This window comes from Streptomyces sp. ISL-12 (genome assembly GCF_018614415.1).
Classification (GTDB): domain Bacteria; phylum Actinomycetota; class Actinomycetes; order Streptomycetales; family Streptomycetaceae; genus Streptomyces.
On record NZ_JAGGOO010000118.1, the window covers coordinates 1 to 40439 of the forward strand.

Sequence of the window (40439 nt, forward strand, 5' to 3'; positions counted from 1 at the left end):
GTCGGCGAGTGACGACAACGCCGCAGATGCGCGTGCCAGACCCCGCGTCTGCGGCGTGATCCAAACGACAGGCCCTAGGTGCCCGTCGGCCGCCGGTCAGCCGGAGTCACGAGCGAGGCCGCGCTGCTTCAGGAGATCTGCGGCCTGGAGACCGTGCGCGGGCCAAATGCGGGACTCACCGGCCCATTGCCCACTCCGCCCCTTTCGCTTCGCGACCGACCCGACCGTCCTCTACACGGAGAGGTACGGCAGCGGACATCCGACCGCCAACCCGGACAGTGTCAGGGACTGTTCGCTCCGTTACGATCACCCCAACTTCGTACAGGTCGCCGAAGGACCCGCCCCGCGCCTGTCCCCCCGCCGTCTTCACCGCGTTTCTCGGCTGGACGGCCCGCCACTGACCTGCGTTTCGGCCGGACCCGGGTGGATACAGTGCGTTGATGCAGAACCTACGCAAGCAGATCGTGTCCGAACTCGGCGTCCAGCCGTCCGTCGTCCCCGCCGACGAGATCCGGCGGCGGGTCGGTTTCCTCAAGGACTACCTGCGGTCGACCCCGGCCAAGGGGTTCGTCCTCGGCATCAGCGGCGGTCAGGACAGCACGCTGACCGGGCGGCTGTGCCAGCTCGCCGCCGAGGAGCTGCGCGCCGAGGGGCACGACGCCACCTTCGTCGCCGTGCGGCTGCCGTACGGGGTCCAGGCCGACGAGGACGACGCCCGGATCGCGCTCGACTTCATCCGGCCCGACCGGTCGGTCACGGTGAACGTCAAGCCGGGCGCGGACGCCGTCGCCCACGAGTCGGCGCTCGGCCTGGCGGAGCTGACGGGCGAGTCCCGGCTGCGGGACTTCGTGCGCGGCAACATCAAGGCGCGGGAGCGCATGGTGATCCAGTACGCGATCGCCGGGCAGCTCGGCATGGTCGTCGTCGGCACCGACCACGCGGCCGAGGCGGTGACCGGCTTCTTCACCAAGTACGGCGACGGCGGCGTCGACCTCACCCCGCTCACCGGCCTCACCAAGCGCCAGGGCGCCGCCCTGCTGCGGGAGCTGGGCGCGCCGTCCAGCACCTGGCAGAAGGTGCCGACGGCCGACCTGGAGGACGACCGGCCCGCGCTGCCCGACGAGGAGGCGCTCGGCCTGACGTACGCCGAGATCGACGCGTACCTGGAGGGCGAGGAGGTCGCTCCCGAGGTGGCGGCGAAGGTCGAGTCGGTGTACCTCGCCACCCGGCACAAGCGGACCGTCCCGGTCACGCCGCTCGACGACTGGTGGCGCTAGGAGTAGGTACGTACCGGATCAGCTCGGTGCAGGGTCCTTCGCCTCCTTCGCCTCCTTCGCTTCCTTCGCGGGGGCGGGCGAAGGGCCGCCGCCGGCCCCGTCGGCGGTCGCCGCGGCCTTGACTGTACGGGCCCGCGGCCCCTGGAACAGGTACGTCAGGCCGAAACCGCCGGCCACGACCGCCGCGCCGCCCACCGCGTCCAGCACCCAGTGGTTGCCGGTCGCGACGATGGCGGAGACGGTGAACAGGGGGTGGAGGAGGCCGAGCGCCTTCATCCACCACTTCGGCGCGATGATCGCGATCGTCAGACCGCACCACAGCGACCAGCCGAAGTGCAGCGACGGCATCGCCGCGTACTGGTTGGTCAGGGCGGTGAGCGTGCCGTAGTCGGGCTTGGTGAAGTCCTGCACGCCGTTCACCGTGTCGATGATGCCGAGGTCCGGCATCAGGCGCGGCGGTGCCAGCGGGTAGAGCCAGAAGCCGACCAGGGCGAGCAGTGTGGCGAAGCCGATGGAGGCGCGGGCCCAGCGGTAGTCGACCGGGCGGCGCCAGTAGAGGACGCCGAGGACGGTCAGCGGGACGACGAAGTGGAACGACGTGTAGTAGAAGTCGAAGAAGTCCCGCAGCCAGTCGATCCTGACGACGGCGTGGTTGACGGCGTGCTCGATGTCGATGTGCAGGAAGCGTTCGATGCCGTGGATCTGGTGGCCGTGCTCCTCGGCACGGGCCCGGCCGCCCGAGATGGTGCCCCCGGTCGCCGCGAGGCGGACCTTGGAGTAGGCCGCGTAGGTGACCCGGATGAGCAGGAGCTCCAGGAGCAGGTTCGGGCGGGTGAGGACCCGGCGGAGGAACGGGAGGAGCGGGATGCGCCGGAAGCGGGCGGTGACGGGGGCCGCGTACTCGGTGGGGACGGGGGTGTCGAAGTACGGGGAGGTGCGGGAGAGGAACGGTACGGCGGTGGCGGCGGCGAGGGCGGCGAGCAGGACGACGTTGTCGCGGACCGGGTGCAGGGCCGCCATGTTCGGCAGCAGCATCTTCGCCGGGAGCGTCATGACGAGGACGACGGCGACCGGCCAGACGTAGCGGTCGGAGGCGCGTCTGCCGACCCGGCCGACGACCGCGAGGAGCACCCAGAGCAGCTGGTGCTGCCAGGTGGTGGGTGAGATGGCGACGGCCGCGCAGCCGGTGATCGCGACCGCGAGGAGGAGCTGGCCGTCGCGGGCGTAGCGCACGGCGCGGCGCAGGCCGAGGACGGCGACGGCGGCGCCGAGGACGACGAAGAGGGCGATCTCCAGCGGGCCGTTCAGGCCGAGCCGCAGCAGGGCGCCGTGCAGGGACTGGTTGGCGAGGTCGTCGGCGGCGCCGCCGAGGCCGACGCCGGCCATGTGGTGCACCCAGTAGGTGTACGAGTCCTGGGCCATCGCGGCCCAGGCGAGCGCGGTGCAGACGGCGAAGGCGGCGGCGGTGGTGCCGGCGGCGCGGCGGCGGCCGGTGAACCACAGCAGCGGTACGAAGAGCAGCACGGTCGGCTGGAAGGCGGCGGCGATGCCGATGAGCAGGCCGCCGGCGCGTTCGCCGCGGACGGCGAGGCAGCCGAGGAGGACGAGCAGGACCGGGACGATGCTGGTCTGGCCGAGCCAGAGGGTGTTGCGCACCGGCAGCGAGATCATCAGCAGGCTGACCGCGACCGGGGCGGCGAGGAGCGCGGTACGGCGGCCGACCGGGCGGGGCAGGGCGCGGGCGGCGACCAGGCCGAGGGCCACGACCAGCAGCAGGGTGCCGAAGGTCCAGCCCCAGCCGAGGGCCTGTTCGGCGGCGCGGGTGAACGGTTTGAGGACCAGTCCGGCGAAGGGGGTGCCGGTGAACCGGGTCGAGTCGTAGAGGGACCCTTCGACGTGCAGGACCCCTTGCGGTCCCACCCAGGTCTCCAGGTCCGTCAGCCGCTCGCCGCGCGGGGTGCTGAGCACCACCGCGAGCTGCCGTACGGCGAGGACGGCGGCGATCAGCCACAGTCCCGCTCGCGCCAGGTGCAGGCGTCCCCCGGCGGCTCCGACGGCTCTCGCCCCGAAGGCCTCCGCCGCCACCGTTCGCCCGCTGTGCTCCGCATTCGCCACGCCTCGTCGGCCTCCCGCCCCGCTCGTCCCACGCGTCCCGTGCGTGTGAGTTCCTTTGCGAACCTTATGAGGCTCGCACCACCCCCGGAGAGGGACGCAGGCAACCCCGTCTTCACCTGACGGCCGCTCTCCTTTTGTCCGGATGACGATAGTGCGGTCGCGGTTCGAGCGCCTCCCCGGAGAGCGACAAGGATCACAGCGGGGGCCGGTCAGGAACCGTTCGTGGCCGGAAGACGTCCCTGCGTGGACGCCCTTTTGATGCACTGTGCAACGAATTCGGCACGGGGTGTGAGCAGGGGATTGCCGCCTATGGTCGTTTTTCGGCCCGGCGACAGCGCCGCCGTGCGGGTCGCGTCCTTGTCCCCGTCGAAAGTAGGCGAGCGAAGTCTTGTCGGCTGCCACCGCTGCCCTTGTCTCCCCTCCGCCCTCCCGCACGCAGGCGCCGCCGCCCGGTGTGACCGTGACCGACCCCGCGCTCGTCCGGCGTGCCGTGAAGGCGGCGGCGCTGGGCAACGCGATGGAGTGGTTCGACTTCGGCGTCTACAGCTACATCGCGGTCACGCTGGGCAAGGTCTTCTTCCCGTCGGGGAATCCGACGGCCCAGTTGCTGTCGACGTTCGGCGCGTTCGCGGCGGCGTTCCTGGTCCGGCCGCTGGGCGGCATGGTCTTCGGCCCGCTCGGCGACCGGATCGGGCGGCAGAAGATCCTCGCGCTGACGATGATCCTGATGGCGGCGGGGACGTTCGCGATCGGGCTGATCCCGTCGTACGCGACGATCGGCGTGTGGGCGCCGGTGCTGTTGCTGGCGGCCCGGCTGGTGCAGGGGTTCTCGACCGGCGGTGAGTACGCGGGGGCGTCGACGTTCATCGCGGAGTACGCGCCGGACAAGCGGCGCGGGTTCCTGGGGAGCTGGCTGGAGTTCGGGACGCTGGCGGGATACATCGGCGGGGCCGGTCTGGTGACCCTGATGACCGCGCTGCTGTCCGACGGTGACCTGACGTCCTGGGGCTGGCGCGTCCCGTTCCTGATCGCGGGCCCGATGGGCATCATCGGCCTGTACCTGCGGATGCGGCTGGAGGAGACGCCGGCGTTCGCGGCGGAGGTCGAGAAGTCGGAGACGGCGCGGGTGAAGGTGCCGCTGCGGGACATGATCACCGGGCAGTGGAAGGCGCTGCTGCTGTGTGTCGGGCTGGTGCTGGTCTTCAACGTCACCGACTACATGCTGCTGTCGTACATGCCGAGCTACCTGACGAGCGAGCTGAAGTACGACGAGACGCACGGTCTGCTGGTCGTGCTCGCGGTGATGGCCCTGATGATGATCGTCCAGCCGTTCGCGGGGGCGCTGACCGACCGGGTCGGGCGGCGGCCGGTGATCGCGGCGGGGTGCGTCGGGTTCCTGGTGCTGTCGGTACCGGCGCTGCTGCTGATCCGCGAGGGCAGCCTGCTGGCGGTCGGCCTGGGCATGGCCGCGCTGGGGCTGCTGCTGGTGTGCTTCACGGCCGCGATGCCGTCCGCCCTGCCGGCGCTGTTCCCGACGCGGGTGCGGTACGGGTCGCTGTCGATCGGGTTCAACGTGTCGGTGTCCCTGTTCGGCGGGACGACGCCGCTGGTGGTGACGGCCCTGATCGGGGCGACCGGCAACCTGATGATGCCCGCGTACTACATGATGGCCGCGGCCGTGATCGGTGGCGTGGCGGTGTGGTTCATGACGGAGTCGGCGGGGCGTCCGCTGCCGGGGTCCGGGCCGTCCGTGGAGCGGTGACGATGCCTGCGGCGCCTGTGCGGGTCCGGTGGGGGTGCGCGTAGCGCCCACGGTGCGGTGCGGTGCGTGGTCGGGGCCGGGGTGGGGGTGTCCGTCCTCGGAACGGCGCAGAATCGGTCACTGACGGGGGTGCAGCGTGTCGACGCGCCGACCGCTGCGGGCGGACACCCCCCCACCCCGTCCCCTTCCCGCCGTACGCGAGTGCGGGTACGGCCCCATCCCGCCCGCGCGGCACCGGGGAACCGGCTCACTCGCGCGGGATGCGGCACCCGCTCACTCACGGGGTCAGTGCCGCTCACTCGCGCGGGCGGCGCAGGCCGCGTCACCGCGGGCGATCGTGCCTTCGCCCCAGTGCCTGAACAGTGCCTGAACCGCCTGGGAGGTACGCCCAGGGACGATGGGGGTCCCCCCGCTCGTCGAGCGAAGCCGAGAGTGAGGGAGGGCGGGCGCGGCGGCACCCTGTCAGCGCCGGGTCGCGCCACCCACCCCGCGTCAGCCACCACGCGCCCGTCTCCTGACACGGCGACCACCATGCCGCTACGCTCCGTCAGCACACCTGGTCAGGTAACTGGAGGGACGAATGAGCAACGCCCACACATGGGACGACGTGGACGACTACTTCACCACCCACCTCGCCCGGAACGACGACGCCCTCGACGCCGCCCTGCGGGACAGCGCGTCCGCCCGGCTGCCGCAGGCGAACGTCACCGCGCCCCAGGGCAAGCTGCTCCAGCTCCTCGCGCTGATCCAGGGCGCCCGCCGCATCCTGGAGATCGGCACCCTCGGCGGCTACAGCACCATCTGGCTGGCCCGCGCCCTGCCCGCCGACGGCCGTCTGATCAGCCTGGAGTACAGCGCCAGGCACGCCGAGACCGCCGTCCGCAACATCGCCCGCGCGGGGCTGGAGGGGGTCGTCGAGGTGCGGGTCGGGGCCGCGCTGGAGTCGCTGCCCGAGCTCGCCGACGAGAACCCGCCCCCCTTCGACCTGGTCTTCATCGACGCCGACAAGGCCAACAACGCCCGCTACCTGGAGTGGGCGCTGCGGCTGACCCGGACCGGGAGTCTGATCGTCGTGGACAACGTGGTCCGGGGCGGCCGGGTCGCGGACGCGAACAGCGCCGACGCCGACGTCCTCGGCACCCGCGCGGCGATCGAGCTGATCGGCGCCCACCCGAGGCTCGACGGCACGGCGCTGCAGACCGTCGGCAGCAAGGGGTGGGACGGCTTCGCGCTGGCCCGTGTGGTGGGCTGACGGTCCGGTTCAGACCTCGTGGTAGAAGCCCACGTTCACGCTGCGCGGCTCGGTGCGGTCCTGGACGACGATCTCGCCGGTGCCGCCCCTGGGCAACGAGACCGTACCGCCGTAGGCGACGGGCCGGGTGTGCCCGTCCACCGTCAGGCCGACCTCGGCGGACGGGTCGGGCTGGGAGCCGCGCAGCCAGGTGAGCTGCCAGGTGCCGTCGGGTCCGCACAGGAACTCCAGGTGGACCCGGGAGACGAACAGCCAGTCCTCCGGCGTCGCCAGCCGGCACACCGACGCGTCCCGGCCCACCCGCAGTACCGTGCCCGGCTCGCTGGGCGCGTCCGCCATCCGCATGCCGGCCGTGGCACCCGCGTCCGCCGCGGAGACGGCGGCCATGGTGAGTTCGAGCACGTGCGCTCCTCCTGATGACGTCCGGTCGCGATCGGTCTCCAGGCTAAGTCGCCCGGGGTGTGGTGTCCGGCACAATGGGGAGCATGACCGAGCGGAAGCCACCCGGCGTCGACTTCGAAAGCTGGGTCGACAAGCAGATTCGTGAGGCGCAGGAACGGGGCGCGTTCGACGGGCTGAAGGGCGCGGGGCAACCGCTGCCTGGCGATGACGGTGCCGCGTACGACGAACTGTGGTGGATCAAACGGAAGCTGGCCCGCGAGGGCGTGTCCGTGCTGCCGCCGGTGCTGGCGCTGCGCAAGGAGGCGGAGGACGTGCTGGCGGCGGTGGCGGAGGCTCCGTCGGAGCGGGCCGTGCGCCGGACGGTCGAGGAGCTGAACGGGAAGATCCGGGAGATGCTGCTCAAGCCGCCGCCCGGCCCCCCGCTGGGGCTGAAGCCCTACGACGTCGAAGAGGTCGTACGGCGGTGGCGGGAGGGCCGGGCGGAGCGGCTGTAGGCGTCCTGCCGTCCTGTCGTGTCCTGCCGTCCTGTCGTGTCCTGCCGTCCTGTCGTGTCTTGTCGTCCTACAGGCGCATGAGGTTCTCCGACAGCTCGCGGTAGTCCCGCAGGGCCAGGCGGAGCTGTTCGGTGTCGGCGGCCGTGGCCTGCCGTTCGGTGTCGGCGGACTGCCAGGACGCGCGCAGGGTGCGGCGGCGGCGCGTCACCGCGTCGGTGAAGCGGGAGGTGATCTCCTCCAGGACGCGGTCGGCCTCCTCCACCGCGGCCCGCGGGGCGTCGACGAAGCCGGAGACCGCGTGGTGCAGCCGCTGCTCCAGCTTGTCGCACTCCTCGTGCGGGAGGAGGGGAGTGCCGGGACCAGGGGTTCCGGTGGCGGGGGTTCCGGTGGCGGGTCGGGTGCCTTCGGTGCGCAGGCGCGGGGCGGCCTCGGCGCGGGCGCCGGCCGTGTGGTCCGCGGGGGCACCGGGCGGGGCGTCGGGGTCGAGCGCCGGGCCGGTGCCCGGAGCCTGGCCGGGGGTCTCGGTCGGGTGCCGGCCAGGGGTCCCGGTCGGGTGCTGGCCGTGCTCGGCGGGGGCGCCGCCGGTCGGCCGGGTCACATCGGACATGTGGCTCAACTCTCCTTCGGGTGACGGCGGTTCAGGGCGGCCCAGGGCTGGTGGTGCTCGCGGGCCGGTGTGCGGGTGGCGCGGTGGTCGCCGTGGTCGGTGCGGATCAGCCGCTCGAACAGGGCGCGGGCCTCGACCATGGCCTCCCGCAGCCGCTCGGTGCCGGTACCGGTGCCGTCGTCCGCCTGGCCGCCGTTGGCCGCGTGGTGCACGCGCCGGTAGCCGTCGACGTGGTGGGCGTGGTGCACGGACAGCGCAGCGAGCTGTTCCTCGTACCGGCCGCCGTCCGGGAAGCCCCGGGCGCCGGCCAGTTCGGAGAGCAGCCGGTCGGCCTCGGCGACCGCCTCGCGGGGGGAGTCGACGAACCGCTCCTGCGCGGCCGTCCAGCGCGCCTCGAACCGGTCCCGTTCGGCCGGCTCCAGGGGCTTGGCGCGCAGCGAGCCGTGCCGTTCCACACGCTCGGCCAGTTCGCGTTCGGCCGCCTTCGTGTCGCCGTCGTGCCGGGCGACGGTCCGGTCGTACTCGGGCCCGAAGCGCCGCTTCAGGCTCCCGCCGTGCCGGGAGCCCCGGGCGCGCAGGGTCAGGACGGCCGCGACGATCAGTACGGCCGCCACCAACACGATCAGAGCGATGATCACGCCTGTGGACATGGATGCCTTCCAGGTTCTCGGCCCAACCGGCTTTCCGTACGGGCCGGTTCGCGGTTCGGGTACCCCCTGAGGACCCGTCAAACGGTGGCGGCCGGAGCCCTGGGGGCGGGCGGGCGAATTCGGTTGCGCGCCGGGCGGGCGCCCGCCGACCATGCCGGGCATGACGTGGACCATCGCCCCGGAGCCGTACGACTCCCCCGCCGCGACCGCGCTCTGGCGGGCGTACTACACGGAGGTCAGCGACCGCTGGTACCTGCTGCGCGAGGGGCGGCGGACCGGCGCGGAGGAGCTGGAGCGGGAGATCGCCCGGGAGAGCGGCGCCGAACTCGCGCCGCCCCGGGGGGTGTTGCTGGTCGGCCGGTGGGGCGGGGAACCGGCCGGGACGGCGGGCGTGCGGCTGCTGGACGCCGGGACGGCCGAGCTGACGCGGGTGTACGTGGCGCGGGGGCTGCGCGGGCGGGGCGGGGCCGCGGCGCTGGTGGGGGCGGCGGAGGAGGCGGCCCGGGGGTTCGGGGCGGGGCGGATGGTGCTGGACACGCGCGGGGACCTGGTCGAGGCCCGTGCGCTGTACGCGCGGCTCGGTTACCGGGAGACGGAGGCGTACAACGACAGCCCGTACGCGGAGCACTGGTTCGCCAAGCCGCTCGGCGGCCGGGCCGGGCGGGCCGGGCGTGTGGAAGGGGTCAGCCCGACCGGGTGAGGACGCGTTCGTCGTCGTGCGGGCGCTCCCGTTCCGCGCCGCACAGCTCGTCGTTCAGCTCCTCGACCAGGCGGACCAGGTCCCTCGGGCGGTCGGGGCCCCACCAGTCGCCGAGGAGTTCGGCCAGCGACTCCTCGCGGGCGTGCGCGAGCCGTTCGGCCGCCTCGCGGCCGTGGTCGGTCAGGACCAGGCCCAGGCCCCGGCGGACGGCGAGGTGCCGTACCTCGGCCTGCCGGGCGGCCTCCAGGACGACGTTCAGCGGTACGGCGCTGCCCTCCGCGAGCCGGCCCGGCTCCACACAGCCGTACCGCCGGATGCGCAGCAGCAGCCAGCTCGTCGCGGGCAGCAGGTCGTACCCGGCGCGGGTGGTGATCTTCCGGTAGGCCGTGCGGCGGCCCTCCCGGGTGCCCAGGACCGACAGGGCGCGGCACACCTCGTCGTGGGAGGAGCGCTGGACCGGGTTGGTGGCGAAGGTCTGCGCGCCGTCGGGAGCGGTGACCGAGCCGCGCAGCCGGTCCTCCCTCAGGAACCAGGCGAGGACGAAGCCGAGGAGGGCGACCGGGGCGGCGTAGAGGAAGACGTCGGTGATGGAGACGGCGTAGGCGTGCACGGCGTCCGGGCGCAGCGGTGCGGGCAGGGCGGCGATGCCGCGCGGGTCGGACTTCAGGGTGTCGGCCGAGACGCCGGGCGGGAGCCGGTCGCCGCGGAAGGCGTCCGTGAGGTGGGTGCCGAGGCGGCTCGCGAAGACGGTGCCGAAGACGGACACGCCGAAGGCCGCGCCGATCGAGCGGAAGAAGGTGGCGCCGGAGGTGGCGACGCCCAGATCCTCGTACGGGACGGCGTTCTGGACGATGAGGACGAGGATCTGCATCACCAGGCCCAGGCCCGCTCCGAAGACGAAGAAGAAGGCGCTCATCTCGGCGGTGGGGCTGTTCTCGTCCAGTTGGTGGAGGAGGAGCAGGCCGAGGGCGGTGACGCCGGTGCCGGCGATCGGGAACACCTTCCAGCGGCCGGTGCGGCTGACGATCTGGCCGGAGACGGTGGACGCCAGCAGCAGGCCGATCACCATCGGCAGCATGTGCACCCCGGACATGGTCGGGCTGACGCCCTGCACGACCTGGAGGAAGGTCGGCAGGTACGTCATCGCGCCGAACAGCGCAAAGCCGACGACCAGGCTGATCACGGCCGACAGCACGAAGGTGCGGACGCGGAAGAGGCGGAGGGGCAGGACCGGTTCGGCGGCCCGGCGTTCGGCGGCCACGAACGCCGCGGCCAGCACCACGCCCAGCACCGCCAGGCCGATGATCCGCGGCGACGCCCAGGGCCAGGTGGTCCCGCCGAGGGAGGCGACCAGGACCAGGCAGGTGGCGACGGCGGCGATGAGGAAGGTGCCGAGGTAGTCGATGGCGTGGCGGTCGGCGCGGCGCGGGATGTGCAGGACGGTCGCGATCACGGCGAGGGCGATCACACCGACGGGCAGGTTGATGTAGAAGACCCAGCGCCAGCTGAGATGCTCGGTGAAGACGCCGCCCAGCAGCGGGCCGAGCACACTGGTGGCGCCGAACACCGCGCCGAACAGGCCCTGGTAGCGGCCCCGTTCCCGGGGTGGCACCAGGTCGCCGACGATCGCCATCGACAGCACCATCAGCCCGCCGCCGCCCAGTCCCTGCACCGCCCGGAAGGCGATCAGCTCGCCCATGCTCTGCGCGACCCCGCACAGCGCCGAACCGGCCAGGAAGAGGACGATCGCCGTCTGGAACAGCCGCTTGCGCCCGTACTGGTCACCCAGCTTGCCCCACAGCGGCGTCGCGGCGGTCGCGGCCAGCAGGTACGCCGTCACGACCCACGACAGGTGCTCCATGCCGCCGAGGTCGCTGACGATGGTGGGCAGCGCCGTCGAGACGATGGTCTGGTCGAGGGCGGCCAGCAGCATGCCGAGGAGCAGCGCCCCGATGGAGACCAGGACACGGCTCGGGACCTGCTCGTGGGGGGTGGTGCGGGCCACGCCCTGTGCGCTGCCGGTGTCCCCGGTCATGGCGGCCTCCTGAAAACTTGGTCACACCTTCCGCCCTGTTCGGTGTGACCGGTTATGGCCTGTTCAGTCGTGCGGAATGCCGGTATTCCGTCGGTCGGTGCCGGGCGGTGGGGGCTGTGGTTCGTGCGGCGGTTCGTGCGGCGCGGAGGGGCACGTGCGTGCGACGGTGGTTGAGATCTGCATAATCACTGGAGTTCGCGAGGGGACGCGAGCGCCGTAAGGGGAGGGGACTGACGCGTGGGACAGCCGGAGGGGCCGGAGAAGCCCGTGGGGCCCGCCGGGGCGGGGCAGCAGGGGGCCGGGCAGCCCCCGGTTCAGGAACATGAGCAGGTGCCTGCGGGGACGGAGAGGCCGGGCGCCCCGGAGGCCGCGGGCCCGGCCTGCCCCGAGTGCGGGGCGCCCCGGCAGGCGGACAACACGCCCTCCTGCGAGTGCGGCCCGCGCGCGGCCGACGCCCTGCTGGAGGCCCGTACGGCCGAGGCGGCCGCCGCGGAGGACTTCAATCCGCTGCGGATACGGCCGTACGTCGCGCTGGAGGAGACGGAGACCGCTGGGGGGACCGGGGCGGGGACGGACGCACAGACGGACGCGGGGACGGGCGGTGCGGGGGCGGCGGCCGAGGGGCCGGAGGGTCCCGGCGGAGCCGCTGCGGAAGCGGGCGGTCCGGCAGGGGGTGCCGGTCCGACCGGGCGGGCCGCCGACACCGGCACCCGCACCGACACCGGCACCGGCACCGGCACCGGCACCGGGCAGGAGGCCCTGCCGGACGCCGCCGAGACCACCATGCTGCTGCGCGCCCCCGGCGCCGCCCCGGCGCAGGGGACCGCGGACACGGCGGCGGTGACCTCCGTACTCCCCACCCCCCTGGCGCCCCCGGCGCACGCGCCCAACGCCACCGACCTGCGAATGTTCGAACCGGCGGGCGGCGAGCCCGCCGGACCGCGCACCCGCGCGTCCACGGACCCCGCTGAACGCCGCCGCCCCCGGCGGGCCGCGATGGTCGGCGCCGCGGTGGTCGCCGTCGTGGTCCTGGGCACCGCCGGGTACGCGAGCGGCCTGTTCTCCTACGAGTCACCGACACGGAACGGGGCCTCGGCGGACGAGGTGCGGGTCGGTGTGCCGGACCAGTCGACCGACCCGGCCTCGGCCCAGGAGGCCACCGCCGACGCCTCCGCGTCGTCCGAGCCCACGTCGGCGTCCCCGTCCTCCTCCGCGTCCGGCGACGAGGACGCGAGCCCGTCCTCCTCCGCCTCCCCGTCGGCGTCGGACGCCTCGCCCTCGGCGTCGCGCACCACCGAGCCGAGCCGGTCGGCGACCTCGTCGCAGACCAGCGCCCCGGCGACCGAGCCGCAGCCGGAGGAGGACGACACGGAGGACGGGGAGGCCACGGTGCTGCGGCTCGGCGACGACGGCCCGGAGGTCACCGAGCTCCAGCTGCGGCTGCGCCAGATACACCTCTACATGAACGACATCGACGGCAGCTACGACCGCCAGGTCGAGGAGGCCGTCAGCCGCTTCCAGTGGACCCGTGGCATCAACTCCGAGGAGACGGGCACGTACGGGCCGAAGACCCGGGAGCAGCTGGAGCGGGAGACTCAGGAGCCGTAGCCGTAAGGCGTGCGCGGGACGCCACGGGGGACGCCGCGGGGGGCTCCTCGGCGGGTGCCAGCCGATGTGCAGGCGCGGCGGGCGTCAGCCAACATGCAGGCGCGGCGGGCGTCAGCCAACATGCAGGCGCGGCGGGCGTCAGCCAACATGCAGGCGCGGCGGGCGTCAGCCAACATGCAGGCGCGGCGGGCGTCAGCCAACATGCAGGCGCGGCGGGCGTCAGCCGATGTGCAGGCGGACGGTGCCGCCCGCCGCGGCCTCCACCCGGACCTCGGTCAGGTCGCGGACCAGCGCGTCGGGTCCGTGCAGGGCCGCCCGGGGGCCCACGCCGACGACCCGCATGCCGGCGGCGCGCGCGGCGGTGATGCCGGCGCCGGAGTCCTCGAAGGCGACGCAGTCGGCGGGGGCCGTGCCCAGTTCGGCGGCGCCCTTGAGGAAGCCCTCGGGGTCGGGCTTGCTGGCGCCGACCGACTCGGCGGTGACGCGTACGTCGGGCAGGGCCAGCCCGGCGGCGCCCATGCGGGCGGTGGAGAGTGCCACGTCGGCGGAGGTGACGAGGGCGTGCGGCAGGCCGCGCAGGGCGGCGAGGAACTCCGGCGCCCCCGGGATCGGGACGACGCCGTCGGTGTCGGCGGTCTCCTCGGCCAGCATGCGCGCGTTGTCGGCGTGGTTCTGCTCCATGGGCCGGTCGGGCAGCAGCAGTGCCATCGAGGCGTAGCCCTGGCGGCCGTGGACGACCTTCATGACCTCGTCGCCGTCGAGTCCGTTGCGGTCGGCCCAGCGCCGCCAGACGCGCTCGACGGAGGCGTCGGAGTTGACGAGGGTGCCGTCCATGTCCAGCAGCAGGGCGCGGGCGGTGAGCACGGTGGTGGCCGTCATCGGCAGACTCCAGGGCGTGGGGAGGTACACAAGGCGGCCCCGCCCGCCGGTCAGGGAGAACGGGCGGGAGCCACTTTGTTCCACCACGGTACAAAACGTGCCGGGGGTCGCGCCAGCGGCAGCGGACATCGTTCATCCGCCGTTCAGGGCGCGGAGGGGCCGGGAAGGGGCCGGGGAGGGGGCCAGGGAGGGCCCAGGGAGGACCCGAAGAGGGTCCAAGGAGGGGCCGGGCGCAGGTGGGGCAGCCGGCGGCCGCAGGTCAGCCCGCCACCGCCTCCCACAGGCTCCACACGCCGAGGCCCAGCATCAGCAGCGCCGCGATCTGCGTGATCAGCTTCAGCGGGACCCGCTTCATCAGCGCCTTCCCGCCGACGATGCCGAGCCCGGCCACCGCCCACAGGGCCAGCACCGCACCCAGGCCGACGGAGACCGGGTCGTCGTAACGGGCGGCGAGGTTGGCCGTCATGATCTGCGTGAGGTCGCCGAACTCGGCGACCAGGATGAGCATGAAGCCCGCCCCGGCGACCTTCCAGAAGGACTGGTTCTCCGGCTTGCGGACCTCTTCCTCGTCCTCGTCCTTCTTGAAGAGCAGCACGGCCGCGCCGCCCAGGAACAGCACACCGGTGATCGCGTGCACGATCTGCTGCGGCAGCAGGGTCAGCACACTGCCCGCCGCGACGGCGAGCGCGACGTGCACCAGGAACGCGGCGGCGACGCCGGCGAAGACGTAGGAGGCGCGGTAGCGGGTGCCGAGGACGAGGCCGGCGAGCGCGGTCTTGTCCGGCAGTTCGGCGAGGAAGACGACGCCGAAGACGAGCGCCGTCACGGTGAAGCTGATCAAAAGGTCCTCAATCGGTCGGGGCCGCCCCACCGAGAGTGCTGATCCTGCGGGCGCAAGACACCTCGGCACGGCAGCACATCGTCACCCGGACCACGGGGCACGGGCGTGCACTGCTTGCCGAAGGTCTCGCTGGCGGGTCCCCTGCGGGTACCGCCTCCGGGCGCCGGCTCAGGCGTGCTGAGCAGTATGTCGACGGTCCGGCGAAGAGCTACTCCCCTTCTGCGCCGTCCATGGTACGCGACGGGACGCCCCGGAGTGCGTGGCATCAGGACGCCGGGGCCCTGGCGCGGAAGGCCGGTTCCAACCCTTGTCTTGTCATGCACGCGTCATTAACTTCTCACCGGGCGCTCATCCCCCCGCAACACGGCGCCGCGAGCATTCCCTCGCTCGCGCTCACCACCCCCACCACTCAAGGGAGTTCGCATGTCGAAGTTCTACGCGCGTCGACGGCTGAGCATACTCGCGGCGCTCACCGGAGTCATGGCCTCCGTCGCGCTGTTCAACGGCCCGAACGCCTCCGCCGCCCTCCCCACCCCGGTCAGCGCCTCCACCGCCCGCACCTACCTGGCCTCCCTCACCGTGGCCACCGAGAACCGCACCGGCTACGACCGCGACCTCTTCCCGCACTGGATCACGCAGTCCGGCACCTGCAACACCCGCGAGACCGTCCTCAAGCGCGACGGCTCCAACGTCGTCACCGACTCCGCCTGCGCGTCCACCAGCGGTTCCTGGTACTCCGTCTACGACGGCGCCACCTGGACCGCCGCCTCCGACGTCGACATCGACCACCTCGTGCCGCTGGCCGAGGCCTGGGACTCCGGCGCGAGCGGCTGGACCACCTCCCGGCGCCAGGCGTTCGCCAACGACCTGACCCGCCCCCAGCTCATCGCGGTCACCGACAACGTCAACCAGGCCAAGGGCGACCAGGACCCGGCCACCTGGATGCCCTCCCGGACCGCCTACCACTGCACCTACCTGCGCGCCTGGGTGCAGGTGAAGTACTACTACGGCCTCTCGGTCGACTCCGCCGAGAAGTCGGCGCTGACCAGCGGCCTCGCCGGCTGCTGAGCACCCCCGGTCAGCACCTGCCGACCGCCCACTGACCGCCCGCTGATCACCGCTGACCGGGCGACCGGGGGCCGACGCCCCGCCGTCTGCCCCCGGAACCACCCCGCCGGCCTCCGTCGTTCCGTACCGTACGGCCCGTACGGGGCGACGGAGAGGGGACTGACACCATGGGCGATCTGCGCCTGGGACCGCTGCTGAGGTATGCCGACGGCCCGTCCGCGACCGTGTGGGTCGAGGCGGGCGGCCCGTGCGAGGCCGAGGTGCGCTGCGCCGACGGCGCCGGCGGCACGGCCCGCACCTTCCAGGTGGCGGGCCACCACTACGCCCTCGTCGAGGTGAGCGGCCTGACCCCGGGCGCGGCGACGCCGTACGAGGTGTTCCTCGACGGCACGCGCGTGTGGCCGCTGCCGGACTCCCCGTTCCCGCCCTCCCTGATCCGCACGCCCGCGAAGGACGAGGAGACGGTACGGGTCGCCTTCGGTTCCTGCCGCTGGGCCGCGCCGGCCGCCGGGGAGCCGGACCCGGTGGGCCCGGACGCCCTGGACACGCTCTCCGCCCGGATCGCGGCCGACCCCGAGGGCGAGCGGCCCGACGTCCTGCTGCTCCTGGGTGACCAGGTGTACGCCGACGAGGTCTCCGACGCCACCCGCCGCTGGCTCGCCGGCCGCCGCGACCTCTCCGAGCCGCCCGGCGCCGAGGTCGCGGACTACGAGGAGTACACCCACCTCTACTACGAGTCCTGGCTCGACCCGGAGGTGCGCTGGCTGCTGTCCACCGTGCCCAGCTGCATGATCTTCGACGACCACGACGTCATCGACGACTGGAACACCTCCGCCGCCTGGCTCACCGACATGCGGGCCACCCCCTGGTGGCGTGAGCGGCTGCTGAGCGGCCTGATGTCGTACTGGGTCCACCAGCACCTCGGGAACCTGTCCCCGGCCGAACTGGCCGCCGACCCCGTCTACGCCGCCGTACGCGAGGGCGCCGACGGCACCGACGCGCTGCGCGCCTTCGCCGCCGGGGCCGACGCCGACGCGGCCTCCGTCCGCTGGAGCTACCGGCGCGACTTCGGCCGGGTACGGCTGCTGATGGTGGACAGCCGCGCGGCCCGGGTCCTCGACGAGCAGCGGCGTTCCATGCTCGACGCCGGGGAGGCCGCGTGGCTGCGCGCCCAGGCCCTGGACGACCGGGGCTCCTACGACCACCTCCTCCTCGGTACCTCGCTGCCCTGGCTGCTCCCGCACCTGGTGCACGACGTGGAGGGGTGGAACGCGGCGCTGTGCCGGGGCGAGCGGGGCGCGCGCTGGGCGCGGCTCGGGGAGAAGGTGCGGCGCGCGGCCGACCTGGAGCACTGGGCCGCCTTCCCGTCCTCCTTCGACGCGCTGGCGGCGGTGATAGCGGAGGCGGGTTCGGGGCCCGGGGCGCCGGCGACGGTGTGCGTGCTGTCGGGAGACGTGCACCACGCGTACATCGCCGAGCCGTCCTGGACCAGGCCGGGGGACGGTCCCTCGGCCCGGGTGGTCCAGCTGACCTGTTCGCCGGTGCACAACTCCGTGCCGCTCTCCATCCGCCTCGGCTTCCGCTTCGGCTGGAGCGCACCGGCCCGGGCGCTGGGCCGGGTGTTCGCCCGGCACGGGCGCCTGTCCCGGTCGGCGGTGCGCTGGCGCCGGGACGGCGGCCCCTGGTTCGGCAACCAGCTGATGACACTGACCCTGCGCGGGCGGTCGGCCCGGCTGCGGCTGGAGAAGGCGTCGGCGGCGGGGCCGGACCGGAAGGCGGCGCTGCGGACGATCACGGAGGCGAAGCTGTCGTGATGCTGTCAATGTCGGCGAGGCTGGATGTTGAGATTGCAAGCACTTGTTAGGTCTGCCTAACGTGGAGGCACTTCCGTCCCCCGAAGTGACCGGCTCCTCAGGACCGGTCCCACCGAAGGAGTGCCCCCCACATGACCGGACGCCTCAACAGCGCCCAGCCGTACGCCCTCGGCCTGTTCCGCATCGTCGTCGGCCTGCTCTTCGCCTGCCACGGCGCCGCCTCCCTCTTCGGGGTGCTCGGCGGCGCCGCGGGCACCGAGGGCGGCACCGTCGACGCCGGCACCTGGCCCAACTGGTACGCCGCCGTGATCCAGCTCGTCGGCGGCGCGCTGGTCCTGCTCGGCCTGGGCACCCGCGCGGCCGCGTTCATCTCCTCGGGCTCGATGGCCTACGCGTACTTCAAGATGCACCAGCCCGGCGCCCTGTGGCCGATGGAGAACGGCGGTGAGGCCTCCGCCATGTTCTGCTGGGCCTTCCTGCTGCTGGTCTTCACCGGCTCCGGCGCCTTCGGCCTGGACCGGCTGCTGACCCGGCGCACCGCGGACGAAGCGCCGGAGCGGACGGCCGAGCGGCAGACGCCGGTGTCGGTCTGATCCCGCGCCCGCCGACCGGGAACGGTGCCTTCCGCCTCGCGCGGAGGGCACCGTTCCTTTTTGCGGAGGGCACCGTTCCTTTTGCGGGGGCTATCGGTCAGCCGGTGGGCCGGAACGGCACCGTGAAGCAGGCGACGCGGGCACCGGAGTTGCCCGGCCGGTCGTGGATCACCACGGACGACGCCTCACCCGGCCGGAACCCCCAGTCGTGGCGGGCGTGGGCCCGCCCCTCACCGTGCGCGTCGGGGGTGAAGTCGAGCCACACCTCGTTGTGCGGGTTGGCGTCGGCCGGGTCGGTGGACGGCCGGTGCTGGTAGTGCCCGCCCGCGGCGGCCGGGTCGGCGCCGCACGGCTTCTGGTGCACATGGGCGCCGTACGCGTGCCCCGGGTCCAGGCCGCGCACCCGCAGCCGTACGGTGGTCGCGCCGCCGCGGTCGGTGTGCTGGCGCACCTCGATCCAGGAGCCGGGCGGGACCAGGTCCCGGTCGTACGTCAGTGCCTTCCGCGAGGCGCCGTCGCCGGGCGCCGCGAACCGGGCGTCCGTGCGCAGCGAGAGGTCGTCCGCCCCGCCGGGGGCGCCGGTCGCGAGTACGGCCGCGGCGACGGCGCCCGCGCATATTCCTGCCACCATGATGTGTTCCGTTCGTCGGGTTCGGGATGTCCGGACAGGGGCGAGGAGTCCCCCGGCGCCTCGCCCCACCGTCGTTGCTACGGGACACCGGCACCGGCCGCCCCCGGGAGGCGGCAGCCGGGTGAACCCGCGGTGCCGGGCGCGCGAGCCCCTGTGAACCCACTGTCGTACCCCAGGCGTACGCTGTGTGGCTGTCATCGGCCTCCCCTGCCGTCCCGCGCGGCGCGGCTGGTCAGGCCCACGGGGGAAGCCATGGGGAGTCACGGTGTTCGGAAGTATGGGTTCGCTGGTCAGCAGCCCTTGGATCTACGCCTTCGTGGCACTGTCCGTGCTCCTGGACGTGTTCCTGCCCGTGCTGCCGAGCGGCGTCCTGGTGATCGCGGCGGCCACCGCGGCGGCGGCCGGTTCGGGCGCCGCGACCGGCCAGGTCCCGCACGACGTCCCCGACATCCTGGTCCTGACCCTCTGCGCCACCACCGCGTCCGTCCTCGGTGACCTGGTGGCCTACCGCCTCGCCCGGCGCGGCGGGCCGCGGCTGGACCGCGCGATCGCCCGGTCCCGCCGGCTGACCAAGGCGCAGGAACGTCTCGGCGCCGCCCTGGCCCGCGGCGGCGGCGCGCTGGTGGTGCTGGCCCGGTTCGCCCCGGCCGGGCGTTCGATCGTCTCCCTCGGCGCCGGTGCCGCCCACCGCCGGGTGCGGGAGTTCCTGCCCTGGTCCGCCCTGGCCGGGCTGTCCTGGGCCGCCTACAGCGTGGCCCTGGGCTACTTCGGCGGCCAGTGGCTGGGCGCGACGTGGCTGGCGACGGGGGTCTCCCTCGTCGCCCTGTTCGGGGCGGGGGCGGGGGCGGCCCTGCTGGTGCGGCGCCCGCCGCGGGCGCCGGAGTCCTCGTCGGCGACGTGACGAGGCGTGCCGCCGGGTGCCGACGGGGGCGTCAGCCCGTTCGGCGCGGCTGAACCCCTCCCCGTACCTCCAGGCCGGCCAGCAGTTCGGCCGTCGCCTCGGCGACCGCGTCCACGGCGCGGTCGAACACCTCCTGGTTGTGCGCGGCCGGCGCCCGGAACCCGGACACCTTGCGCACGTACTGGAGGGCCGCGGCCCGGATCTCCCCGTCGGTGGCCTGCTCGGCCAGCACGGGCGGTCGTAGCGTCTTGATACTGCGGCACATACCTCCAGTCTCTCCCGCGCCCGCACACTCGTACGCGTGAACCGCCCGGAAGAACGCGCGACCCAAAATCGAACAGGAGTATCATTGCGGCGTGGCTACGACCTATGACTTTCCGAGTGACCTCCTCGCCGGCCAGGAGGAACTCCATCAGGTCAGGGCCGACCTGTCGGCCCTGTTGAAACGGCTCCCCTGGTCCGTGGAACCGGTGGACGGCTTCAGTGACGACAACGGCTGGCGCAAGGTGGAGCGCCCGGCCTCACCCGGCTGGTCCCAGGACGAACAAGCCGAGGTGGAGAAGTTGCGCCAACGCGAGCGCGAACTCGCGGTGTTCGTCACCACCCACCGCTACTGGGCCCAGTTCACCGGCTCCGACCAGGTCGCGGCCCGCTCCCGCCTCAAGCATGCCCACGAGACCCCGCCCGAGGACGAGGCATAGGCGGCGAGGCACAAGGGACGGCGGACGCCGGACGGCGCGCCCGGCACGCGAGAGGCCCCCGGAAGATCTCCGATCTCCGAGGGCCTCTCGCACCGGTGCCCGGCACCGGTCCTGGTGGGCGCGGACGGTTTCGAACCGCCGACATCCTGCTTGTAAGGCAGGCGCTCTACCCCTGAGCTACGCACCCAGACGAGTCGACAGCCTACATTGCCCGGACCACCGCCTCGCAAACCCGTACCGCCGGTCCCCGCCCTCCCCCTGCGGGGGTTAACCCCACCATCGATACGGGAGCGTTCCGGATCGCGGCGGCACGCCCCGGAAACCTACGGTCGTAGAGCCTCGCCGCACCGCGCCTCCCCCGGAGGCACCCGGCGCGGAGGCTCATCGTCCGTCCCAGGGGGAGACCGTCATGTCCCGTACCGTTCCCGTCCGTGCGCTCGCCGCCGCCGGGGCCGTCGTCCTCGCCGTCGCGGGTCTCGCGGCCTGCGCCTCGCCCGACGAGGACAAGGACCCCGACCAGCGGTCCTTCGCCCTTCAGGGCCGCACGCTCACCGTCGACTCCGACGACTCCGCCCTGGAGATCGTCGCCGCGGAGGGCAACGAGGCGGGCCGCGTCGGCGTCACCCGGTGGTTCAAGGGATCGGTGACCGTCGGGAAGGAACCCAAGGTGACCTGGAAGATGGACGGCGACCGCCTGGTGCTGCGGATGGACTGCACCGGATTCATCGCCGACTGCGCGGCCAGGCACCGCATCGAGGTGCCCCGAGGCGTGGCCGTCAAGGTCGAGGACGACGACGGCAGCGTACGGGCGCGGGGATTCCGGGACGCGCTGGACATCCGCACCCAGGACGGCTCCGTCCGCGTCACCGACTCCACCGGCCCGCTGGACCTGCGCAGCGACGACGGCTCGGTCCGCGCGGAGGTCTCCTCGCGACGGGTGACGGCACAGACGAAGGACGGCTCGGTGCGCCTCGAACTCGGTGCCGTGCCCGACGTGGTCGACGCCCGCAGCGACGACGGCTCGGTGACCGTCGGACTGCCCCGGGCCACGTACAAGGTGACGGCGGAGACCGACGACGGTTCCGTGGACGTGTCCGTGCCCCGCGACGACTCCAGCGCCCATGTGGTGAACGCCCGCACCGCCGACGGCAAAGTCACGGTCCGCACCGCGAACTGACCGGACCGTGTGTTCGTCCTCAACGGGTGGGAGAATGAACCCGGGCAGGGCGGACGACACGGGAGAGGGATGTGACGGCGACACCATCGCAGCCGTATACGCCGCCGATGGTGCCCTGCGCGCCACGTCCACGGCTTCTCCCGCACCGCCGGCCCCGCTCGCACCGCCGCGGTCCCGGCGCCCTGCGTGACACGCTCGTCCTGCTGGGGCTGCCGCTGCTCGCCGCGCCGGTCCTGGCCGGCGCGTTCGCCGGCGGCGGCACCCGGCGCTGGTTCGGCGGGCGGGCCGAGAACCAGCGGGCAGAGGCCCAGACCGCCAAGGACGACGCCGCCGCCGCGTTCTACGAGCTGGACACCGCCCAGCGTGACCTGCGGATCTCCATCGAGACGATCACGGCCGTCGACGACTCCCCCGCCGCCCGGCGCGCGGTCGACGGCTTCGAGGCCCTCGGCCGGCGCATCGACGAGGCCAGCCGGCAGTACATCGGCGCCGTCGACGCCCACGACCTCGACCGGGACGACCTGGAGGCGTCGGCCGCCGCCCGCGCCCGCGCCGAACTGACCGCCGCCAAGGAGGAACTGGGCCGGGTCAAGCAGGACCTGGACCGCTTCGCCGAGGGCCTCGGCCCACTGCTCGGCAAGGCCGAGACCCAGCTGGCCCGGCTCGCCCCCGCCGTGGAGCGGGCCCGGCAGTCCCTGCTCGCCGCCTCCGACGCCCTGGACGCCGTACGCGGCTCAGGGCTGACCGCGGACGACCTCGCCGCCCGGCTCGCCGCCCTCGCCCCGGAGCTGACCAAGCTCAACCAGGGCGCCGGCCGGCACGGTGTGCCCCAGACCCTGGACCGCGCCGAACGCGTCACCCGCGAGGCCGAGACGGTCCGGGCCGAGGCCGAACGGCTGCCCGAACGGGCTGCCGAGACCGACAAGCGGCTGGTCTCCCTGCGCACCCGCGCCCAGGCCCTCACCACCCGCGCCGAACAGGTCGAACCCGTCCTCAGCGAACTGCGGCGACGCTTCACCGCCGCCTGCTGGCAGGACCTCCAGCACGTACCCGACCAGGCCCGCGAGACCGTCCGGCAGGCCGAACGGAAGCTGGCCGAGGCCCGGTCCGCCCGCGACGAACAGCGCTGGCCCGACGCCACCGCACTGCTGTCGACGGTACGGGCCCTGCTGAACGAGACCGACGAGGCCGTGTCCGCCGCCGGCGACCGGCTCCGCCTGCTCAATGCCGTGCAGAAGGACCCCCGGGACGAGATCGAACGGACCCGGTTCGCCATCCGCGACGCCCAGCGGCTGGCCATGGCCGGCCGCACCACCCCCGACCCCCGGGACGCGCGCCCACTGGACGACGCCGTGGCCCGGCTGGAACGCGCGATCGGCACCCTGAAGGGCAGGCACCCCGACTACTGGCACTTCCTCACCGAGACGGACGCGGTCCGCCGCACGGTGGCCCACGTGGTCGGCCGGATACGGGAGGAACGCGGGGCCGGGCACTAGGGACTGCGACGTGCCGTGCCGGACCCCGAGTCCGCGACGTGGTCCGCCGGCCGGGTCGAGGCCGGGAGCGCCCTGACGTGGTGCTGATGTCGTCCTGACGTCGTCCTGGCCTGGTCCTGACGTACTCCTGCCGTGGTGCCGTGGGCGCCGGTTAACCTGTGCTCATGCCTCGCTACGAGTACCGCTGCCGCAGTTGCGGCGACACGTTCGAACTGAGCCGTCCCATGGCCGAGTCCTCCGCTCCCGCCGCCTGCCCGGCGGGCCACGACGACACGGTGAAGCTGCTGTCGACGGTCGCGGTCGGCGGCTCATCCTCCGCTCCGGCTCCGGCATCCGGGTCCGGCGGTGGTGGTGGGGGCGGTTGCTGCGGAGGGGGCTGCTGCGGCTGACACGGTCCGCGAACCCTGCGAGCACCGCCGCTTCACAGTCCGCGAACCCTGCGAGCACCGCCGCTTCACGGTCCGCGAACCCTGCGAGCACCGCCGCTTCTGCGGCCCGCATCCGCCACGGACCGGTTGGCGTCTGCCACAGACCGCCACCACCGTCGCGTCGGCCCCCGACGCCCGGGCCGCGACCTCCGAGACTGGCCTCATCTGACGGCTCGCCCCTCCGCCCCCGCTCCGGCCCTGTCACCCGGACCCGGCCCGGCGAGGACAGCTGCCGCGGGTGACGCGCACCGGGTGCCACGGCGGTCCGGCGCCTCAGCTCCCCAGATACCGCAGTACCGCCAGAACTCTGCGCGAATAGCCCTCACCTCCCGTCAGTTCGAGCTTGTCGAAGATGGCGTTGATGTGCTTCTCCACGCCGCTCAACGAGATGTGCAGTCGCCGGGCGATCGCCGCGTTGGTGTGCCCCTGTGCCATCTCGGCCAGCACGGCTCGCTCCCGCGCCGTGAGCCGGGCCAGCGGGTCGGTGTGTGTCGTGCGGCCCAGCAACTGCCGGACGACCTCGGGGTCGAAGGCGGCCCGGCCGGCGGCCACCCTCTCCAGCGCGTCGAGGAACTCGTCGACCTGGACCACCCTGTCCTTGAGCAGATACCCCACCCCTTCCGAGTCACCGGTGAGCAGCTCCGTCGCGTACCGCTTCTCCACGTACTGCGAGAGCACCAGGACCCCGACGGCCGGCCGGCTCGCCCGGATCTCCAGGGCCGCGCGCAGCCCCTCGTCCGTGTGGGTCGGCGGCATCCGGACGTCGGCGACCACCACGTCCGGCGGGTCCTGGGCGACCGCCGCCAGCAGCGCCTCCGCGTTGCCGACGGCCGCGACGACCTCGTGCCCCTCCTCCGCCAGCAGGCGCACCAGGCCCTCCCGCAGCAGGGTCGAGTCCTCGGCGAGCATCACCCGCATGGCAGCTCCGCCGCCACCAGAGTGGGGCCGCCCGGCGGGCTGACCACGCTCAGGCTGCCGTCGAGAGCGGCGACCCGCCGGGCGAGCCCGAACAGTCCGCTGCCCGTGGCGTTCGCCCCGCCGCAGCCGTCGTCCCGGACCTCCACGTACACCATCCCCTCCTCTTCCGCGACCACGACGGTTATCCGCGTGGGCGCCGCGTGCTTGACCGCGTTGGTGACCGCCTCGCACACCACGAAGTACGCGACGGTCGCGAGCGCCCGCTCCGGTTCCTCCACGAGGCCGTACTCCACCCGCACGGGCACGGACGCCCGCTCGGCCACCGTCTCCAGCGCCGCTCGCAGGCCGGCCTCGTCCAGCGTGGTCGGATAGATCCGCCACGCCACCTCGCGCAGCTCCTCCAGGGCCTGTCTGCTCTCCTGGTGGGCCTGGCCCAGCAGGTGGTCCCTGTGCTCGGCGTCCTGGCTGCGCCGGGCGCGGCCGAGCAGCATCCCGAGGGCGACGAGCCGCTGCTGCACCCCGTCGTGCAGGTCACGCTCGATGCGGCGGCGTTCGTCGTGCACCGCGTCGACCACGGCGGCGCGGCTCGCGGACAGCTCGGCGATGCGCTGCTCCAGCTCCTCCTGGTGCCGGGGACCGTAGAAGCGCCGGGCCAGCCGGCCCTCCAGCCCGGCGACGCCGAATATCCCCTGGACGGCGAGGAACAGCAGGAAGAAGCCGCCGAAGCTGCTGAGGACGACCGAGCCCGGGTCGCGTATGCCGTCCAGCCACAGCCAGCCGTACGCCCAGAACATGCCGTACCCGAGGCCCGCCGCCGCCGACAGCATCACCACCCCGCCCAGGGCTCCCAGCGTCCACCGGCAGGACACGTACCGCAGGGCCCGCATGTCCTCGTACGCGGGCGGGACGCGGATGCCGAGCCAGGTCCGGAGCCGGGTCCGCTCCCACTCCGCCAGTCTCCGCGCGCACGCGAGGACCGGTCGGAGCGCGGCACGGCGCCCGGCCGGCCAGGCCGCCACCGGCAGCAGGGCCGCACCGGCCACAACGGTGAAGAGCAGCTCGACGACGGCCGCGGCGGCTCCCGTGATCAGGCCCACCCCGCACCGCACTCCGCGTCGCGCCATGTCTCGCATGATCGTGAGGCTAGTCGTGGGCGGGATGCCCGCACACTGCGGAAAACCGCAATTCGTCACTGCGGTGGACCGCAGCCGATCGTGCGGTCTTCCTCAGGGTCCCTTCAGCCACGATTTCCTAGCGTGGTCGTCATGACAGCCATCGCAGCGCAGACGGCCGCGGACAGCGGTGCCGCTCCGCAGTGGATCAACGACCTCATGGACGCCCTGGGCGCCCCGGGGGCCGGTATCGCCATCGCTCTGGAGAATCTCTTCCCTCCCTTGCCGAGCGAGGTGATCCTGCCGCTCGCGGGATTCGCGGCCGCCTCCGGCCGGATGGACCTGCTCGCCGTCCTGCTGTGGACCACGGCGGGCTCGGTGATCGGTGCGCTCGCCCTGTACGGGATAGGGGCGCTCCTCGGCCGCGACCGCACCGTGGCGATAGCGGGGCGGCTGCCGCTGGTGAAGGTGGCGGACATAGAGAAGACGGAGGCGTGGTTCCTCCGGCACGGCACCAAGGCGGTGTTCTTCGGCCGGATGATCCCCATCTTCCGCAGTCTGATCTCCGTGCCGGCGGGCGTCGAGCGGATGCGGCTCCCCGTCTTCCTCGGCCTGACCACGCTGGGCAGTGCGCTGTGGAACACCGCGTTCGTGCTCGCCGGTTACGCCCTGGGTGACAACTGGTCTCAGGTCACGAGCGTCGCCTCCGCGTACTCGAAGGTGATCCTCGTCGGCGCTGCGGTCGCGGTGCTGGGCTTCGTGGTCCTGCGGATGCTGCGGCCCGGAGGCGGCCGCCGCAGGCGCGGCGAACCCGGGCACGGCGAGGAGCGGCCCTCCTCCGCGTCCGCCTCGTCCACCGCCCGGTCCGCCGGGGGACCCTCGGACCGGACGGAGGTCACCGGGCCGGGCGCGCCGACCGCAGGAACTACCGGGCCGGGTTCGCAGACCGCAGGAACTCCTGAAGGATCCGCTCCCCCGCGAATACCCCCCGCTCGGGCAGGGCACTGACCGTCGGTGCCGTCCAGCCGGAGTCGGCCAACTCGCCGTGGCCCGGGCGCCAACCCCGGTCGGCGGCGAGCAGCAGGTCGGCGTCCAAGAGGGAGTCCCCTGCGGCCAGGGTGAGACCTGCGCCGGTGCGGCGGGCGACCTCGTGCACGGCCGCGCTCTTGGTGAGCGGCGCCGGGACGGCGTAGAGCTTGCGGCCCTGGAGGGACACGGTCCAGCCGCGGTCGCCGGCCCACACGGCGAGTTCCTTGACCCATCCCTCGGGCAGCAGGTCGCGTTCGAGGACGAGGTAGGCGAAGAGGTCCTCGGCGGTGCGGTGCTTGCGCACCCACTGCGGGTCGGCGGTGGCCGTCAGACGCTCGCGCACCTCTGCCAGCGGGGCGCACTCGTCGGCCAGCCGCGCGGTGACCCGTGCGTGCCAGTCGGGGTCGGTGACGCCGTCCACCAGCAGGTGGCCGCCGTTGGCGCAGATCGCGTACTTCGGCGGGGGGCCGGGCAGGTTGATGCGCTGGTACTGGGCGCGGGTCCGCGTCGTGGTCGGCACGAAGACGGCACCCTCGCCGAGGCCGCCGAGGTCGCCGAGAAGCCGGGCGGCGGTCTCCGTCATGTACGACAGGGGCTTGCTGTCGTAGACCTCCACACACAGCAGCCGGGGGGCCTCCTGGTCCGGCACGGTCAGGTTCAGGGCGGCGGCGGAGTAGATCAGCGTGCGGTCGAGGTCGCTCGCGACGAGTACGGGCTGTACGGGCTGAGCAGGCATCAGACCGTCACCGCCCTGCCGTCGGCGCCCGTCGCGCCGCGGGTGTACCGGGGGTGGATCAGCCCGACGCAGGTGTAGGGCAGGTCGGCGACCTCCTCCACGGGCACGCCCCGCTGTGCGGCGAGCAGCCGGACGTGGTCCAGGTCGCTGCCGGCGCCGGCCCGGGCCAGCACCTTCCAGGGCACCCGGCGCAGCATCACGCGGGTGGTCTCGCCGACGCCGGGCTTGACGAGGTTGACGTCGTGGATGCCGTACTCCTCGCTGATCCGCTCGACCGCCGCCCAGCCCTCCCAGGTGGGGGTCCGGTCGGCGGCGTGCAGGTCCTTGGCCAGGACGTCGACGGCGCTCGCGACCTCCGGGAAGCGGGCGGAGACGGCGTCGAGGAAGGCCGGTGAGAGGTCGGCGCCGGCGAGTTCGCGGTAGAACTTCGCGCCGTGGAAGTCGTGGGCGCCGACCAGGTCGGCCCGGAGCACGGTGCGGGAGATCAGGCCGGAGACGGTGGAGTTGAGGCAGGCGGAGGGGATGAGGAAGTCGTCGCGGGTTCCGTAGGTGCGGACACAGGAACCGGGGTCGGCCAGGACGGCGATCTCCGGGTCGAAGCCGGTGATGCCGTCGGACACCTCGAAGTCACGCAGGGCGGCGGCGAGTTCGCGGGTGATGGCGCCCTTGCCGGTCCAGCCGTCGACGAAGACGACATCAGCGGGGTCGTGGTGGTCGGCCAGCCAGCGCAGCGCGTTGGCGTCGATGCCCCGGCCCCGGACGATCGACACGGCGTAATGGGGGAGGTCGAGACCATGGCGGAACTGCGCCCAGCGGCGCATCAGGATCCCGACGGGCGTGCCCGCGCGGGCGAGGGACACGAGGACGGGTCCGGGGGACCGTTCCAGGAGGACGAGTTCGGTGACGGCGCCGACGGCCTGCGCCAGCCGGGCCGCCGAGGCGCGCAGCGCCGCGTGGAACAGGTCCTGGTACTGCTCGCTGGGCTGATACTCGACGGGCAGCGACTCGGCGTAGTGCGCGCCGCCCTTCTGGATCGCCTCCTCGCGCTCCTCGGTGGGCGCCTCCAGCGTCGTGTCCGAGAGGTCCTGGAGCAGCCAGCCGACCTCGTCGGGGGCATAGGAGGAGAAGGCGGGGCCGCGCAGCGGCTCGGGCAGCATGGCGGGCCTTTCGGAGGAAGTGCCGGGGACGTACGAGGGGACGACCGCGAGCAGGATGTGCGGCACGTGGGCGGCGAGCCGGGCCAGCAGGCCGTCGGGCGCGTGCAGCGCCGGGGTGTCGGCGGGCGAGTCGACGACGGCGACGACGGCGTCGAAGCCGGCGCCGGCGACGTTGTAGGCGTAGCGCTCGCCGGGGCCGTCGGCAGGGTCGTCGTGGGCGGGGAAGACCAGGCGGGTGCGTATGGCGTAGCCGGGATCGTCGACGGCGAGGACGGGCGAGCGGGTGGTGGTGGAGTAGCGCACCTCTGCGGGTACGACCTGCTCCAGTTCGCGGGCCAGGCGCAGCGGGGCGTACATCAGTTCCTCGCAGCCGAGGACCAGGACGCGGCGGGTGCCGGCGGGCAGGGCCTCGGCGAGCCGGGCGGCCATGGCGGGCAGCGCGCTCTCCAGCCGGGTCCGGTGGGCGGCGGTGAACCCGTGCCGCCCGCCGTCGGGCAGTCCGCGGGGCCAGCGCAGGTCGACGCGGCGGACGGGGCCCGTGCCGGTCCGGGCGGGCTCCGGCTCGGCGGCTGCCGCCGCCTCGTGCCGGGCCACCAGTCGCTGTCCCTTCTCCAGTACGTCGTCGGGCAGCAGGACGGTGCCCGAGGCGGCCGCCACCAGGTCCACTCGGGCGCCGATCTCCCGGGCGAACTCCTCCAGGCGGCCCGCGTCGGCCGGCGAGCGCATGTCCACCAGGGCGACCACGACGTACCGGCGGCGGGGGTAGCGCTCGTGCAGGGCCCTGACGGTGTTGAGCACCGTGTTGCCGGTGGAGAACTCGTCGTCGACGAGGACGAGCGGTCCGTCGCCGGCCAGCAGCGCGGGATCGGCGGGCAGCAGCAGGTGGGAGGTGGCGTGCGAGTGGGACTCCTCGAAGCCGCCTGCCTGGGCGACGCCGTCGACCGGGCGGCGGGTGGAGTGCAGGTAGGTGGCGGGGCCGAGGCCGTCGGCGACCGAGTGACCGAGGCCGGTGGCGGTCTCCGCGTAGCCGAGGACGACCGCGGCGGCGGACTCCTCGGCGCCCAGCAGGTCGCGTACGCGGCGGCCGAGGGTGAAGCCGTGGCCGTAGACCACGGAAGGCGACTGGGGTACGTGCTTGCCGAGCACGTTGGAGACGAGGAGGTGCGCCCGCTTGGGGTTGCGGCGCAGGGCGAGGCCCAGCAGGCCGGTCAGGTCGTCGTCGCCCGTGAGGCCGACGCCGAGCCGCTCGGCGACCCAGCTGCCGGTCCATATCCCGGTCGGCTCTCCGGCCCGCGGCCGCTCCGTCATGCGCGTACGCCTCCCGTTGTCCACTGCGTGGTCCATGATCCCTTGTGTTCGGCCGGCCGGTCGGGCCGGACAGGTTCAGTCGGACAGGCCGGCGGCGAGCAGTTCGACGAAGCCGATGTCCTCGTTGGCCACGCCGAAGACCTCGGCGCGCAGCAGAGTGCGCTCGGCCCAGGCCCGGTGCGGCTTCACCTCGTTCATCTTGTTCGTGTACGACGACCTCAGCACGCCTCCTCCGCCGCGCTCCGGGCGGAGGATGTCCTGGGCGTCGCTGAACTCCTCGTGGCTGACCACGGACAGCGCGTGCACCGGGAGCACGTGGGAGGGGTGGATGCAGGTCTTCCCCAGCAGGCCGTTGGCCTGGTCCAGGGAGATCTCCCGCAGCAGGCCGTCCATGGCGTGCTCGATCAGCCGGGCCCGCAGGTCCGCGGCCTGCACCTCCAGGAAGGGGCTCTGCCGCAGCTGCGGTTTGAACATCCTCTCCTGGACCCGGAAGTACTCCCACACCGGCCCGGTCACGGTGAACCCGGTGCCGTCGGCCCGCCCGAGCATGTTCACCACGTCGGCGATCACGGAGGCGACGATCTGGATGTCGTACGCCGTCATGTCGGGGCCGCGGCGCAGCCCGTAGGAGGAGCAGAAGTCGGTCACGCCGAGCCGGAGGGCCAGGACGCGGCCGCGGTACTTGTCGACCGCGCGGAAGATGCCCTCCAGGGTGTGCACCCGCGATTCCCGGTACAGCAGCTCCGGGGACTCCAGGACCGGCATGGCGAACAGGCGTCGGCCCGTGGCGGCCTCCGCGCCGGAGAGTGCCTCCAGGAAGGGCATGCCACGTTCCTCGGTGAACTTCGGCAGGACGAATCCGGAGAGCGTCTCCACGGCGGGGCCGAGGCGCCGCACCAGGTCGGGTATCTGCTCGGGGGTGCGTACGCGGACGAACAGCAGCGGAACGTTTCCGCCGACGTGTCCGGGGCGTCCGGAGAGGTCGGTGAGGTGCCGTACGAGGTTCTCCTCGCCGGCCGCCACATCGGCGTCGTCGATGGAGTCCTCCAGGCAGAGCACCATCGAGACCACGCCGTTGGCGGCCTGCTTGAGGATGTCGTCGGCGAGACGCGGCCGGGTGGCGGGGCTGTAGAGCGTGGCCCCCAGAGCCGCGGAGAGCAGCCGCGCCGGGGAGTCGGCGCTGAACGCACCCGGCTCCTGATGGAAGAGACGCTTCCGCACCTCAGGGGCTATATGCCCGAAATGACGCATGTGAACTCCCCCGTGGTGACTGGGCGACCTGTAAAACGTTCGAAGGTGGCCGGTAATAGTACGTAGAAACCCATGTCAGAAGTTCCCGTCGGGCATGAATTCCAGGTAACCCGGCCGTGTCGGCGCCGCGGGGCAGGACGCCTGGCCCATCCCGGGTACCCGCCCCCGCATTGTCGTGACCAGGACCGAGAAGGCAGGATGACGGCATGACGCACGCGATGCTGAAAGGGTCGAACGTCCCACTGGAGGCCACCACGGTCCGGGCCGTGCTGCGCTGGACCCCCGGGCAAGGAATCCCGGACGTCGATGTCTCCGCGCTGCTCCTGGGCCCCGACGACCGTGTGCGATCCGACGAGGACTTCGTCTTCTACAACCAGCCCCGGCACCCGTCGGGCCAGGTCTGGCGGCTGGGCAAGAAGCGGGGCGCCGACGGTCTGACCGACGCGATCCAGACGGATCTGTCCGGAGTCGAGGCCCGGGTCGGCCGTATCCTGCTGGTCGCCTCGGCGGACGGCGTCGCCTTCGAACAGGTACGGGACCTGCGGGTCCTGCTCTACGACGCGACGGCCGACGACGCCGAGCCGCTGGCGTACTTCGACGTCAAGCCGGAGACGGGCGAGGAGACCGCGCTCATCTGCGGGGAGTTGTACCGGCGCGGTGAGAGCTGGAAGTTCCGGGCGCTGGGCGAGGGCTACTCGAACGGGCTGGAGGGCCTGGCGACCGAATTCGGCATCTCGGTGGACGAGGACGCGGAGGCGGAGGCGCAGAACGACGCCCAGACGGCACCCGGGACGACGGGAACGGCACCCGAGGCGTCCGGAGCAACGCCCGAGAGCGGCCCGTCCAACGCGCCCGAGCCCTCCTCACCCACCGCCCCCACCCAGGCCGCACCTGTCCAGACCGCCCCCGCCCAGGCCGCACCCGCCCAGTCGCCACCCACCCAGCCTCCGCCGGTCCAGCCCCCGCCGGTCCACTCCACGTCGGCCAGGACCGCGCCCGCCCAGCCGCTGCCGCCGGAGCAGCCGCCCGGGGTGCCGACCCAGCCCGCGTACGGCTATCCCCAGCAGACTCCGGCGACCCAGCCGGCCTACGGGTACCCGCAGCCCGCCGGTGCCGGACAGACCGCGTACGGCTACCCACAGGCACCCGCTGCACCCGCCACACCCGCCCCGGCGACCGCCGCCGGCGCGGCGGCCGGCTACGGCTACCCGCCGCCGGCGGCCGTGATCCCCGACCCGGACTTCCGGCTGCCGCCCCAGGGGCCGCAGTTCCTCGGACGGTAGGCGGGAGGGCCGCCGCTCGGGCGCCGTCGGCCCTCCCTCAGCACGCGCCCCGGACGCCAGGCGGCCGGGGCCAAGTCGCCGTTCGGATCACCGTTCGGCTTTCGCCTTGTAACCCCGTCCCCACTGCAGGCCCCACCCGTACAGCCGGTCCAGTTCGCCCTGGAAGCCGTAGACGAACTTGACCTCGCGGCGGACGAACATCTCGCCCTTGATGTTCTCGATCATGACCACGGCACAGGACCGGGCCTGCGGGTGGCGTTCGTCGAGGCTTATCTCGATCCGGGGGCCGTTGCTCGGGTAGAGGGTGACGATGGCGTGCGCGCGGTCGAAGGCGGGCGTCTGGTCGTATATGTAGGCGAAGACCAGAAGCCGCTTGATGGCGTCCCGGTGGTCGAGGTTGACGTAGATCGTCTCACCGGAGCCGGAGCCGAACCGGTCGTCGCCGCTGAGTTTGACGTAGGGCGCGGCGTTGACGTCCCCGTAGAAGCCGCCCAGTGGCTGTACGACGCCCTTGGCGCCGTCCTGCATCTCGTAGAGGCAGCCGAGGTCGAGGTCGACGTTGACCATGCTCTGGCTGTGGCCGAGGACCTCGGGGGGCTTGAGTGCCTTGAAGGGGTGCCGGAGCAGGCTCTCCCGCTGCGGGCCGGAGATGTCGGAAGTCCGCATCCGCCAGGCCAGGTTGATGCGCAGGTTGCCGGTGGCCGCGCCCTGTTTCGTCAGGGAGACCTGGCTGTGCCGTTTGGTCAGCTCGATGGCGTTGGTCGCCGCGTTGCCCGAGTCGAAGTCGGTCTCACGGCCGCGCCACAGTCGTCCGTCCAAGATGCCCATTCCCGCCCCCACGCATGTCCGTCTCACGCCGCCACCGCACCGAAGGGCCGCGGCTGCCTCGTCGCACCCGCGGTCCGGGACGCCGACGGGGCGGCGTCGAGGAGTCGTCCTCGACGCCGCCCCGCTCAGAGCGTTCCTCGCCCGGGCCGGGTTCACACCCACGGTGCCGGAGCACCGGAGGCGAACAGGCCCGGAACAGCGGGCTCCTCACACTCCCGGAGGAGCCCCGTACTCCCGAAGGGAACCCGCGCTCCCGAAGGGAACCCGGGCTCCCGCCTGAGACTCACACTCCGGAGGAGACTTCCGCCTTCTCGCTGTTTCCTGGCCCCTCGGCCTCGGCGAGCCGCTTGTTGCGGCGTACGGAGGACCAGAAGGAGGCGCCGATCAGGACCACGCCGATGAGGCCGGTGATCAGCTCGCTGATCTGGTACTGGATGGTGATCAGCAGGATCACGGCGAGGGCGCCGATCGCGTAGTGGGCGCCGTGCTCCAGGTAGACGTAGTCGTCCAGGGTGCCCTGGCGGACCAGGTAGACGGTCAGGGAACGCACGTACATGGCGCCGATGCCCAGGCCGAGGGCCATCAGGACGATGTCGTTGGTGACGGCGAAGGCGCCGATCACCCCGTCGAAGGAGAAGGAGGCGTCCAGGACTTCCAGGTAGAGGAACATGAAGAACGCCGCCTTGCCGGCGATGGCGACCGCCGACTTGGGCCTGCCCGAGCGGGCGGCGGCTTCCTCGGCCTCGTGCTCGCGTTCCTCCTCCTCTTCGAGCTTGTCCTCGAAGAAGCCGGAGAGTCCGCCGACGATCAGGTAGGTGATCAGGCCCGCGATGCCGGCCAGCAGCACGGTCTCGGCCTTGTCGACGTGGGTGCCGCCGTGCTGGTGGGCGTGGGTGGCGAAGGTCATCGCGGAGATCAGCAGCACGATCAGGGCGATGCAGACCGACAGCATGTCGACCTTGCCCAGCTTGGCCAGCGGGCGCTCCAGCCAGCCCAGCCACTTGATGTCCCGGTCCTCGAAGAGGAAGTCCAGGAAGATCATCAGCAGGAACATACCGCCGAACGCGGCGATCGCCGGGTGGGCGTCGGTGACGAGTTCCTGGTAGCGGTCCTTGTCGGTGAGCGCGAGGTCGACGGCCTCGATCGGGCCGAGCTGGGCGCTGACGGCGACGATGACGACCGGGAAGACCAGCCGCATGCCGAAAACGGCGATCAGGACACCGATCGTGAGGAAGATCTTCTGCCAGAAGGCACTCATCTTCTTCAGGATTCCGGCGTTGATCACCGCGTTGTCGAAGGACAGCGAGATTTCCAGGATGGAGAGGATCGCCACGACACCGAAGGCGGTCCACCCCCCGTAGAAGACCGCCGCGACCAGGCCGAGCGCGGTGACCGCGAACGACCAGCCGAAGGTTTTCAGAAGCACTGGCTACCCAATCCTTGTGTACGGGGCTCCCCCGCGCCGTACTCGGCTTTACGAAACGTTGACTCCGAAGTCTAGAGCGATGCCCCGGAGCCCCGACGCGTACCCCTGTCCGACTGCTCGGAACTTCCACTCGCCCTGGTAGCGGTAGACCTCGCCGAAGATCATCGCGGTCTCGTTGGAGGCGTCCTCGCTCAGGTCGTAGCGGGCGAGTTCCTGGCCGTCGGCCTGGTTGACGACCCGGATGAAGGCGTTGCTGACCTGGCCGAAGGTCTGGCCGCGCTCGTCGGCCTGGTGGATGGAGACCGGAAAGACGATCTTGTCGCACCGCTCGGGCACCTTGGAGAGGTCGATCAGGAGCGACTCGTCGTCGCCGTCGCCCTCGCCGGTGAGGTTGTCACCGGTGTGCTCGACCGAGCCGTCGGGGCTCTTCAGCTGGTTGTAGAAGACGAACCACTCGTCACCGAGCACCCGGCCGCCGCCGCACACCAGGGCGCTGGCGTCGAGGTCGAAGGGTGCTCCGGTGGTGGAACGCGCGTCCCAGCCGAGCCCGACCATCACCTGTGTGAGGTTCGGTGCGGCCTTGGACAGGGAGACGTTGCCCCCCTTGGCGAGCGTGACGCCCATAGTGCTGGTCCCTCCCCGGGTGATGGTTCCGCAGCGCTCCGCCGCTGTACGCGAGGCTGCTGTACGCGAGGCGCTCGTGTGCGAGGCGCTCGTGTGCGCGTCCGGCGCCGCACGCGGACCGTGCGGCGCCGGACGACGGAGGGTCGGCTCAGACGTTCACGCCGAAGTCCTGCGCGATGCCGCGCAGACCCGACGCGTACCCCTGGCCGATGGCGCGGAACTTCCACTCCGCGCCGTGCCGGTACAGCTCGCCGAAGACCATGGCGGTCTCGGTGGAGGCGTCCTCGCTCAGGTCGTAGCGGGCGATCTCGGCGCCGCCGGCCTGGTTGACGACCCGGATGAAGGCGTTGCGGACCTGGCCGAAGGACTGCTGGCGGTTCTCCGCGTCGTAGATCGACACCGGGAAGACGATCTTCTCGACGTCGGCGGGGACGGTCGCGAGGTCGACCTTGATCTGCTCGTCGTCGCCCTCGCCCTCACCGGTGAGGTTGTCACCGGTGTGCTCGACCGAGCCGTCCGGGGTCTTCAGGTTGTTGAAGAAGATGAAGTGCTGGTCGTTGCCGACCTTGCCGGAGCTGTTCAGCAGCAGCGCGCTGGCGTCGAGGTCGAAGTCGGTGCCGGTCGTGGTCCGCACGTCCCACCCCAGACCGACGATGACCGCGGTCAGGCCGGGGGCCTCCTTGGTCAGCGATACGTTGCCGCCCTTGCTGAGGCTGACTCCCACGAGTCCTCCATTGGTGTCCGGGGGCGGGAAGCCCCGAAGTGCGTCGGATGTCGGATCAACGATTCGATCCTAGTGACGGGTTCCCGCACCCCGCAGGCCCTGACGCGGAAGAATCACCGCGTCGCGATCACAGGGTGTCGAGCGCCTTCACGTACTCGGACAAGTCCCGGGCGTCCGGCAGTCCGTTGACGACGGTCCAGCGCACCACGCCCTCCTTGTCGATGACGAAGGTGCCGCGCACCGCGCAGCCCTTGTCCTCGTCGAAGACGCCGTAGGCGCGCGAGACGTTGCCGTGCGGCCAGAAGTCGGACAGCAGGGGGTACTCCAGGCCCTCCTGCTCGGCGAAGACGCGCAGGGTGTGGATGGAGTCGTTGGAGACGGCGAGCACCTGGGTGTCGCGGTCGGAGAACTGCGGCAGGTTGTCGCGCACCTCGCACAGCTCGCCGGTGCACACGCCCGTGAAGGCGAAGGGGTAGAAGAGCAGCACCACGTTCTTGCCGCCCCGGAAGTCGGACAGCTTCACGGTCGCCCCGTGGTTGTCCTTGAGTTCGAAGTCGGGGGCCTTGTCGCCGACCTGGATCGCCATCGTCCTGTTGGTCCCTTCGTAGGGGTCGCTCTCGGAGCACACCCTACGCAGGGACCACGACGGAACCCCGGACGGGCCGACCGGAGCCGGCCCGTCCGGGGTCCGTGAAGGGGGGAAGCCCGGCTACGGGGCTACCGCTTCGACTTGGCGGCCTTCGGCGTCGCCAGCCGGCTGCCGCTCCAGTCCTTGCCGACGCTGACGCTCTTGGCCGCCGTCAGACCGGCCGTCGTCGCGGCTTCCGAGATGTCACTGGGCTCGACGTAACCGTCACGTCCGGTCTTCGGCGTGAGGAGCAGGATCGCCCCGCCCTCCTCGATGTACGTGGTGGCATCCACCAGCGCATCCGTCAGGTCGCCGTCGTCGTCACGGAACCACAGCACGACGGCGTCGGCCACGTCCTCGTAGTCCTCGTCCACCAGGTCGCCCTCGATGGCACCTTCGATGGCCTCGCGGAGCTCCTGATCGACGTCGTCGTCGTAGCCGATCTCCTGGACCACCTGCCCGGGCTGGAACCCCAGCCTGGCGGCAGGGTTCGTCCGCTCCTCCGCGTGGTCCGCGGTCGCGCTCACGGGTTGCCTCCTGATCATGTCTTTAGGGAATGTCTCAGCCACGCGCGTGCGCGAAGCATTGGCCGTAGTCCACACGGGCGGGACGGATCGCGCAAGTACCCGGCCACTGGGACCGCCGAAACGGTGACGATCCCGACCGTGTCACCGCAACTCCAGGCACGCCACCCAGGATCGAAGGTGACGTACACCACACCTTTCTGCCCCGTTTGCGTAATTGGGAACCATACAGGGGTACGAGATCCGCAAGAACTTGCCCTGGTTATCGACGGAGAACTGGTTACCTCACAGTAGAGATGACGTTTCCCCCCGGCAGGTACACGATGGGAGACGGTTCCGGCACTCTCCGATACGCCCTGCGACAGCGAAGGAACAGCGTGGCTTCCGCATCCGATCGCAACCCGATCATCATTGGCGGCCTTCCGAGTCAGGTTCCTGACTTCGACCCCGAGGAGACCCAGGAGTGGCTCGACTCCCTGGACGCCGCCGTCGACGCACGCGGCCGGGAGCGGGCCCGCTACCTCATGCTGCGGCTGATCGAACGGGCCCGTGAGAAGCGCGTCGCCGTGCCCGAGATGCGCAGCACGGACTACGTCAACACGATCCCGACCAAGAGCGAGCCGTTCTTCCCGGGCAACGAGGAGATCGAGCGCAGGATCCTGAACGCCACCCGCTGGAACGCGGCCGTGATGGTCTCCCGCGCCCAGCGGCCCGGCATCGGCGTGGGCGGCCACATCGCCACGTTCGCCTCCTCCGCCTCCCTCTACGACGTCGGGTTCAACCACTTCTTCCGCGGCAAGGACGAGGGCGACGGCGGCGACCAGGTCTTCTTCCAGGGCCACGCCTCGCCGGGCATCTACGCCCGCGCCTACCTCCTGGACCGTTTCGACGAGCGGCACCTGGACGGCTTCCGCCAGGAGAAGTCCAAGGCGCCGTACACGCTCTCGTCCTACCCCCACCCGCGCTCGATGCCGGACTTCTGGGAGTTCCCGACCGTCTCCATGGGCCTCGGCCCGATCGGCGCGATCTACCAGGCCCGGATGAACCGCTACATGCACGCGCGCGGGATCGCCGACACCTCGCGCTCGCACGTCTGGGCGTTCCTCGGCGACGGCGAGATGGACGAGCCCGAGTCCCTCGGCCAGCTCACCATCGCCGCCCGCGAGGGCCTGGACAACCTCACCTTCGTCGTCAACTGCAACCTCCAGCGCCTCGACGGCCCGGTGCGCGGCAACGGAAAGATCATCCAGGAACTGGAGTCGGTCTTCCGGGGCGCCGGCTGGAACGTCATCAAGCTCGTCTGGGACCGCACCTGGGACCTGCTGCTCGCCCAGGACCGCGACGGCGTCCTGGTCAACAAGATGAACACGACGCCGGACGGCCAGTTCCAGACCTACGCCACCGAGTCCGGCGCCTACATCCGCGACCACTTCTTCGGCGACGACCACCGGCTGCGCGCCATGGTCGAGAACATGACCGACGACCAGATCCTGCACCTGGGCCGCGGCGGCCACGACCACCGCAAGATCTACGCGGCGTACAAGGCGGCCCTGGAACACAAGGGCCAGCCGACCGTCATCCTCGCCAAGACCGTCAAGGGCTGGACGCTGGGCCCGAACTTCGAGGGCCGCAACGCCACGCACCAGATGAAGAAGCTGACGGTCGACGACCTCAAGCGCTTCCGCGACCGGCTGCACCTGCCGATCTCCGACCAGGAACTGGAGTCCGGCCCGCCGCCGTACTACCACCCCGGCCGGGAGACCGAGGAGATGCAGTACATGCACGACCGCCGCAAGGCGCTCGGCGGCTACGTCCCCACCCGCGTCGTCCGCGCGAAGCCGCTGCCACTGCCGGGCGAGCAGACGTACGCGACCGTGAAGAGGGGTTCCGGTCAGCAGTCCATCGCGACGACCATGGCCTTCGTCCGGCTCCTCAAGGACCTCATGCGGGACAAGGAGATCGGCAAGCGCTTCGTGCTGATCGCGCCGGACGAGTACCGCACGTTCGGCATGGACTCGTTCTTCCCGAGCGCGAAGATCTACAACCCGCTCGGCCAGCAGTACGAGTCGGTCGACCGGGACCTGCTGCTCGCGTACAAGGAGTCGCCGAACGGCCAGATGCTGCACGACGGCATCTCCGAGGCGGGCTGCACGGCATCCCTCATCGCCGCCGGCTCGGCGTACGCGACGCACGGCGAACCCCTCATCCCGGTCTACGTCTTCTACTCGATGTTCGGTTTTCAGCGCACCGGCGACCAGTTCTGGCAGATGGGCGACCAGCTCGCACGCGGTTTCGTACTGGGCGCGACCGCCGGCCGCACGACCCTGACCGGCGAGGGACTGCAGCACGCGGACGGCCAGTCCCAGCTGCTGGCCTCGACCAACCCGGCGTGCGTGGCGTACGACCCCGCCTTCGGCTTCGAGATCGCCCACATCGTCAAGGACGGGCTGCGCCGGATGTACGGCCCGGACAGCGAGGACGTCTTCTACTACCTCACCGTCTACAACGAGCCGATCCAGCACCCCGCCGAGCCCGAGAACGTCGACGTCGAGGGCATCCTCAAGGGCGTCTACCGCTTCAGCGAGGGCACGGGCGGCTCGATCCCGGCGCAGATCCTGGCGTCCGGCGTGGCGTTGCCGTGGGCGGTCGAGGCGCAGCGGATCCTCGCCGAGGAGTGGAACGTACGGGCCGACGTGTGGTCGGCGACCTCCTGGAACGAGCTGCGGCGCGAAGCGGTCGCCTGTGAGGAGCACAACCTGCTGCATCCGGAGGAGGAGCAGCGGGTGCCGTACGTGACACGGAAACTGGCGGGCTCCCAAGGGCCGTTCGTTGCCGTGTCCGACTGGATGCGGTCGGTGCCGGACCAGATCGCGCGGTGGGTGCCGGGGACGTACCAGTCACTGGGCGCGGACGGGTTCGGGTTCGCGGACACGCGGGGGGCGGCGCGGCGGTTCTTCCACATCGACGCGGAGTCGGTGGTGGTGGGGGTGCTGAGCGAGCTGGCGCGGGAGGGGAAGGTGGACCGGTCGGTGCTGAAGCAGGCCGTGGACCGGTACCGGCTGCTTGATGTGTCGGCTGCGGATCCGGGAGTTGCCGGGGGCGACGCGTAGCGCGTCCGCTGGGGTTGTGGGGCGGCGGGGTTTCGGCTCCGTCGCCCTTGGCGTGCCCCGCGTTGTGGCTGAGGCGGGGTGGGTGGCGCGGCCCGGCGCTGGCCGGGTGCCGCCGCGCCCACCCTCCCCCACTCCCGGCTTCGCTCGAGCGGGGGACCCCCATCGCCCCTGGGGGTACCAGGCCGTTCAGGCACTGGGGGAGGCACGACTGCCCGCGGTTACGCGGCCTGCGCCGCCTGCGAGTGAGCGGCCCTGCCCCGCGCGAGTGGGCGGGTGCCGCATCCCCGCGCGGTTCCCGGTGCCGGGCGGGCGGGCGGAATGGGTACGTACCCGCAGTCGCGTACGGCGGG

37 protein-coding genes and 1 tRNA gene are annotated in these 40439 nt (G+C 72.3%); 17 read left to right on the forward strand and 21 right to left on the reverse strand.

Annotated features, from left to right (window positions below):
* Positions 1 to 440 precede the first annotated feature (440 nt).
* Positions 441 to 1277, forward strand: coding sequence for an ammonia-dependent NAD(+) synthetase (nadE, locus tag J7I94_RS29160; protein ID WP_215171782.1), 837 nt, complete (start codon positions 441 to 443; stop codon positions 1275 to 1277).
* 18 nt (positions 1278 to 1295) lie between these two features.
* Here the strand turns inward: nadE and J7I94_RS29165 are convergent, their stop codons facing one another.
* Positions 1296 to 3392: a bifunctional glycosyltransferase 87/phosphatase PAP2 family protein gene (locus tag J7I94_RS29165; protein WP_215171784.1), complete on the reverse strand. Its 2097-nt coding sequence runs from the start codon at positions 3390 to 3392 to the stop codon at positions 1296 to 1298.
* Between the two features lie 388 nt (positions 3393 to 3780).
* Here J7I94_RS29165 and proP point away from each other — a divergent pair, with 388 nt between their 5' ends.
* Together proP and J7I94_RS29175 are read left to right on the forward strand one after the other, a co-directional pair.
* Complete coding sequence (proP, locus tag J7I94_RS29170; protein WP_215171786.1) at positions 3781 to 5154, forward strand: glycine betaine/L-proline transporter ProP; 1374 nt, start codon at positions 3781 to 3783, stop codon at positions 5152 to 5154.
* Positions 5155 to 5734: 580 nt separating this feature from the next.
* Positions 5735 to 6406, forward strand: coding sequence for an O-methyltransferase (locus J7I94_RS29175; RefSeq protein WP_215171788.1), 672 nt, complete (start codon positions 5735 to 5737; stop codon positions 6404 to 6406).
* Between the two features lie 9 nt (positions 6407 to 6415).
* Here the strand turns inward: J7I94_RS29175 and J7I94_RS29180 are convergent, their stop codons facing one another.
* Positions 6416 to 6808: a hypothetical protein gene (locus J7I94_RS29180; protein WP_215171790.1), complete on the reverse strand. Its 393-nt coding sequence runs from the start codon at positions 6806 to 6808 to the stop codon at positions 6416 to 6418.
* A gap of 83 nt (positions 6809 to 6891) precedes the next feature.
* On the opposite strand from J7I94_RS29180, the gene J7I94_RS29185 reads away from it, so the two are divergent.
* The gene (locus J7I94_RS29185) at positions 6892 to 7302 is read left to right on the forward strand and encodes a DUF1992 domain-containing protein (RefSeq protein WP_215171792.1); all 411 of its coding nucleotides are present in this window, start codon (positions 6892 to 6894) and stop codon (positions 7300 to 7302) included.
* A 67-nt stretch (positions 7303 to 7369) separates the two neighbouring features.
* On the opposite strand, the gene J7I94_RS29190 is transcribed toward J7I94_RS29185, so the two are convergent.
* Both J7I94_RS29190 and J7I94_RS29195 read right to left on the reverse strand, forming a co-directional pair.
* A complete protein-coding gene (locus J7I94_RS29190) occupies positions 7370 to 7909 on the reverse strand; it encodes a hypothetical protein (protein ID WP_215171794.1) in 540 nt (179 codons plus the stop codon).
* 5 nt (positions 7910 to 7914) lie between these two features.
* Positions 7915 to 8559, reverse strand: coding sequence for a hypothetical protein (locus J7I94_RS29195; protein WP_215171796.1), 645 nt, complete (start codon positions 8557 to 8559; stop codon positions 7915 to 7917).
* A gap of 160 nt (positions 8560 to 8719) precedes the next feature.
* Here J7I94_RS29195 and J7I94_RS29200 point away from each other — a divergent pair, with 160 nt between their 5' ends.
* The gene (locus tag J7I94_RS29200; protein ID WP_215171798.1) at positions 8720 to 9259 is read left to right on the forward strand and encodes a GNAT family N-acetyltransferase; all 540 of its coding nucleotides are present in this window, start codon (positions 8720 to 8722) and stop codon (positions 9257 to 9259) included.
* On the opposite strand, the gene J7I94_RS29205 is transcribed toward J7I94_RS29200, so the two are convergent.
* On the reverse strand, positions 9243 to 11294 hold the full coding sequence (locus tag J7I94_RS29205; protein WP_215171800.1) for an MFS transporter: 2052 nt from the start codon (positions 11292 to 11294) through the stop codon (positions 9243 to 9245). The two genes, J7I94_RS29200 and J7I94_RS29205, sit on opposite strands and share 17 nt — an antisense overlap.
* A gap of 330 nt (positions 11295 to 11624) precedes the next feature.
* On the opposite strand from J7I94_RS29205, the gene J7I94_RS39395 reads away from it, so the two are divergent.
* Entirely contained in the window at positions 11625 to 12902 is a 1278-nt protein-coding gene (locus J7I94_RS39395; RefSeq protein WP_215171802.1) for a peptidoglycan-binding protein, read from the forward strand.
* Positions 12903 to 13121: 219 nt separating this feature from the next.
* Here J7I94_RS39395 and J7I94_RS29215 read toward each other — a convergent pair whose 3' ends face one another.
* Together J7I94_RS29215 and J7I94_RS29220 are read right to left on the reverse strand one after the other, a co-directional pair.
* The gene (locus J7I94_RS29215) at positions 13122 to 13781 is read right to left on the reverse strand and encodes an HAD family hydrolase (protein ID WP_215171804.1); all 660 of its coding nucleotides are present in this window, start codon (positions 13779 to 13781) and stop codon (positions 13122 to 13124) included.
* A gap of 259 nt (positions 13782 to 14040) precedes the next feature.
* A complete protein-coding gene (locus J7I94_RS29220) occupies positions 14041 to 14622 on the reverse strand; it encodes a TMEM165/GDT1 family protein (RefSeq protein WP_215171806.1) in 582 nt (193 codons plus the stop codon).
* A 423-nt stretch (positions 14623 to 15045) separates the two neighbouring features.
* Between J7I94_RS29220 and J7I94_RS29225 the strand changes: the two genes are divergently transcribed.
* From J7I94_RS29225 to J7I94_RS29235, 3 genes are all read left to right on the forward strand, one after another.
* Entirely contained in the window at positions 15046 to 15690 is a 645-nt protein-coding gene (locus tag J7I94_RS29225) for an HNH endonuclease family protein (RefSeq protein ID WP_215171808.1), read from the forward strand.
* 167 nt (positions 15691 to 15857) lie between these two features.
* Entirely contained in the window at positions 15858 to 17504 is a 1647-nt protein-coding gene (locus J7I94_RS29230) for an alkaline phosphatase D family protein (protein ID WP_215171810.1), read from the forward strand.
* A gap of 131 nt (positions 17505 to 17635) precedes the next feature.
* Positions 17636 to 18097, forward strand: a complete 462-nt coding sequence (locus J7I94_RS29235) for a DoxX family protein (protein WP_215171812.1) — start codon at positions 17636 to 17638, stop codon at positions 18095 to 18097.
* 97 nt (positions 18098 to 18194) lie between these two features.
* On the opposite strand, the gene J7I94_RS29240 is transcribed toward J7I94_RS29235, so the two are convergent.
* Positions 18195 to 18728 carry a superoxide dismutase family protein gene (locus tag J7I94_RS29240; RefSeq protein ID WP_215171814.1) on the reverse strand — a complete coding sequence of 178 codons (534 nt, stop codon included), beginning with the start codon at positions 18726 to 18728 and terminating at the stop codon, positions 18195 to 18197.
* A gap of 277 nt (positions 18729 to 19005) precedes the next feature.
* On the opposite strand from J7I94_RS29240, the gene J7I94_RS29245 reads away from it, so the two are divergent.
* The gene (locus tag J7I94_RS29245) at positions 19006 to 19629 is read left to right on the forward strand and encodes a VTT domain-containing protein (RefSeq protein ID WP_215171852.1); all 624 of its coding nucleotides are present in this window, start codon (positions 19006 to 19008) and stop codon (positions 19627 to 19629) included.
* A gap of 31 nt (positions 19630 to 19660) precedes the next feature.
* On the opposite strand, the gene J7I94_RS29250 is transcribed toward J7I94_RS29245, so the two are convergent.
* The gene (locus J7I94_RS29250) at positions 19661 to 19894 is read right to left on the reverse strand and encodes a DUF2277 domain-containing protein (protein WP_215171816.1); all 234 of its coding nucleotides are present in this window, start codon (positions 19892 to 19894) and stop codon (positions 19661 to 19663) included.
* 91 nt (positions 19895 to 19985) lie between these two features.
* Here J7I94_RS29250 and J7I94_RS29255 point away from each other — a divergent pair, with 91 nt between their 5' ends.
* Complete coding sequence (locus tag J7I94_RS29255) at positions 19986 to 20330, forward strand: hypothetical protein (protein WP_215171818.1); 345 nt, start codon at positions 19986 to 19988, stop codon at positions 20328 to 20330.
* 112 nt (positions 20331 to 20442) lie between these two features.
* Here J7I94_RS29255 and J7I94_RS29260 read toward each other — a convergent pair.
* A tRNA-Val gene (locus J7I94_RS29260) sits at positions 20443 to 20517 on the reverse strand.
* A 222-nt stretch (positions 20518 to 20739) separates the two neighbouring features.
* Here J7I94_RS29260 and J7I94_RS29265 point away from each other — a divergent pair.
* The 3 genes from J7I94_RS29265 (at position 20740) to J7I94_RS29275 (ending at position 23392) form a co-directional block, all read left to right on the forward strand.
* Positions 20740 to 21507, forward strand: coding sequence for a DUF4097 family beta strand repeat-containing protein (locus J7I94_RS29265; protein WP_215171820.1), 768 nt, complete (start codon positions 20740 to 20742; stop codon positions 21505 to 21507).
* Positions 21508 to 21578: 71 nt separating this feature from the next.
* Positions 21579 to 23003, forward strand: a complete 1425-nt coding sequence (locus tag J7I94_RS29270) for a hypothetical protein (RefSeq protein ID WP_215171822.1) — start codon at positions 21579 to 21581, stop codon at positions 23001 to 23003.
* A 164-nt stretch (positions 23004 to 23167) separates the two neighbouring features.
* On the forward strand, positions 23168 to 23392 hold the full coding sequence (locus J7I94_RS29275) for a zinc ribbon domain-containing protein (protein ID WP_215171824.1): 225 nt from the start codon (positions 23168 to 23170) through the stop codon (positions 23390 to 23392).
* Between the two features lie 312 nt (positions 23393 to 23704).
* Here J7I94_RS29275 and J7I94_RS29280 read toward each other — a convergent pair whose 3' ends face one another.
* Positions 23705 to 24349, reverse strand: coding sequence for a response regulator transcription factor (locus J7I94_RS29280; protein WP_215171826.1), 645 nt, complete (start codon positions 24347 to 24349; stop codon positions 23705 to 23707).
* Positions 24340 to 25482 carry a sensor histidine kinase gene (locus J7I94_RS29285; RefSeq protein ID WP_215171828.1) on the reverse strand — a complete coding sequence of 381 codons (1143 nt, stop codon included), beginning with the start codon at positions 25480 to 25482 and terminating at the stop codon, positions 24340 to 24342. Before J7I94_RS29285 ends, J7I94_RS29280 begins: the two co-directional genes overlap by 10 nt.
* A 132-nt stretch (positions 25483 to 25614) precedes the next feature.
* Between J7I94_RS29285 and J7I94_RS29290 the strand changes: the two genes are divergently transcribed.
* Positions 25615 to 26469: a DedA family protein gene (locus J7I94_RS29290; protein WP_215171830.1), complete on the forward strand. Its 855-nt coding sequence runs from the start codon at positions 25615 to 25617 to the stop codon at positions 26467 to 26469.
* Here the strand turns inward: J7I94_RS29290 and J7I94_RS29295 are convergent.
* The 3 genes from J7I94_RS29295 to J7I94_RS29305 form a co-directional block, all read right to left on the reverse strand.
* Positions 26387 to 27226 carry an HAD family hydrolase gene (locus J7I94_RS29295; RefSeq protein ID WP_215171832.1) on the reverse strand — a complete coding sequence of 280 codons (840 nt, stop codon included), beginning with the start codon at positions 27224 to 27226 and terminating at the stop codon, positions 26387 to 26389. The two genes, J7I94_RS29290 and J7I94_RS29295, sit on opposite strands and share 83 nt — an antisense overlap.
* Entirely contained in the window at positions 27226 to 29691 is a 2466-nt protein-coding gene (locus J7I94_RS29300; RefSeq protein WP_215171834.1) for a phosphoribosyltransferase, read from the reverse strand. The genes J7I94_RS29295 and J7I94_RS29300 overlap by 1 nt, the downstream gene beginning before the upstream one ends.
* 75 nt (positions 29692 to 29766) lie before the next feature.
* On the reverse strand, positions 29767 to 30942 hold the full coding sequence (locus tag J7I94_RS29305) for an HpcH/HpaI aldolase/citrate lyase family protein (protein ID WP_215171836.1): 1176 nt from the start codon (positions 30940 to 30942) through the stop codon (positions 29767 to 29769).
* Positions 30943 to 31148: 206 nt separating this feature from the next.
* Between J7I94_RS29305 and J7I94_RS29310 the strand changes: the two genes are divergently transcribed.
* Positions 31149 to 32225, forward strand: a complete 1077-nt coding sequence (locus tag J7I94_RS29310) for a TerD family protein (protein ID WP_215171838.1) — start codon at positions 31149 to 31151, stop codon at positions 32223 to 32225.
* A gap of 87 nt (positions 32226 to 32312) precedes the next feature.
* On the opposite strand, the gene J7I94_RS29315 is transcribed toward J7I94_RS29310, so the two are convergent.
* The 6 genes from J7I94_RS29315 to J7I94_RS29340 form a co-directional block, all read right to left on the reverse strand.
* Positions 32313 to 33053 carry a Tellurium resistance gene (locus J7I94_RS29315; RefSeq protein WP_215171840.1) on the reverse strand — a complete coding sequence of 247 codons (741 nt, stop codon included), beginning with the start codon at positions 33051 to 33053 and terminating at the stop codon, positions 32313 to 32315.
* Between the two features lie 283 nt (positions 33054 to 33336).
* Positions 33337 to 34479, reverse strand: a complete 1143-nt coding sequence (locus J7I94_RS29320) for a DUF475 domain-containing protein (protein ID WP_215171842.1) — start codon at positions 34477 to 34479, stop codon at positions 33337 to 33339.
* 48 nt (positions 34480 to 34527) lie between these two features.
* Positions 34528 to 35103, reverse strand: coding sequence for a TerD family protein (locus J7I94_RS29325; RefSeq protein ID WP_215171844.1), 576 nt, complete (start codon positions 35101 to 35103; stop codon positions 34528 to 34530).
* 148 nt (positions 35104 to 35251) lie between these two features.
* Positions 35252 to 35827 (reverse strand): calcium homeostasis/redox stress adaptation protein, encoded by a 576-nt coding sequence (locus J7I94_RS29330; RefSeq protein WP_189413088.1) that lies wholly within the window; start codon positions 35825 to 35827, stop codon positions 35252 to 35254.
* A 127-nt stretch (positions 35828 to 35954) separates the two neighbouring features.
* A complete protein-coding gene (locus J7I94_RS29335) occupies positions 35955 to 36413 on the reverse strand; it encodes a peroxiredoxin (RefSeq protein ID WP_215171846.1) in 459 nt (152 codons plus the stop codon).
* A gap of 131 nt (positions 36414 to 36544) precedes the next feature.
* Positions 36545 to 36982, reverse strand: a complete 438-nt coding sequence (locus J7I94_RS29340) for a DUF3052 domain-containing protein (RefSeq protein WP_215171848.1) — start codon at positions 36980 to 36982, stop codon at positions 36545 to 36547.
* 374 nt (positions 36983 to 37356) lie between these two features.
* On the opposite strand from J7I94_RS29340, the gene aceE reads away from it, so the two are divergent.
* Positions 37357 to 40089: a pyruvate dehydrogenase (acetyl-transferring), homodimeric type gene (gene aceE / locus J7I94_RS29345; protein ID WP_215171850.1), complete on the forward strand. Its 2733-nt coding sequence runs from the start codon at positions 37357 to 37359 to the stop codon at positions 40087 to 40089.
* Positions 40090 to 40439 lie beyond the last annotated feature (350 nt).

Bases quoted from the DNA above. Each gene is read 5' to 3' on its own strand.
- nadE (WP_215171782.1), top strand. From the start codon at position 441: ATGCAGAACCTACGCAAGCAGATCGTGTCCGAACTCGGCGTCCAGCCG.
- J7I94_RS29175 (WP_215171788.1), top strand. From the start codon at position 5,735: ATGAGCAACGCCCACACATGGGACGACGTGGACGACTACTTCACCACC.
- J7I94_RS29185 (WP_215171792.1), top strand. From the start codon at position 6,892: ATGACCGAGCGGAAGCCACCCGGCGTCGACTTCGAAAGCTGGGTCGAC.
- J7I94_RS29190 (WP_215171794.1), bottom strand. From the start codon at position 7,909: ATGTCCGATGTGACCCGGCCGACCGGCGGCGCCCCCGCCGAGCACGGC.
- J7I94_RS29195 (WP_215171796.1), bottom strand. From the start codon at position 8,559: ATGTCCACAGGCGTGATCATCGCTCTGATCGTGTTGGTGGCGGCCGTA.
- J7I94_RS29200 (WP_215171798.1), top strand. From the start codon at position 8,720: ATGACGTGGACCATCGCCCCGGAGCCGTACGACTCCCCCGCCGCGACC.
- J7I94_RS29205 (WP_215171800.1), bottom strand. From the start codon at position 11,294: ATGACCGGGGACACCGGCAGCGCACAGGGCGTGGCCCGCACCACCCCC.
- J7I94_RS29215 (WP_215171804.1), bottom strand. From the start codon at position 13,781: ATGACGGCCACCACCGTGCTCACCGCCCGCGCCCTGCTGCTGGACATG.
- J7I94_RS29225 (WP_215171808.1), top strand. From the start codon at position 15,046: ATGTCGAAGTTCTACGCGCGTCGACGGCTGAGCATACTCGCGGCGCTC.
- J7I94_RS29230 (WP_215171810.1), top strand. From the start codon at position 15,858: ATGGGCGATCTGCGCCTGGGACCGCTGCTGAGGTATGCCGACGGCCCG.
- J7I94_RS29235 (WP_215171812.1), top strand. From the start codon at position 17,636: ATGACCGGACGCCTCAACAGCGCCCAGCCGTACGCCCTCGGCCTGTTC.
- J7I94_RS29240 (WP_215171814.1), bottom strand. From the start codon at position 18,728: ATGGTGGCAGGAATATGCGCGGGCGCCGTCGCCGCGGCCGTACTCGCG.
- J7I94_RS29245 (WP_215171852.1), top strand. From the start codon at position 19,006: ATGGGTTCGCTGGTCAGCAGCCCTTGGATCTACGCCTTCGTGGCACTG.
- J7I94_RS29250 (WP_215171816.1), bottom strand. From the start codon at position 19,894: ATGTGCCGCAGTATCAAGACGCTACGACCGCCCGTGCTGGCCGAGCAG.
- J7I94_RS29265 (WP_215171820.1), top strand. From the start codon at position 20,740: ATGTCCCGTACCGTTCCCGTCCGTGCGCTCGCCGCCGCCGGGGCCGTC.
- J7I94_RS29275 (WP_215171824.1), top strand. From the start codon at position 23,168: ATGCCTCGCTACGAGTACCGCTGCCGCAGTTGCGGCGACACGTTCGAA.
- J7I94_RS29280 (WP_215171826.1), bottom strand. From the start codon at position 24,349: ATGCGGGTGATGCTCGCCGAGGACTCGACCCTGCTGCGGGAGGGCCTG.
- J7I94_RS29285 (WP_215171828.1), bottom strand. From the start codon at position 25,482: ATGCGAGACATGGCGCGACGCGGAGTGCGGTGCGGGGTGGGCCTGATC.
- J7I94_RS29290 (WP_215171830.1), top strand. From the start codon at position 25,615: ATGACAGCCATCGCAGCGCAGACGGCCGCGGACAGCGGTGCCGCTCCG.
- J7I94_RS29295 (WP_215171832.1), bottom strand. From the start codon at position 27,226: ATGCCTGCTCAGCCCGTACAGCCCGTACTCGTCGCGAGCGACCTCGAC.
- J7I94_RS29300 (WP_215171834.1), bottom strand. From the start codon at position 29,691: ATGACGGAGCGGCCGCGGGCCGGAGAGCCGACCGGGATATGGACCGGC.
- J7I94_RS29305 (WP_215171836.1), bottom strand. From the start codon at position 30,942: ATGCGTCATTTCGGGCATATAGCCCCTGAGGTGCGGAAGCGTCTCTTC.
- J7I94_RS29310 (WP_215171838.1), top strand. From the start codon at position 31,149: ATGACGCACGCGATGCTGAAAGGGTCGAACGTCCCACTGGAGGCCACC.
- J7I94_RS29315 (WP_215171840.1), bottom strand. From the start codon at position 33,053: ATGGGCATCTTGGACGGACGACTGTGGCGCGGCCGTGAGACCGACTTC.
- J7I94_RS29325 (WP_215171844.1), bottom strand. From the start codon at position 35,103: ATGGGCGTCACGCTCGCCAAGGGGGGCAACGTCTCCCTGTCCAAGGCC.
- J7I94_RS29335 (WP_215171846.1), bottom strand. From the start codon at position 36,413: ATGGCGATCCAGGTCGGCGACAAGGCCCCCGACTTCGAACTCAAGGAC.